Source organism: Paenarthrobacter sp. CCNWLY172, from assembly GCF_037402035.1.
Taxonomy (GTDB): Bacteria; Actinomycetota; Actinomycetes; order Actinomycetales; family Micrococcaceae; genus Arthrobacter.
Genome location: NZ_JBBEGB010000004.1, coordinates 170315 through 224968, shown reverse-complemented (window position 1 = coordinate 224968; position 54654 = coordinate 170315). Strand labels below are relative to the sequence as shown.

Annotated in this window: 60 protein-coding genes and 1 riboswitch (2 of these 61 only partly in view); of the genes, 22 read left to right on the top strand and 38 right to left on the bottom strand. The window is 63.7% G+C overall.

Annotation, left to right across the window (positions count from 1 at the left end; all coding sequences use genetic code 11):
* On the top strand, window positions 1-793 hold the 3' portion of the coding sequence (locus WBN73_RS07800; protein WP_337339897.1) for a DMP19 family protein. 56 nt of this gene lie to the left of the window's left edge; the window shows 793 of its 849 coding nt (coding positions 57-849); its start codon lies off the left edge, out of view; it ends in the stop codon at window positions 791-793.
* Between the two features lie 86 nt (window positions 794-879).
* Here the strand turns inward: WBN73_RS07800 and WBN73_RS07795 are convergent, their stop codons facing one another.
* Entirely contained in the window at window positions 880-1083 is a 204-nt protein-coding gene (locus tag WBN73_RS07795; RefSeq protein WP_337339898.1) for a hypothetical protein, read from the bottom strand.
* 271 nt (window positions 1084-1354) lie between these two features.
* Between WBN73_RS07795 and WBN73_RS07790 the strand changes: the two genes are divergently transcribed.
* The 3 genes from WBN73_RS07790 (at window position 1355) to WBN73_RS07780 (ending at window position 3594) form a co-directional block, all read left to right on the top strand.
* Window positions 1355-2239, top strand: a complete 885-nt coding sequence (locus WBN73_RS07790) for a hypothetical protein (RefSeq protein ID WP_337339899.1) — start codon at window positions 1355-1357, stop codon at window positions 2237-2239.
* Between the two features lie 192 nt (window positions 2240-2431).
* Window positions 2432-2929 (top strand): sigma-70 family RNA polymerase sigma factor, encoded by a 498-nt coding sequence (locus WBN73_RS07785; protein WP_207595054.1) that lies wholly within the window; start codon window positions 2432-2434, stop codon window positions 2927-2929.
* Complete coding sequence (locus WBN73_RS07780) at window positions 2926-3594, top strand: anti-sigma factor family protein (protein ID WP_337339900.1); 669 nt, start codon at window positions 2926-2928, stop codon at window positions 3592-3594. Before WBN73_RS07785 ends, WBN73_RS07780 begins: the two co-directional genes overlap by 4 nt.
* A 3-nt stretch (window positions 3595-3597) precedes the next feature.
* Here WBN73_RS07780 and WBN73_RS07775 read toward each other — a convergent pair whose 3' ends face one another.
* Genes WBN73_RS07775 through trmB form a run of 3 tightly spaced genes read right to left on the bottom strand, consistent with a single transcriptional unit; the run spans window position 3598 to window position 5412 of the window.
* Window positions 3598-4092 carry a type II toxin-antitoxin system RatA family toxin gene (locus tag WBN73_RS07775; protein WP_337339901.1) on the bottom strand — a complete coding sequence of 165 codons (495 nt, stop codon included), beginning with the start codon at window positions 4090-4092 and terminating at the stop codon, window positions 3598-3600.
* Window positions 4092-4484 (bottom strand): hypothetical protein, encoded by a 393-nt coding sequence (locus WBN73_RS07770; RefSeq protein ID WP_280623868.1) that lies wholly within the window; start codon window positions 4482-4484, stop codon window positions 4092-4094. The genes WBN73_RS07775 and WBN73_RS07770 overlap by 1 nt, the downstream gene beginning before the upstream one ends.
* 22 nt (window positions 4485-4506) lie before the next feature.
* Window positions 4507-5412, bottom strand: a complete 906-nt coding sequence (gene trmB / locus WBN73_RS07765; protein ID WP_207595046.1) for a tRNA (guanosine(46)-N7)-methyltransferase TrmB — start codon at window positions 5410-5412, stop codon at window positions 4507-4509.
* A 154-nt stretch (window positions 5413-5566) separates the two neighbouring features.
* On the opposite strand from trmB, the gene WBN73_RS07760 reads away from it, so the two are divergent.
* Entirely contained in the window at window positions 5567-6133 is a 567-nt protein-coding gene (locus WBN73_RS07760; protein ID WP_337339902.1) for a pyridoxamine 5'-phosphate oxidase family protein, read from the top strand.
* Window positions 6134-6215: 82 nt separating this feature from the next.
* Complete coding sequence (locus WBN73_RS07755; RefSeq protein ID WP_337339903.1) at window positions 6216-7493, top strand: CynX/NimT family MFS transporter; 1278 nt, start codon at window positions 6216-6218, stop codon at window positions 7491-7493.
* Between the two features lie 71 nt (window positions 7494-7564).
* On the opposite strand, the gene WBN73_RS07750 is transcribed toward WBN73_RS07755, so the two are convergent.
* On the bottom strand, window positions 7565-8857 hold the full coding sequence (locus WBN73_RS07750; RefSeq protein ID WP_337339904.1) for an MFS transporter: 1293 nt from the start codon (window positions 8855-8857) through the stop codon (window positions 7565-7567).
* 37 nt (window positions 8858-8894) lie between these two features.
* A complete protein-coding gene (locus WBN73_RS07745; RefSeq protein WP_337339905.1) occupies window positions 8895-10112 on the bottom strand; it encodes a M20 metallopeptidase family protein in 1218 nt (405 codons plus the stop codon).
* 140 nt (window positions 10113-10252) lie between these two features.
* On the opposite strand from WBN73_RS07745, the gene WBN73_RS07740 reads away from it, so the two are divergent.
* Complete coding sequence (locus tag WBN73_RS07740; RefSeq protein ID WP_337339906.1) at window positions 10253-11290, top strand: Lrp/AsnC family transcriptional regulator; 1038 nt, start codon at window positions 10253-10255, stop codon at window positions 11288-11290.
* On the opposite strand, the gene WBN73_RS07735 is transcribed toward WBN73_RS07740, so the two are convergent.
* Both WBN73_RS07735 and soxR read right to left on the bottom strand, forming a co-directional pair.
* A complete protein-coding gene (locus WBN73_RS07735) occupies window positions 11287-12030 on the bottom strand; it encodes an SAM-dependent methyltransferase (RefSeq protein WP_443193253.1) in 744 nt (247 codons plus the stop codon). The two genes, WBN73_RS07740 and WBN73_RS07735, sit on opposite strands and share 4 nt — an antisense overlap.
* Window positions 12031-12075: 45 nt before the next feature.
* On the bottom strand, window positions 12076-12531 hold the full coding sequence (gene soxR, locus WBN73_RS07730) for a redox-sensitive transcriptional activator SoxR (protein WP_337339907.1): 456 nt from the start codon (window positions 12529-12531) through the stop codon (window positions 12076-12078).
* 66 nt (window positions 12532-12597) lie between these two features.
* Between soxR and WBN73_RS07725 the strand changes: the two genes are divergently transcribed.
* Both WBN73_RS07725 and WBN73_RS07720 read left to right on the top strand, forming a co-directional pair.
* Window positions 12598-14004: an MFS transporter gene (locus WBN73_RS07725; protein ID WP_337339908.1), complete on the top strand. Its 1407-nt coding sequence runs from the start codon at window positions 12598-12600 to the stop codon at window positions 14002-14004.
* A 350-nt stretch (window positions 14005-14354) separates the two neighbouring features.
* On the top strand, window positions 14355-16076 hold the full coding sequence (locus tag WBN73_RS07720; protein WP_207595029.1) for a DEAD/DEAH box helicase: 1722 nt from the start codon (window positions 14355-14357) through the stop codon (window positions 16074-16076).
* A gap of 141 nt (window positions 16077-16217) precedes the next feature.
* Here the strand turns inward: WBN73_RS07720 and WBN73_RS07715 are convergent, their stop codons facing one another.
* The 5 genes from WBN73_RS07715 to WBN73_RS07695 all read right to left on the bottom strand — a co-directional run bounded on the left by WBN73_RS07715 (window position 16218) and on the right by WBN73_RS07695 (window position 19564).
* Window positions 16218-16868, bottom strand: a complete 651-nt coding sequence (locus WBN73_RS07715) for an MBL fold metallo-hydrolase (protein WP_337339909.1) — start codon at window positions 16866-16868, stop codon at window positions 16218-16220.
* Between the two features lie 9 nt (window positions 16869-16877).
* Entirely contained in the window at window positions 16878-17885 is a 1008-nt protein-coding gene (locus WBN73_RS07710; protein ID WP_207595025.1) for an aldo/keto reductase, read from the bottom strand.
* Between the two features lie 213 nt (window positions 17886-18098).
* Window positions 18099-18473, bottom strand: a complete 375-nt coding sequence (locus WBN73_RS07705) for a DMT family transporter (protein WP_278251940.1) — start codon at window positions 18471-18473, stop codon at window positions 18099-18101.
* Window positions 18474-18475: 2 nt separating this feature from the next.
* A complete protein-coding gene (locus WBN73_RS07700; RefSeq protein WP_280623846.1) occupies window positions 18476-18790 on the bottom strand; it encodes a DMT family transporter in 315 nt (104 codons plus the stop codon).
* 9 nt (window positions 18791-18799) lie between these two features.
* A riboswitch (guanidine-III (ykkC-III) riboswitch) is annotated at window positions 18800-18865 on the bottom strand.
* Window positions 18866-18922: 57 nt separating this feature from the next.
* The gene (locus tag WBN73_RS07695; protein ID WP_207595021.1) at window positions 18923-19564 is read right to left on the bottom strand and encodes a HutD/Ves family protein; all 642 of its coding nucleotides are present in this window, start codon (window positions 19562-19564) and stop codon (window positions 18923-18925) included.
* A 97-nt stretch (window positions 19565-19661) separates the two neighbouring features.
* On the opposite strand from WBN73_RS07695, the gene WBN73_RS07690 reads away from it, so the two are divergent.
* From WBN73_RS07690 to WBN73_RS07680, 3 genes are all read left to right on the top strand, one after another.
* A complete protein-coding gene (locus tag WBN73_RS07690) occupies window positions 19662-20258 on the top strand; it encodes a phosphoribosylanthranilate isomerase (RefSeq protein ID WP_337339910.1) in 597 nt (198 codons plus the stop codon).
* A 152-nt stretch (window positions 20259-20410) separates the two neighbouring features.
* The gene (locus WBN73_RS07685; RefSeq protein ID WP_207595017.1) at window positions 20411-20860 is read left to right on the top strand and encodes an SRPBCC family protein; all 450 of its coding nucleotides are present in this window, start codon (window positions 20411-20413) and stop codon (window positions 20858-20860) included.
* An 87-nt stretch (window positions 20861-20947) separates the two neighbouring features.
* On the top strand, window positions 20948-21349 hold the full coding sequence (locus WBN73_RS07680) for a YccF domain-containing protein (protein ID WP_011776159.1): 402 nt from the start codon (window positions 20948-20950) through the stop codon (window positions 21347-21349).
* A gap of 12 nt (window positions 21350-21361) precedes the next feature.
* On the opposite strand, the gene WBN73_RS07675 is transcribed toward WBN73_RS07680, so the two are convergent.
* The 7 genes from WBN73_RS07675 to WBN73_RS07645 all read right to left on the bottom strand — a co-directional run bounded on the left by WBN73_RS07675 (window position 21362) and on the right by WBN73_RS07645 (window position 29047).
* A complete protein-coding gene (locus WBN73_RS07675; RefSeq protein WP_337339911.1) occupies window positions 21362-23032 on the bottom strand; it encodes a sialidase family protein in 1671 nt (556 codons plus the stop codon).
* Between the two features lie 59 nt (window positions 23033-23091).
* Complete coding sequence (locus WBN73_RS07670; protein ID WP_337339912.1) at window positions 23092-23856, bottom strand: 2-phosphosulfolactate phosphatase; 765 nt, start codon at window positions 23854-23856, stop codon at window positions 23092-23094.
* A complete protein-coding gene (locus WBN73_RS07665; protein WP_337339914.1) occupies window positions 23853-24722 on the bottom strand; it encodes a DUF4031 domain-containing protein in 870 nt (289 codons plus the stop codon). Before WBN73_RS07665 ends, WBN73_RS07670 begins: the two co-directional genes overlap by 4 nt.
* Window positions 24723-24856: 134 nt before the next feature.
* Window positions 24857-26191: an FAD-binding oxidoreductase gene (locus WBN73_RS07660; protein ID WP_337339915.1), complete on the bottom strand. Its 1335-nt coding sequence runs from the start codon at window positions 26189-26191 to the stop codon at window positions 24857-24859.
* 64 nt (window positions 26192-26255) lie between these two features.
* Window positions 26256-27134, bottom strand: coding sequence for a hypothetical protein (locus WBN73_RS07655; protein ID WP_207595008.1), 879 nt, complete (start codon window positions 27132-27134; stop codon window positions 26256-26258).
* Between the two features lie 90 nt (window positions 27135-27224).
* Window positions 27225-27875: a response regulator transcription factor gene (locus WBN73_RS07650; RefSeq protein WP_337339916.1), complete on the bottom strand. Its 651-nt coding sequence runs from the start codon at window positions 27873-27875 to the stop codon at window positions 27225-27227.
* Complete coding sequence (locus tag WBN73_RS07645) at window positions 27872-29047, bottom strand: sensor histidine kinase (protein ID WP_337339917.1); 1176 nt, start codon at window positions 29045-29047, stop codon at window positions 27872-27874. The genes WBN73_RS07650 and WBN73_RS07645 overlap by 4 nt, the downstream gene beginning before the upstream one ends.
* Before the next feature lie 207 nt (window positions 29048-29254).
* On the opposite strand from WBN73_RS07645, the gene WBN73_RS07640 reads away from it, so the two are divergent.
* Genes WBN73_RS07640 through WBN73_RS07625 form a run of 4 tightly spaced genes read left to right on the top strand, consistent with a single transcriptional unit; the run spans window position 29255 to window position 32379 of the window.
* Entirely contained in the window at window positions 29255-29665 is a 411-nt protein-coding gene (locus tag WBN73_RS07640; RefSeq protein ID WP_280623829.1) for a TOBE domain-containing protein, read from the top strand.
* Entirely contained in the window at window positions 29662-30462 is an 801-nt protein-coding gene (modA, locus tag WBN73_RS07635) for a molybdate ABC transporter substrate-binding protein (protein WP_337339918.1), read from the top strand. Before WBN73_RS07640 ends, modA begins: the two co-directional genes overlap by 4 nt.
* A 16-nt stretch (window positions 30463-30478) precedes the next feature.
* Window positions 30479-31294: an ABC transporter permease gene (locus tag WBN73_RS07630; protein WP_369745213.1), complete on the top strand. Its 816-nt coding sequence runs from the start codon at window positions 30479-30481 to the stop codon at window positions 31292-31294.
* Entirely contained in the window at window positions 31291-32379 is a 1089-nt protein-coding gene (locus tag WBN73_RS07625; protein WP_337339919.1) for a sulfate/molybdate ABC transporter ATP-binding protein, read from the top strand. Before WBN73_RS07630 ends, WBN73_RS07625 begins: the two co-directional genes overlap by 4 nt.
* A gap of 3 nt (window positions 32380-32382) precedes the next feature.
* Here WBN73_RS07625 and WBN73_RS07620 read toward each other — a convergent pair whose 3' ends face one another.
* Window positions 32383-33000 carry a pyridoxamine 5'-phosphate oxidase family protein gene (locus WBN73_RS07620; protein ID WP_337339920.1) on the bottom strand — a complete coding sequence of 206 codons (618 nt, stop codon included), beginning with the start codon at window positions 32998-33000 and terminating at the stop codon, window positions 32383-32385.
* Between the two features lie 170 nt (window positions 33001-33170).
* Here WBN73_RS07620 and clpB point away from each other — a divergent pair, with 170 nt between their 5' ends.
* Complete coding sequence (gene clpB, locus WBN73_RS07615; protein WP_207594994.1) at window positions 33171-35828, top strand: ATP-dependent chaperone ClpB; 2658 nt, start codon at window positions 33171-33173, stop codon at window positions 35826-35828.
* A 44-nt stretch (window positions 35829-35872) separates the two neighbouring features.
* Here clpB and WBN73_RS07610 read toward each other — a convergent pair whose 3' ends face one another.
* The gene (locus WBN73_RS07610; RefSeq protein WP_337339921.1) at window positions 35873-36343 is read right to left on the bottom strand and encodes a septum formation family protein; all 471 of its coding nucleotides are present in this window, start codon (window positions 36341-36343) and stop codon (window positions 35873-35875) included.
* A 653-nt stretch (window positions 36344-36996) separates the two neighbouring features.
* On the opposite strand from WBN73_RS07610, the gene WBN73_RS07605 reads away from it, so the two are divergent.
* The 3 genes from WBN73_RS07605 to WBN73_RS07595 all read left to right on the top strand — a co-directional run bounded on the left by WBN73_RS07605 (window position 36997) and on the right by WBN73_RS07595 (window position 38955).
* Entirely contained in the window at window positions 36997-37221 is a 225-nt protein-coding gene (locus tag WBN73_RS07605; RefSeq protein WP_011776148.1) for a DUF3073 domain-containing protein, read from the top strand.
* A gap of 184 nt (window positions 37222-37405) precedes the next feature.
* Entirely contained in the window at window positions 37406-38188 is a 783-nt protein-coding gene (locus WBN73_RS07600) for a VOC family protein (protein WP_280623814.1), read from the top strand.
* A complete protein-coding gene (locus WBN73_RS07595) occupies window positions 38185-38955 on the top strand; it encodes a VOC family protein (protein ID WP_337339922.1) in 771 nt (256 codons plus the stop codon). Before WBN73_RS07600 ends, WBN73_RS07595 begins: the two co-directional genes overlap by 4 nt.
* A gap of 67 nt (window positions 38956-39022) precedes the next feature.
* Here WBN73_RS07595 and purM read toward each other — a convergent pair whose 3' ends face one another.
* The 7 genes from purM to WBN73_RS07560 form a co-directional block, all read right to left on the bottom strand.
* Window positions 39023-40180: a phosphoribosylformylglycinamidine cyclo-ligase gene (gene purM / locus WBN73_RS07590; protein ID WP_089596294.1), complete on the bottom strand. Its 1158-nt coding sequence runs from the start codon at window positions 40178-40180 to the stop codon at window positions 39023-39025.
* Entirely contained in the window at window positions 40177-41808 is a 1632-nt protein-coding gene (gene purF, locus WBN73_RS07585; RefSeq protein WP_337339923.1) for an amidophosphoribosyltransferase, read from the bottom strand. Before purF ends, purM begins: the two co-directional genes overlap by 4 nt.
* Before the next feature lie 147 nt (window positions 41809-41955).
* Entirely contained in the window at window positions 41956-42288 is a 333-nt protein-coding gene (locus WBN73_RS07580) for a hypothetical protein (RefSeq protein ID WP_207594984.1), read from the bottom strand.
* A gap of 91 nt (window positions 42289-42379) precedes the next feature.
* Window positions 42380-42721 (bottom strand): hydroxyisourate hydrolase, encoded by a 342-nt coding sequence (gene uraH / locus WBN73_RS07575; protein ID WP_337339924.1) that lies wholly within the window; start codon window positions 42719-42721, stop codon window positions 42380-42382.
* Complete coding sequence (uraD, locus tag WBN73_RS07570) at window positions 42718-43227, bottom strand: 2-oxo-4-hydroxy-4-carboxy-5-ureidoimidazoline decarboxylase (RefSeq protein ID WP_337339925.1); 510 nt, start codon at window positions 43225-43227, stop codon at window positions 42718-42720. The genes uraH and uraD overlap by 4 nt, the downstream gene beginning before the upstream one ends.
* Before the next feature lie 154 nt (window positions 43228-43381).
* On the bottom strand, window positions 43382-44212 hold the full coding sequence (locus tag WBN73_RS07565; RefSeq protein WP_337339926.1) for a phosphatase PAP2 family protein: 831 nt from the start codon (window positions 44210-44212) through the stop codon (window positions 43382-43384).
* Window positions 44213-44318: 106 nt separating this feature from the next.
* A complete protein-coding gene (locus tag WBN73_RS07560) occupies window positions 44319-44792 on the bottom strand; it encodes a winged helix-turn-helix transcriptional regulator (RefSeq protein WP_337339927.1) in 474 nt (157 codons plus the stop codon).
* A 58-nt stretch (window positions 44793-44850) separates the two neighbouring features.
* Between WBN73_RS07560 and WBN73_RS07555 the strand changes: the two genes are divergently transcribed.
* Window positions 44851-46095 (top strand): MFS transporter, encoded by a 1245-nt coding sequence (locus tag WBN73_RS07555; RefSeq protein WP_337339928.1) that lies wholly within the window; start codon window positions 44851-44853, stop codon window positions 46093-46095.
* Window positions 46096-46121: 26 nt separating this feature from the next.
* Window positions 46122-47216 (top strand): pyridoxal-phosphate-dependent aminotransferase family protein, encoded by a 1095-nt coding sequence (locus WBN73_RS07550; protein ID WP_280623802.1) that lies wholly within the window; start codon window positions 46122-46124, stop codon window positions 47214-47216.
* A gap of 162 nt (window positions 47217-47378) precedes the next feature.
* Here WBN73_RS07550 and WBN73_RS07545 read toward each other — a convergent pair whose 3' ends face one another.
* From WBN73_RS07545 to WBN73_RS07505, 9 genes are all read right to left on the bottom strand, one after another.
* The gene (locus WBN73_RS07545) at window positions 47379-47651 is read right to left on the bottom strand and encodes a hypothetical protein (RefSeq protein WP_207594970.1); all 273 of its coding nucleotides are present in this window, start codon (window positions 47649-47651) and stop codon (window positions 47379-47381) included.
* 8 nt (window positions 47652-47659) lie between these two features.
* Window positions 47660-48754 (bottom strand): C2 family cysteine protease, encoded by a 1095-nt coding sequence (locus tag WBN73_RS07540; protein ID WP_337339929.1) that lies wholly within the window; start codon window positions 48752-48754, stop codon window positions 47660-47662.
* Window positions 48754-49311 (bottom strand): hypothetical protein, encoded by a 558-nt coding sequence (locus WBN73_RS07535; RefSeq protein ID WP_337339930.1) that lies wholly within the window; start codon window positions 49309-49311, stop codon window positions 48754-48756. Before WBN73_RS07535 ends, WBN73_RS07540 begins: the two co-directional genes overlap by 1 nt.
* Window positions 49312-49512: 201 nt before the next feature.
* Complete coding sequence (locus WBN73_RS07530; protein WP_337339931.1) at window positions 49513-49932, bottom strand: ATP-binding protein; 420 nt, start codon at window positions 49930-49932, stop codon at window positions 49513-49515.
* Window positions 49925-50257 carry an STAS domain-containing protein gene (locus tag WBN73_RS07525; RefSeq protein ID WP_089596282.1) on the bottom strand — a complete coding sequence of 111 codons (333 nt, stop codon included), beginning with the start codon at window positions 50255-50257 and terminating at the stop codon, window positions 49925-49927. The genes WBN73_RS07530 and WBN73_RS07525 overlap by 8 nt, the downstream gene beginning before the upstream one ends.
* Complete coding sequence (locus WBN73_RS07520; RefSeq protein ID WP_337339932.1) at window positions 50241-52223, bottom strand: glycosyltransferase family 2 protein; 1983 nt, start codon at window positions 52221-52223, stop codon at window positions 50241-50243. Before WBN73_RS07520 ends, WBN73_RS07525 begins: the two co-directional genes overlap by 17 nt.
* Window positions 52224-52246: 23 nt before the next feature.
* On the bottom strand, window positions 52247-53365 hold the full coding sequence (locus WBN73_RS07515) for a PP2C family protein-serine/threonine phosphatase (protein ID WP_337339933.1): 1119 nt from the start codon (window positions 53363-53365) through the stop codon (window positions 52247-52249).
* Window positions 53366-53543: 178 nt separating this feature from the next.
* Window positions 53544-54011, bottom strand: a complete 468-nt coding sequence (bcp, locus tag WBN73_RS07510; protein WP_089596279.1) for a thioredoxin-dependent thiol peroxidase — start codon at window positions 54009-54011, stop codon at window positions 53544-53546.
* Between the two features lie 94 nt (window positions 54012-54105).
* On the bottom strand, window positions 54106-54654 hold the 3' portion of the coding sequence (locus WBN73_RS07505) for a winged helix-turn-helix domain-containing protein (protein ID WP_337339934.1). Its footprint extends 189 nt past the window's final position; the window shows 549 of its 738 coding nt (coding positions 190-738); its start codon lies beyond the right edge, outside the window — the gene reads right to left on this strand; it ends in the stop codon at window positions 54106-54108.

Genomic DNA, 54654 nt, shown 5'->3' with positions numbered 1-54654 from the left:
TGCGGATGTAGTGGATTCCAACGTCAACGTCGTGAACCAGATGTACCAGGAGCTCCTCAACAGCGACGAAATCGCACCCGCTGCGCTCAACAGCTTCTTTGTGGACTTTTACCTGACCCAGGCGCTCTCCGGCGGCTTCGCCCAGTACGTCTTCACCGCACCGGAACGTGAGGAAGTGGATGCTTACGTCCGCGCGGGCCTCGAAGGCATGGGCGCCACCCGCCACCTGGACCTCTTCAACCGCACGGCGGCCACGTTCGATGCACTCACCGAGGACGAAGCAGAGGCCTACCTTGACGGCGAACTGGACGAGTCCGAAACGCCGCCGGCTTCCGTTGTGACCTTGGACGAGCTCGACGGCGAGTTCGAAGCCCTGCTTGAGGAAGAGGACATCATCGATCTCAACGCGGCTTACCTCCGCGACCAGTCCGAACTGTTGGTCCTGACCGACGAAGAAATCGAAGCTCACATCGCCGAGCGTGTCGCACTGATTCCGGACCTCGCCGAGCGCCAGGCCGAAGCCGAAGAGGAAGCCCTCGCCAACGCCCCGGAGTTCGAGGTCATCATCCGCGAACTCTGCGATGTGGCCGGTTACGCCCTGGAAAAGATCACCATGGGCGATCCCAACTACGAGCACGACGGCGTCAAGACCCTCGCCTGGCACTTCTCCACCGACCACGGCGACTACCTCATGATCGAGGACGACGACGAGGCCTTCATGATCCACCCGGAGACCAAGGAAATCATCGCTGCCGTGGAGTTCGAAGAGTCCGAGGAATTCGCCGACGCGTAAGTCCTTTTCCGCCGAGGTCGCTGGAACGCTGTGGGTTCGCCGGTTAGCTCCGGCGACCTCGCAGTGCTTCCGGCGAATTCGGTGCTCTAGCTTGCTCTCGCCTGCCGGAACTTGAGGAAGCCCCACACGATGGATGCCTGCCAGCAGGCCAACAGGCCCACCCAGATCCAGTCCAGGCCACGCTCAGTGGCATTGACGATCATGGCTACGAGCCCCAAAGTCCACGCGAGTTCCTGCACCCCCAGGAACGTCAAGGTCGGCGTCTTTTTGCTGCTGATGTCCTGTGTCATTTTCTCTCCCCAGTGAGTAGCCTGCAGTCTAGCGGACCCATGCATCGGCCTGGCTTGGGGTTTGGGCCCCCGAATTCGCCCCAAAGCTGCGGCGGCGTGTGCAAAACTCCGGCGAATTCTCAGCATTCCCCGGTTCCCGGCACTGCACTGTCCACATAGCCGGATATGCCCGTTCCGGCCCGAGGTCCATGGCGGCCAAGCTGAACCGGTGAACACACCATCAACGCACAAAGACAGCACAGCGGTACCAGCACTCCCTTTGCATGGGTACATGTGGAGGACCGATGAGTTGCTCCGGTTGGGTTTCAACAGTCGGCGGGTCAAAGCTCTGGTGGACTCCGGTGAACTGCTCCGCATAAGGTACGGGTGCTACATCAGGGCCAGTAAGTGGCAGTCACTTAGCCTCGGCGGGCAGGCCAGGGAACGGATCATGGCCCATGCCCACGGAACACTGACCACGTCGACGGGCGGTTTCATTTACAGCCATTTGTCTGCGGCACGGCTCCACGGCCTGTTCGTATGGGGCGTGGACGACAAGGTTCATGTCCTGCACTGTGCCAGGCCATCCTCGGACCGCTGGGGCAAGGATGTTCGGGGACACTCGGAAAGCTTCACTGAGGATGATGTTGTGTCGGTTCAGGGTTTGCGTGCGACTACGCTGGACCGCACCATATTCGACTGCGCCAGAATGCTGAGCTATCCGAAAGCGCTGGTGATCATGGACCACGGATTACGCGTAGGCGCCGACATCAACGCACTTGAAGACCTGGCAGCAGCCTCTTCCGGAAAACGGGGTGTCCGCACGCTCCGCAAGGCCTTGGCCAACGCGGATCCGCGGTCCGAGTCTGCTGGCGAGACACTGACCCGTGAGCTGATGCAGAGGTTGCGCATCAAGCCGCCGCAGCCACAATTCGAGGTGCAGTCCCGTATGGGTCGTCATCGCATGGACTTCGCTTGGGAAGAGGAAAAACTGGCGCTGGAGTTCGATGGTCGAACCAAATATTTCGACTTCAATCCGACGGACGAGGTCATCTTTCAAGAACGACGGCGGGAAAAGGCACTCGTCGAGGAGGGCTGGCGGTTTATCCGGATCGAATGGAAGGACCTTTTTCAGGAGCGTGCCTTCAAGGAGCGCGTCCTTCGTGCGCTCGGGTGATGCGACCGGCTCGCGAGTTCGCGGGAACCCTGCCTGTTCGCACGCAACCTTTCGGCGAGATCGCAGGCTTCCCGCGATCTCGGTGCAACACCCCAGTAGCTGGAGGAAGAATGGTTCACGAGGCTGAACCATTTACCTGTGCGCGTCGTCGTATAGGCGAAGGGGCGGAGGACAACAGTGAGGGAGGTGGCTATGCCGTTGGACGAAGACGTGGTGGCGGCGATCTACCGCGATCACGGCACGGCTCTGAAGCGTTTCGTGCTGAGCTGCACCTCCGACGCCCACCAAGCAGACGACGTCGTGCAGGAAACCATCCTCAAGGTGTGGCAACATGCCCCCCAGATCACAGGAAGCCTGCGCAGCTACCTCTTCCGGACGGCCCGCAACGTCATTATCGACAACTACCGGAAGGCACAGCGTCGCCCTGCTGAAGCCGGTGAACAGGACCTCCCGGACCACGCGGCCACCGAACGCGTGGACGAGCTCCTGAACAGGGTGCTCATGGAGGAAGCGTTGCTCCGGCTCAGCCACGAACACCGGCAGGTATTGGTGGCCCTCCACTACCAAAGGTTCACCGTCAGCGAGGCAGCATTGCAGCTGAACATTCCGGCGGGAACCGTGAAGTCCAGGGCTTTCTACGCTGTGAAAGCCCTCCGAACAATCCTTGATGAAATGGGGGTGGAACGATGAACGGCAACTCCGTCCACCAGTTATTGGGCGCCTACCTTTTGGGTGGGCTGGAGCCCGACGAAGCCCGTACGTTTGAGGACCACCTCGCCACCTGCGCTGAGTGTCGTCATGAGCTGGAGGAACTTGTAAGCCTGCCGGCATTGCTCGACGCCGTTCCCCGGGCTGATGCTGTCGCGCTCACGGTCGCTGGCGGTACGGACACACTGTCACCGTTGGAACCCGAGGCGCTTCCTGAAAGAGTCCTGGAGGACTTGTCGGTCCGCAGGCGGACATCACGACGGCGGTGGGCGGCTTTGGTGGGTGCGGTTGCCGCTGCTTGCCTGGCTGTTGGCTTCCTCGCCGGGCCCCTGCTGAACCAGCCTCCGAAACCGGACGCAAGCTACTCGGTGCAGTCGGACAACGGTTTGCAATTGACAGTGGGCATGGTGAAGAAGAACTGGGGCACTGAGCTCGCTGTGGAAGGGCGCTCGATGCCGCTGGAAGGCACCCTGTATCTGTGGGTAAAGGGCCGGGACGGCGCCGAAGAACGCACCTGCGGATGGACGGCCACTCAGAGCGGCCGGATCAAGATCACCGGGGCCACTCCGGTGCAGTTGGCTGGCATCGCTGGAGTTGAGCTTCGCGACGAAGCCGAGAAAACGGTGGCCTCGATTTCGGTGCCGTAAACCTTAGGTGTCCCCAACCCCTGTGCCCTTGGCGCGTAGTTCGGCCACCAGCGCAGGGTTCTCGCAGGCCTTGGCAAATGCCTCGATCCGACGTTCGATCTCCCGGCCAAGGAGCCAGCCGCCAATCCTCTCGGCCAACGGCTTCACCAGAGCCGGCCGGCACGAAAAGGTGTATTTCCAGACTGCCCGGGTGCCGCCGTCGTCCGGGGTGAACCGCCAACCACCGCCGAAGTTTTCAAAGAACCACGGCCCGGACACCATGGTCATGCCCACGTTTCGCGGCGGGGTGTAAGAGACGTATTCGCTGACCATCTTCAGGCCCATGCGGGAAACGGTCCGTGTCCTGACACCCTTGCCTGCGGCCGTGGCTCCGTCCAGGAAAGCCTGGGCGGAAATGAACGGGTCCCATGTGAGCCGGAATGCACCAGTGGTCTGGGAGAGGGCGAAAGCGGTCTCCGGATCCAACCGGATGAATCGTTCGGCGCGCACCTGCGGCATTAGAACCCCTGCCCTGAACCGAGCACCAGAAACACCATGAAAACAATGCCAAAGATGTTGATCGCCATGATGGCCAAACCGATGATGCCCGTGATGCGTCCGGCGTTCATCCGGCCGGCCCGGAAGACGGCGATCAGCCCGCTCACCACTGCAACGATCGCCAGCACCACCGCAGTCCCCGCCAGGACAAGCGCACCAAACCACCAAGCATCGTTGCCCTCGTTGTAACGGCTCATGGCGGATGCGACGGCTGCGATGCCCAAGGGGATGCTGACCACGGCTGCGACGGGCGAGAGCACGGCCGCGATGATGCTGGTGATTCCGGCACCCAAGCCACGGTTACCTGTCCGTTGGGGTTGTTGGTAGTAGTCCACCGGTGGCTGATAGCTCATGGTTCCCCCAAAGGTCCTTCGGCTAGATCTTGCGGTAAGTGAGGTCGAAGATCATGCGTCCGGCCTCGTGGGCTTTGTTCTCAAAGCTGGTCCTGATGCGGCCGTCGAACCGGGGAGCCCAACCCCCTTCTTCATCCACGCCCTCGTTCGGACCAGTGTGCTCGGTGCTGACCGGCGCGCGGCCTTCCCTCACCGGTGCGCCGCCCACAACGGATTCGACGCCGGACTGCCACACTTGCGTCAGTGGGCTCTCCTCGCCGCTGCGCTCGCCTTCGTGCATGTTCTCGAATTCCGTGGAATCTGCCAGCACTTCGCGGACGTGCACTGCGTAGTTGGACCAGTCCGTAGCGATGCGCCAGTAGCCACCCTTTTCGAGGGCTTTTGCGGCGACCGAAGCGAACGCGGGCTGGATGAGCCGGCGTTTGTGGTGCCGGGCTTTATGCCACGGGTCCGGGAAGAACACCCAAAGCTCGCTGACCGAACCCTCCGGAAGCATCGACTCGAGGACCTCGGGGGCGTTGGCTTCCACCACGCGCACATTGGTCAGGCCGCGGCTGTTGATCTTGATGATGGTGTTCGCCAAACCGGGCGTGTAGACCTCGACGGCCAGGAAGTCCTTGTCCGGGTTCTGCTCAGCGGCATGTACGACGGCGTCACCCAGGCCTGAACCGATCTCCACAATCAGCGGTGCCTTACGCCCGAAAACGGCCTCGGCATCGAACGTGTAATCAGGGTGCACGGAGGTGTTGGCGACGTGGCGTGGGACCTGGATAGCCCAGCGCTCGGCGTGCTCTTCCCAGGCGGCCTGCCTGCGACCCTGCAGGCGGGTTCCGCGGCGCACGAAGCTGACCGGACGGCCACCGTAGGTTCCGAAGGAGGCTTGGCTGCCGGGCGTGACGGGTCGCGGGGAATCTGGGGTTTCACTCATCGCTTCCAGAATACTTTGGTTGGGGCTGTGGGTTCTCCCGCCGAGAGCCAGGGGTCAGGGTGGCCCGCTTGCCTGAACGCGACGTGCCTTTGCTCCTTCTCAGGAGGGGAGACGTTTCGTTGATGCAATTGGCCGGCAACGGGAGAATAGGGGAATGGTTGCAAGCGAGGACACACTTGAAGAGGTCTTTACGTCCTTGGCAGATGCCACCGCAGGGGGCACCCCGTTCACTCTGGGTTTCCTTGGGAGCCTTGGGCTGGACGGAGGACCGAGGATCCGTGCCGTCATTCTCCGTGCCTTCGACCGCGCGACGGGACAGATCATGGTTGCCACCAACGCTTTCTCCGAGAAGGTCGCTGAGATTGAACGGGTACCCTCTGTTGCCCTGACGATGTACGACGACAACCGTGGGGTGCAATTGCGCATCAGGGGCACTGCGTCCTTTATTGATGACGCTGACGAGCGAAGCCGTGCCTGGGACCGGGTAAGCCCGGGCGGCCGTCATCTCTATGCCTCGGGCCGTGTTCCGGGCACGCCCCTCCCGGGTTCCCCGGAGTCCGATGGGGAGCCGGTTGTGGGTGAAAAGGCATTTGACCGTTTTGCCTGGATGGCAATTGAGATGGCAGACGTGGATTGGCTCGACCTTTCAGGGACTACGCACAGGCGCTGGAAGTTCACCCCCAAAGCCGGCGTGTGGAGCGGTCAGGAGATCGTTCCCTGACGGCAAGGGAAACCTCGGTCAAAGCCGGTCACATCCCGCCCCACCAAGCACCTGGTTCAACCCGGCTGACAGAATAGGACGTGTGACCTCCTCGACGACGCCCGGCTACCCAGAGAAATCAGTCCTGTCCGACCTCGCAGTGGACGCCGAGATCGGCGAGGAACCACCAGCGGATCCCACGCAACTGCGTGGCAAGCGGGGCCTCGTGTACCTGGCCATCTGCCTGGTGCTGATTGGCCTCAACCTACGCACGGTCTTCTCCAGCTTCTCCGCGGTCCTGCCGGAAATAACGTCCGACGCCGGTTTGCCCGGCTGGTCGCTCGTGGTCCTCACCACGGTGCCGGTCACTTTGCTGGGCGTGTTCGCGCCGCTTGCCCCCATCCTGGCCCGCAGGTTCGGAGCAGAACGGGTGCTCCTGGGCGCCATGGCCGTCCTCACCGCAGGTCTGCTGCTGCGGCCCCTGGAGATCCCCGGAGCAGGACACCTTCCCACGCTTCTCGCTGGCACCGCGGCCTGCGGAGCGGCCATTGCCCTGTGCAACGTCCTCCTTCCCGGCGTCGTCAAAAGGGACTTCCCGCACCGCATGGGCCTGATGGGCGGCCTCTACACCACAGCAATATGCGCATCGGCGGCCCTTGGCGCGGGCTTCACGTATCCGGTCTTTGCGGCAACCGGCCACTGGACCTCGGCGCTGTGGTTCTGGGCGGTGCCTGCCGCCGTCGTACTTCTGCTATTCCTGCCGGTGGCAATCCGCCAGCCGGCGGTAAAGCATCAGGCAGTCCACGGTGGCGTGAACGTGTGGCGCTCAGCCGTAGCCTGGCAGGTCACGATGTTTATGGTGCTGCAGGCGATGATGTCGTTCAGTGTGTTCGCATGGATGGCGCCCATCCTGCGCGATCGGGGGATAGACGGCAGCACGGCGGGTCTGATCGTCTCGGTGTCGATCGTGCTGCAGATGCTGGGCTCACTGTTTGCCCCGGCGTTGGCCACACGTTTCAAGGACCAGCGGATCATCAACATGGTGGTGGCTTTGATGACGGGCGGTGGGTTCGCGCTCACGATCTTCGGCCCCACCGAACTCATCTGGGTCTGGACGGGGTTGAACGGGCTGGGCCAAGGATCGCTCACCGCGGTGGCCCTCACCATGATCATGGTCCGCACCCGTGACGCCCATACGGCCGCGCACCTGTCCGGGATGATGCAGGGAGTTGGCTATGGCGTGGGCTCGGTCGGCACCCTCTTGGTCGGACAGCTGCACCAAGCTACGGGTGGGTTCGCAGCAGCCGGAATCCTGTTCCTGGTGGTCGGGTCCTTGGCCGCGTTCTTCGGTTACCGGGCAGGCAGGGACCGCTTCGTTTAACCCAAGTAGGTGACAGCACACGTCGCAATGAGGGCTCATTGGAACACGTGCTGTCACCCAGTTGGGAAGACTTAGACGGTCAGGTCCTTGCCCTTCGTCTCCGGGATGGAGAAGGCGAACGCGATGCCGACCAGCAGCAGGATCACCGCGTACACATTGAACAGGTTGCCCTGCCCGATGCTGCCGAGCCAGGTCTGCAGGTACGGGGCCGTGCCACCGAAGGCCGCGACACAGATGGAATACGGAACGCCGACTCCGATGGTGCGGATGTGCGTCGGGAACAGTTCGGCGTAGACGGCCGGGACGATTGCAGCGCTGCCGGCGATGAAGAACAGCATCACGGACATGGACACGGCCAGCTGCCACGGCGAATCCTTGAGTAGCCACGTCATGGGGAAGTGCAGGAGGGCGGCGCCGGCGGCTGAAACGATGATGACAGGCTTGCGGCCGATGCGGTCCGAGAGTTTGCCCCAGAACGGCAGGGCGGCGATGAACACCACATTGGCAATAACACCTGCCCACAAGGCTTCACCGCGGTCCATCTTCAAGGAGGTGGCTGCATAGCTCGGCGCCACGACTCCCCAGATGTAGTAGACAACCGTCAGGCCCACGGTCAGGCCAATGACCTGGAACGCCTGCTTGCGGTACTTAATGATCTGCGGCAGGATCGGCAGGCGCTTCTCGGTGGGAGCCTCTGCCTCGAACGCTTCGGTTTCCTTCATCTTGGCCCGCATGAACAAGGCGTAGATGCCCAGGACTCCACCGATCAGGAAGGGGATCCGCCAACCCCAAGCGCTCATGTCTTCCTTGCTCAGGACGTTGGTCAGGATGGCCCCCAGCAGCGTTCCGGCCAGGATTCCGGCGGTACCCGAGGTGTAGATGAGGGTTGCCCAAAAGCCGCGATGTTCCTTGGGTGCCATCTCGGACAAGTACGTTTGCGACGACGGCAACTCACCACCGTGCGCAAGGCCCTGGATGAGCCGGGCCACCAGCAGCATCACCGAAGCGAAGGCACCGACGGCGGCGAACGTCGGCGCTATGCCGATGAGGAGGCTGCCCACAGCGCCCAGCGCGACGGCAACGGTCATGGACGTCTTCCGGCCGATCCGGTCGCCAATCCAGCCGAACACGAAGCCGCCAAACGGCCGCGCGACAAACCCGACGGCGAAGATCGCCAGAGTGGACAGCACGGCTGACGTGGGGTCGGCCTGGCTGAACAAGGCGCTGGCGATGAATGGTGAGAACGTCGCGTAGATTGCCCAGTCGTACCATTCAACGGCGTTGCCGATGCCGGTTCCAATGAGCGTCCGCGCGTGGGATTTGTGGACCGTGACGTCGGGGGACGTTCCTGCGGTGGTGGTCATGAGATTCTCCAAGGTGGGGCGGGCTGGGAGGTGGGGCTTAGTTGCCGGCGAGGGCGGCGATGCGGGATACCGCGAGTTCGGCATACAGCGCTGCACCATCGGTGAGGACGCCGTCGTCGAACATTGCGTAAGGCGAGTGGTTGAACGGCGACGTCGTGTGGTCGGCGCCGGGGGCAACAGCACTGAGTCCCACGAAGGTGCCGGGGACTTCGGCGAGGACGCGGGAGAAGTCCTCGGAACCGCTCAGCGGCGTGGCCATGCGGGTATGCCGGGACTCACCGAACATTCCGGCGATGACCTTCTCCGCCGTGGTGGTCTCATCCTCATCGTTGATGGTGAGGGGGTACTCCTCCTGGTAGTGCACGTCCGCCTCCAAACCGTGGGCTGCAGCGATGCCATGCAGAAGCCTGGGTACTGCTTCCATCATCTTCCGCCGGGACTCCGCTGAGAAGGTCCGGATGGTGGCTTCGATGCGGGCGGTCTCGGGGATCACGTTGCGCTTGGTTCCTGCGTGGAGCACACCGACGGTCAGGACTACGGGATCGAACATGTTGAACTGCCGGGTCACCATGACCTGCAGGGCGGTGACCATTTCGGCGGCGGCCGTGACGGGATCCTTTGCCGAATAGGGTGCAGAGCCGTGGCCACCGGCGCCCAGCACAGTGACAACAAGGCCGTCGGAGGAACTGAGCATGACGCCGGGCTTGGTGACGAATTGGCCGTGGGGTTCCAGCGAGGAGAACACGTGCATCCCATAGGCGGTGTCGGCTCGGCGGCCAGCGGCATCCAGGACGCCTTCCTTGATCATGTAGCTGGCACCGTCGAAGCCTTCCTCGCCCGGCTGGAACATGAGGATGACGTCACCGGCCAGCTGGTCGCGGCGTTCGGCAAGCAGGGTGGCAGCGCCGGCCAGCATGGAGGTGTGGAGGTCGTGGCCGCAGGCGTGCATCGCGCCATCGATACGGGAGGTGCAGTCCACGCCGGTGGTCTCCTGGACAGGGAGTCCATCCATGTCGGCCCGCAGCAGCACCACGGGCTTCCCGGCCGAAGCGTGAGCCGCACCGCCGCGCAGAACCGCTGTGACCGACGTCGTTTCCTTGCCAAGGGTGATCTCGTACGGGAGCCCGTCCAGCGCCTTGAGAACCTTTTCCTGGGTCCGGGGGAGCTGCAGTCCGATTTCGGGTTCACGGTGGAGGTCGTGCCGGAGGCGGACGATGTCGTCCTTCAACTCGCGGGCGTCGGCAGCGATGGTCATGGGTTCTCCTGGTCTTTCCGGGAATGGGTTCCTCATGCCATTCTGGGGTGATGTGATTCACATGGTGGGAAACATCTGGAAATATGCACATAAGCCATGGGTTTGGCAGGAAAAATGCAGGCATCTGGGAGAATTGGCTCATGGAGCTCAGTGAAGAAGATCTGCGACTGATCAACGCCCTGCAGATTTCGCCCCGGATCAGCTGGTCAGATGCCGGTGAAGTCCTGGGCGTCCACGCCACCACGCTGGCGTCACGATGGGAGCGGTTGAAGTCCGCAGGGGCAGCCTGGACCACGGCGCACCTGATGGGCGATCCCAAGGACATGTGCCTGGCCATGGTGGATATCGACTGCGAAATGCATCTGAGGCCGGATGTTACGTCGGCCGTGGCTCAGCTCCCCGAAGTCATCACCGTTGAAGAGGCCGCCAGCAACCGCGACCTCACCCTGACTGTCATCACCCAGGACCTGGAGCAGTTCAGCACCCAGTTGTTACCCCGGCTGAAAGAGGTCCGCGGACTCACCAAATACCACACGGCCCTGTGCACACGGATCCACACCAGTGGCTACGCCTGGCGGCTCAACGTCCTTACCAAGGCAGAGCAGCAGGCACTCCGGGCGCTCGCCGGACCCGAATCGGCCAACCCGTCAGCGCCGGACACCATCGTGGTCCCGCTCCCTGAGAGCCATTTGGCGCTCATTCCGTTCCTCGCGCGCGACGGTCGGGCAACGGCAGCAGACATCGCCCGCGCTCTGGGCCGCAATCCCGCCACGGTCCAACGCCAACTGGGGCGGGTCCTGAACAGCCGTATGCTGTCCTTCCGTTGCGAAATAGCCCAGCAGTTCTCCGGCTTCCCCATCACTGTCCAATGGTTCGCGAACGTTCCGGCAGGCGAACACGAAGCCGCCGCGACAGAACTCCGGGCCATTCGGAACATCCGCTTCTCCGCATCCACCACTGGCCGCACCAACTTCACCATGATCATGTGGCTGCGCTCGCTCGCCGAGGTCATGGAAATGGAACTCACCATCCAGCAGCGGATTCCCGGCATTGAACTGGTGGAGAGCGTGGTCATGCTGAACACGGCGAAGCGGGTCGGGTGGATGCTGAACCCGGACTCGACTGCCACGGGCAAGGTGGTTACGCCCTATGGGGAGCTGCTGCCTGACGGTATCTAAGCGTGCTTGGTAGCCCTCAAGACGGTGTCCAAGGTGCTGCCGGACTCGCCGTTGGGGCCGGAGACCTTGCGCTCGCGGTCCGTCAGGACATTCACGAACCACGGCTCGCGGTCCAGCCTCAGGGCGCCCGCCAGCTGTTCAGGAGTGAAGAACATGCCGGAGTCGTGGTGGTGGCTCCACGACGGGAGGCCGTGCGGGTGATGGCCCACGATTAACAACGTGCCACCCGGCGCGACTGCCGCTGCCGCCAATGCCACGGAATCCCGCCACGGCAGGAGGGGTGAGTGCAGGAATTGCGCCGAGACCATATCGAAGACCGGCTCCGGCTCCCATTCGGTTAGGTCCTGTTGCTGCCAGGTGATGCGTTCACCCTGGCCGGCTTCCGCTGCATGCGCAGCTGCCCGTTCAAGCGCGACGGCGGATACGTCCAACGCGGTGACGGTCCAGCCTTGCTGGGCCAACCAAATAGCGTCACCGCCTTCCCCGGAGCCCAGGTCCAGTGCCCTTCCCGGCTCCAGCCCAGTGACCTCAGCGACCAGCTGCGGGTTGGGATTCCCGCTCCAGACCTTGGTCCGCTCCCGGTACATGCCATCCCACATGTCCACGGCGTTGTCCGCGTCCTCATGGAGGTTGAGGCCGCGCTGCTGCGCTCCTTCATGCTGGTGCCCGTGCTGGTGAGCGCCTGCACTGGTGGGCTGTTCGCTCAGGGAAGTACCGCCGTCGTGCGTCATTTCAGTCATATGCCAAGCGTGCCGCTACGGGCGGACAGAAGGCAATGCCTGTTGCTATTTCGGCAAAGTCCAGCGTTGGGCACCGGCGCCGGAGGCACCGAGCTCGTCCGACGGGTTCTGCAGCGTGCACGATTTCAGGCTCAAGCAGCCACAGCCGATGCACCCGTCAAGGTCGTTACGTAGATGCTCCAGTGCGGCGATCCGCTGGTCCAACTCCTCGCGCCACCGCAGCGACAGTTTGGCCCAATCGCGCTTGGTGGGGGTCCGGCCGTCCGGCAGGGAATCCAACGCCTCGCGGATGTCCTTCAACGGCAGGCCCACCCGTTGCGAGGTCTTGATGAACGCGACCCGCCGCAGCATGTCGCGCCGGTACCGCCGCTGGTTGCCGGCAGTGCGTTCGGCTTCGATGAGCCCGTTGCGTTCGTAGAAATGAAGGGCCGACGGCGACACTCCACTGCGCTCGGACAGCTCGCCAATGGTGAGTGGCCGGTGGGTTGGGGCTTGCGACATGGGATTGCTTCCGGTGGAGGGCGGTGGATTGACCTCAACATTAGTTGAGGTTCTAGGGTAACCACCATGACCTCTGACACCTCAACGGCCGGGATTCTGAGCCGCCCCTACTTGCTGGCCACCGTGGGTGCCTGCGCGCTGGTATTCCTCAGCGCGTTCGAGTCCCTCGCAGTCACCACCATCATGCCGCTGGTGAGCCGCGACCTCGACGGAGCCAGCCTGTACGCACTGGCCTTTGCCGGGCCGCTGGCAACAGGCGTGATGGGCATGGTGGCCGCGGGTAACTGGTCCGATCGCCGTGGTCCGGCGGCGCCCCTGTATTCCTCGGTGGCGTTGTTCGTGGCGGGTCTGCTGATCGCCGGCATGGCAGGCACCATGGAAATCCTGGTCCTGGGACGGCTGGTGCAGGGGCTCGGTGGAGGGGCAATGACTGTTGCCCTCTACGTGTTGGTGGCCCGCGTCTACCCGCCCGCACTGCACCCCAAGATCTTTGCTGCCTTCGCGGCATCTTGGGTGGTTCCGTCCTTGGTGGGCCCCTTCGCCGCAGGTGTCGTGGCCCAATTGAGCAGCTGGCACTGGGTGTTCCTCGGGGTGGTTGGCCTGGTGGTGCCGGCGCTGCTGATGGTGGTTCCGGCTGTCCGGGGGATGAACTCCGAACCCGCTGCCGAACCCGTCCCGTGGGCGTTCGGCCGGATGGGCTGGGCGGCGCTCGCCGCCGTCGCTGTCCTGGGGTTGAACCTGTCCGCGGAGGTTCCGGGCGTGGGCGGGGCGATTGCCGTCGTCGCGCTTGTCCTTGCACTGATGGCGGTCCGCCCACTGGTGCCCCGCGGAACGTTGACCGCACGCAGAGGGTTGCCCAGCGTGATTTTGGTGCGCGGGCTCGCATCTGCGGCGTTCTTTGGGGCCGAGGTGTACCTGCCGTACCTGTTGACTGAGCGTTACGCGTTCACGCCGACATTTGCCGGGCTCACGCTGACGGGCGCCGCTCTGGCCTGGGCTGGGGCTTCTGCCGTTCAGGGGCGTCTTGGTGCTCGGCTGGCCGATGATCTGGCCGTGAAAATCGGGGCCGCGCTGGTGCTGGTTGCCGTGATCTCCACGCTGGTAACGGCCGCGTTTGCCCTGCCCGCAGCCGTGGCGATCGGCGGCTGGATCCTCGCGGGCGGTGGGATGGGCCTGATGTACCCGCGGTTGTCCGTCATGACGTTGGCACTGTCCACCCCGGAAAACCAAGGTTTCAACAGCGCGGCCATGTCCATCTCCGATTCCCTCGGCGGCGCGCTCTCCCTGGCTCTCACGGGACTCGTCTTTACCGCCTTTACGACGACGAACCCGTTTGCGGGGGTCTTCGCGCTGACGGCGGTGATCGCCGTCGTCGGGGTCCTGATCGCGCCGCGCGTCGCAGTCCGTGCGGCTTCTGCGGCTAGCGGAATGGGTGCCACGGGCACGAAACCCGAGCTCTCGCGCCACGCCTGACTCGTTGTGAGGCCTGCTCTGCACGTTATTCGAGCCGGGATGCGTGCAAAGCGGGCCTCGCAACGGGAGCCTGACCTGCCCCGATGCAAGGCTTCGCGCCGATCACTGCTAAGCTGGGAACACTTGATGTGCGGTGACGCCCTAAAGCAGGTGGCCTGAAAGGCTGCGCGGCGGGGCATTTTTCATGTGAGAGGCACATCCTGCGTCGATGAACGCGTTCTATTTGGTCCCGGCCACCGCTGTTGAAGCGAATCGGTAGACCACCTGACTTTTCCTCGGCGAACCCCTGGCCCAACCGGCGTCGGGGGCCGATGTCCGCAACTGGACACCGCCCGAAAGACATGAAGTTTATGACTACTTTTGCTGCCCTTGGCACGCCCAAGCCCATTGCTGAGTCTCTTGCCGCAGATGGCATCGAAGAGGCATTCCCCATCCAGGTGAAGACCCTCCCGGATACGCTCGCAGGCCGCGACGTTCTGGGCCGGGGCCGCACCGGTTCCGGCAAGACCATCGCTTTCGCCATCCCGCTCGTGGCCCGCTTGGCCGAGCGCGAAGCAAAGCACTTCCGCAAGCCGGGCCGCCCCATGGGCCTCGTCCTTGCACCGACGCGTGAACTGGCAACCCAGATCAACGCCACCATTGAGCCGTTGGCCAAGGCCATGGGCCTGAACACCACGGTGATCTACGGCGGCATCTCCCAGGCACGCCAGGAAAAGGCACTGCGCGCCGGCGTCGACATCGTCATCGCCTGCCCGGGCCGCCTCGAAGACCTGATTCGCCAGCGCATCCTGACCCTCGAAGCCGTTGAGGTCACCGTGCTGGACGAGGCTGACCACATGGCCGACCTCGGCTTCCTCCCGGTCGTCAAGAAGCTCATGGACATGACCCCCACCCAGGGTCAGCGCCTGCTCTTCTCCGCAACGTTGGATAACGGTGTTGACAAACTGGTCAACCGTTACCTTTCCAACCCGCTGACGCACTCCGTGGACGATCCCCAGGCCGCTGTCACCACCATGGAGCACCACGTCCTGGTGGTCAACGACCAGACCGTCAAGAAGCAGCTCATCGTTGAACTGGCCTCCGGTGCCGGTCGCCGCGTCCTCTTCATGCGGACCAAGCACCACGCCCGTAAGCTTGCCAAGACCCTCACCGACGCCGGCATCCCCGCCGTCGACCTGCACGGCAACCTGTCGCAGAACGCCCGCGACCGCAACCTTGCCGAGTTCTCCAACGGTGACGTCCGCGTCCTGGTGGCCACCGACGTCGCAGCCCGCGGCGTGCACGTTGACGACGTCGAACTCGTCATCCACGTGGACCCGCCCACAGAGCACAAGGCTTACCTGCACCGCTCCGGCCGTACGGCACGCGCAGGTTCCGATGGCACTGTGGTTACGCTGACCCTCCCCGAGCAGCAGAGCGACGTCAAGAAGCTCATGAAGGCTGCCGGCGTTGACGTCAATTTCGAGCGCGTCACGGCCAACTCCCCGTTGGTTGCCGAGCTCGTGGGCGACATCGCTGACAAGGTTGATCCCCGCACCCGTGCAGCCCTCCTCGCGGCGAAAGCCCCGCAGGGTGGCGGCACGTCCACCGGCGCCAACGCCCAGCGCAAGCGCGCACGCCGTTCCACGCAGGCTGCTCCCACCGCTGGTGGCCGTGGCGGCCGCAACGGACGCGGCAAGGTCGCGGCTGAGCCGGTTCGTACGGACGTCAACCGCGCTGAGCGTCGGGCAGCAATGAACGACGACGTCGCCCGCAGCTCACGCGGTCGCGGCAAGGCAGCTTCCACTCACCGCAACGACGTTCCCGGCTCGCAGGGCCAGAGCGGCAGGAGCGGTCGTCCGGCTACGGGTCAGCGCTCAGCTTCGGCTCCGCGCACGGCGTCCACCACCTCCACGCGTACCGGTGGGAACAAGGCCGTATGGTCCTCTGCTACGGGCGCTGCGTCCGGTGGATCCTACGGTTCGGGTGCCTCCGGCAACTCCGGCCGCGGTGGCTCCGGCGCAGGTCGTCCGGCACGCAGCGGCCCGCGTCGTGCTTCGGCTCCCGCGTCCAACGAGCGTCGCGGCCGCTAACCTCCCGTTGTGAGGCCCGCTCTACACGCTTTCCGAAAGGAATGGAGCGCAGAGCAGGCCTCGCAACTCCAGGGCTCCACGTTGTGAGGCCCACTCTGCGCGCTTTCCGAAAGGAATGGAGCGCAGAGCAGGCCCCGCAAGTTACCAGCCTCGGGCGCGCCACTCCGCAAGGTGTGGCCGCTCGGCTCCGAGGGTCGTGGGTAATCCATGGCCCGGGTGCACCAGGGTATCGTCCGGATAGGCGTCGAACAGTCGTTCCGACACGTCGTTCAACAGTGAAGTGAAGCGTGCAGGATCTTTCTGTGTGTTGCCGACGCCTCCCGGAAACAACGAGTCCCCACTGAAAATGTGGGCCGGCCCGTCCGGATCCTGGTACACGAAGGCGATCGAGCCAGGGGTGTGTCCACGCAGGTGGATTGCCGTGATCTCGATGTCGTCAAACCGCTCAACGTCGCCGTGACCAAGCCGGACATCCACCGGAACAGGCAACGCATCGGCGTCGTCCGCTCCTGCGGAAGTGCTGGCACCGGTAAAGGCGACCAACTCCGGCAGCGCCCGGACGTGGTCCCAGTGCTGGTGGGTGGTGGCAATCCGGAGCAGTTTCGGCTTCGTGGCCGTGTCCGCGGCACTGTCCTCGAGCACTTGCTGAATGGCCGGAAGGTCGTCGGCGGCGTCGATCAACAACTGCGCACCCGTGGACTTCGAGGTCAACAGGTACACGTTGTTGTTCATCTCGCTGACGGAGATGCTGCGAATGGTGACGTCACGCAATGAGTGAATAAGCGAATCCATCGTGTCAGTCTATGCAGTTGCCGGGTTGGCTTCGCGGCCCTGTGACACCCAGTTGGGGTCGGCCGATCGTGAACCCACGACGGCGGCCGCGGCCTGGTCGAGCACCTCAAGTTGTGCTGTCCCCAGTTGCAGGGACAGTGCCCCCAGGTTCTCGTCGATCCGGTGCGTTTTGCGCGTGCCGGGGATGGGAACCACGGAAATCCCAAGGCGCTGACCTTGGGCGAACAGCCAAGCCAGGGCTACCTGGGCCGGAGTTGCATCCAGCCCGCTGGCTACCTCGCGAACCGCGGCCACCACGGCCTGGTTCGCATCAAGTGCCTCGCCACCAAAACGGGGGATCTTGTGGCGGAAATCGTTCTCGCCCAGATCGCCCGCGCTGACGGTTCCTGTAAGGAAACCACGGCCCAGCGGCGAATACGGCACGAACCCCACGCCAAGTTCCTTGGCTGCAGGAACAACGTTGAGTTCAACATCCCTGCTCCAGATTGACCACTCACTCTGGACCGCGGCAATGGGATGGACGGCGTTGGCTTGCCTGAGTTCCTCGGCTGTCACTTCCGACAGCCCGAGGTGCCGGACCTTGCCCTCACGGACCAGCTCCGCCATAGCCTCCACGGTTTCCACTATCGGAACGCGGAGGTCTCGGCGGTGCAGGTAATAGAGGTCAATCACGTCAGTGTCCAGGCGGCGGAGGCTCGCTTCCGCCGCTTGCCTGATGTAGGGCGCATCCCCGCGGACTCCCGTGTACCCGTCCGCGGGGTTGCCCTCAATTCCAAACTTCGTGGCCACCTGGATTTCGTCGCGCCGCTCCTTCAGGAGCCTGCCCACGAGTTCCTCGTTGCTGCCGGCACCGTAAACATCTGCGGTGTCGATAAACGTAATACCTGCGTCCACCGCATGCCTCAGTGTTTGCAGGCCGTCTTCAGGATCGATTCCGCCGTAGACCGGGGTCAGGGCCATCCCGCCAAAGCCGAGAGGGCTGACCTTGAGGCCGTCGCCGAGTTGAACTGCAGTCATGAATTTCTCCTATGCGCGTAGGTGTTCCAGAGGGCCCTTTGTTGGCGTGAACTCCGTGGACGCGGTGGGTATTCCTGCTGGGTTCCCTGACATGGACCTTGGCTGTGTCCGCGGTGAAGCCCGATTCGGGGGCTTGCTGTGCATTCGATGGTAGGAGACGTCTAATGCGCAGCAAGCCATCGAAATGGACCAGCGCCCACCGCGGAGTGTTGGCTACTCGGCTTTGGCTGCAGGCTTATCGGCAGGCAAGGCCTTCAGGCCGGCAGCACAGCCCACGATTCCCGCGATGAAGAGCAGCTTCAGCGGGCTCGCGGACTCCACGCCCGTGATCATGGCCCAGCCGACAGTGAGTGCTGCACCGATGCCCACCCACACCGCGTAGGCAGTGCCCAGGGGGATTCGCTTCACCGCGATGCCCAGTCCCAGCATGCTCAACACCGCAGTAATGATGAAGACCACGGTTGGCGTGAGCTGCGTGAAGCCGTTGGACAGGCCCAAAGCGGTGGCCCAGACGGCTTCGAGCAGCGCTGAAGCCAGGAGGATGATCCAGAAGATTCCGTTGCCGGTGTTCTTGGTGTTCGCAGTCATGGCTATGCCACCACCTTCAGGCCGACCACACATGCGCCGATGCCGGCAAGCAGGAGCAGCCGGGCCGTCGTCGCACGTTCAACCTTGGTGGCCATTGCGTACGTTGCGGTCAATACGACGCCGACGCCAACCCACACCGCATAAGCCGTGCCTGTGGGGATGGACTGCATCGCGATGGCGAGTCCGGCCATGCTGGCGATGACGGACACCAGGAAGACGACGGTCGGAACAGGCTTACGGAAGCCCTTGGAGCGGTGGAGCGCTGCGGCCCAGACGGCTTCGAGTGCTCCGGAAAGAATGAGAATTATCCACGACATGACATTTCCTTTGGCCAGTCTTGTCGCATTCCGGGTACTGAACCGTCGTCCGGAGGTTCCAGAGCGGAACCTTCATTTCAGGCTAGCAACTCCCGTGCGGGGTGGCCACTTCTGGTGGTTAACGTCACCACCTCAGGCGTGGGCCTCCACATGGTCGATCGAGATGACGGCGATGAAGCCGCGGCCCGAGATTTCCGGGCTGCGGGTGTCGGAGCCGACCACGGCGTCGTACCGTGACAGCTCAACAGGTTCGACCGCACTGGTTGCCGGGGAGTCGCCGTCGGACTCTTCCTCCACAGCGGGTTCCTCCACAGCCGCGCCGGGCGCAACGGTCGCTTTACCCTCCAACAGGACGGCAAGCTGGCCCTCGAAGACCGGGTGCGCACGCTTCTTGGAGATCTCCACGATGGACGTGTAGCCCTTGAAGGCTCCCACCCGGGCAATGACATTCAGATCCCGGATGTTCCCGGTCGGAAGGGTGGCCCCCGACGCAGCCTCGCCCGAGAAACGGAACGGACGGTACTTCTCGAGCGGGTGTTCGGATCCGTCCACCGTGAGCAGCAGCAGTTCGCCTTCGATGATGGTGATCACACGCTCCATGCCCGGGAAGACGGAGAAATCGCCGGCTTTGGAGACGTCGGCGATGCTGACGCGCCAATCCCATGCGCCGTCCTGGGCTGAGGCCGCTTTCGGATGGCTGGCGAGTTCACGCGTCACCCCGCCCCCGTTGCGCCACGGTTCAGGATGGATGTCGGCAAAGCGGATGATCTCCATCCAACCAGCCTAGTGGTGGACACCGCTTCTGCGTTGGCAATGCGGCTTGCTAACGTCATATGTGGAAAACGTTGCGAGTTTGGCTGGAGGCACGGGAATGTTCGTCAAAGTGTGCGGATTGAGCACGCCTGAATCCGTCCGTGAAGCAGTCGACGCCGGTGCTGACGCCGTGGGGTTCGTGCTCACGGCCAGCCCGCGCGAAGTCAGCCTGGACCAAGTGCGCATCTTGCTCCCGCTGGTTCCGGAGGGTGTTCGTGCAGTGGGCGTGTTCCGGCACGAGTCTGCGGCTGATGCCGTTGCCACGGCCCGTGCGGCTGGGCTCGAGTGGGTTCAGCTCCACGGTCACCGGACTGCGGACGACGTAAAAACCGTGCACGACGCCGGGATGCGGCTCATCCGCGCCGTCACCATGGGTGCCGCCCAGGACGAGTTCGCAAACCTGGGCGAGGATGTGTTCCTGGTTGACGCCGCGGTTCCGGGGTCGGGGGAGGCTTGGGACTACGCATCGGTCCGTGCCAAGGGGCTCGACGGCCGCAAGTGGCTGCTCGCCGGTGGCCTCGAACCGGGCAACGTAGCCTTCGCAGCAACTGCCGCCGGCGCGTGGGGTGTGGACGTGTCCTCCGGTGTCGAGTCATCCCGCGGTGTGAAGGACCTGGCCAAGATCCGCGCGTTCGTCGAAGCCGCGAAAGCCTGACCCTCTCTCACTTCCCGCGTGCTTGAACGGATCGCTCTCTCACATCCCGCGTGCTTGAACGGATCGCTCTCTCACATCCCGCGACGTTTCCGGTGGCACCCTCTAGACTCGCTCCCAAGAGAACGAATCACACGGATACCAGGAGTCAAGCAATGAGCACGGAACACTTCACCCTGACCATGAGCCGCGAGTTTGATTCCCCTCGTGAGAAGGTTTTCGACGCCTGGATGGAGCCGGACAAGCTTGCGCAGTGGTTCGGTCCCGCGGAAGTGGAAGCTCCCCGGGAGAAAATCATCGTTGAGCCGCGGGTGGGAGGTATCTGGCAGGTGGTCATGGTGTGGTCGGACGAGGACGGCGAGCAGGAAGCCCCCATCGAAGCCGTGATTACGGAGTTGGAAACCCCGGCTCTTCTGGTCGCGAAAGCCAAAGCTGCTCCGGATGCCGATCACGAATTCGAGGAGATGCGCCTGGAATTCGAGGACCTCAACGGCCGTACCCGCATGAACGTCACCCAGGGACCCTTCGAATCCCAGGAGTGGGTGGACATGACCCGCGATGGCTGGAGCACCTCGTTCGACAAGTTGGACGAACTGCTGGCCTGAGCCGCACAGAAACACATCCACAGGTCAGGGAAGAATCAGGGCAGACCCCTAGGCTTTTTGTCAGGCCCACAGGGGAGAATGGGAACTATGAAAACGCTCCTTAACATCATCTGGCTCGTCTTTGGTGGGTTCTGGCTGGCCTTGGGTTACTTCGCGGCGGGCATCATTTGCTGCGTACTCATCGTGACCATCCCGTGGGGCATCGCTTCGTTCCGGATCGGTGCCTACTGCCTGTGGCCCTTTGGCCAAATGGTGGTGGAGAAGCCGGGAGGAGCCGGGGTGTTCGCGCTCCTCGGCAACGTGATCTGGCTGCTCGTCGCGGGCATCTGGATCGCGATCGGCCACGTGGTCACCGCGTTTGCCATGGCCATCACCATCATTGGCATCCCGCTGGCCATCGCCAACCTGAAGCTCATCCCGGTGTCCCTGATGCCGCTGGGCAAGCAGATTGTGCCCACCAACCAGCCGTTCGTCAGCACCTACCGCTAAGGTGCGCCGCCGCTAGGAAGCCACCACGGCGCCGGTGCGCGGGTCGAAACGGAACGCCCGCTCCAAACGCACCGTTCCGCCGTCGGCTTCTGCTGTGAACACGAGTTCCAAGGTGCTGCGCTCCAGGTCCGCCTCGGTGACGGTGTACGTGGGCGTGAAATAGAGGGCGTGTTCGCCGGGCAGCAGCTCCGCAGGCGGGAACCCACCGGCGTTGTGGTGCGGTCCGAGAAGTACGACGCCGGCAGCCGGCTTAGTGCCTGAGTTACGGACGCGTCCGGTGAAGGCGAGGATGTCCCCGGCTTTGTAGCCTGGGATGATGGGGCCGTAGTTGAGGTCCTGCGCCTCCCGCGTGCCAAGAACCTGGTCCCCGGCGTAGCCTTGGCCGATTTCCTTCCAGGTCTGCACATCCCATTCGCCGTCGCTGTTGGCGGGGATCAGGTGGAAGTCGCCGGCGTTCTGCCACACGGCGGGCCTGCCTGGGGTGATGGACCGGAGCTCCATGTCGAACGCCAAGCCAGTGGATTCCGAGGCATCCGAAACTGGATGCGGAGTAGCGGACAGCTGCTCCGTCAGCTGCTCGGCAGGGATCGACGCGAACACGATCTCCCGGTACCCCTGCCGTTCATAGAGAACCCCGATGTTCCCGTCAGGGAGCCGCGTCACCGTCGAATACGCCGAACTGCCGCCGCAAAGCAACAGCTTGGCGGGCCAGGTGGCGCCGTTGTCGGGGGAGAGGCTCAGGACAGTGTTGCGACGCAGATGGGGGTCGTGGTTGTTGCTCGCGAGCAGCCAGGATGAAGTCTCCGGCGTGGCAAAAGCAGCCACACAGGGCAGACCGTCGAAGCGCGCCAAGGAACCGTTGTCGCTGGGGTCCGGCAACTCTGGAACAGCCTGCAACGGACTCCACGAAAGCCCGCCGTCCTCGGATACAGCGGACAATCGGCACGGCGTTGCCCGTGAATGCAGGAGCAGCCGGCCATCGTCCAAGCACACAACTTTGTTTTCATTGGGCCCGATCCCGGAGGGGCCCGGACCAATCAGCCCACCCAAGGCCCACGTTTCGCCGTGGTCGTCGCTGAACGCAGATGCGGCCATGATGGAACCGTCCACCAACACTACGTACTGCTGCACCAACCTGCCCGCAAAAGCCCCGGCGTGCATCTGGATTCCTTGTCCTGCCGCAGCGAAAAGGCCTGTCACTCCGCGCCCCTTGAGCTGCCCGGTAAGCCGCCGGTGCTGCCAGGTGTCGCCGTCGTCGTCTGAGAAGCTGACGTCCGCATGCTGCACGTCGTCATCCGGCTCCAAACCCGCCACGGCCTCGAAGAAGCCCGCGTGCGTCCCGGCGGCGTGGAACATGAAGATGCGGCCGGTTTCGGCGTCCACCAGCAGGCTCGGATCACCAAAACCGTGCAACCCGGAACCCGTGCGGACAAGCTGCTGCGGCTCCCACGTGACCCCGTTGTCATAGCTGCGACGCAGGAGTAGATCGATGGGATTGGGCAGGTCGTCCAGATTAGGGCGGCCGTCGTAGGCGGCTAACACCGTGCCCCGCGCGCTGATGGCAAGCGCCGGGATGCGGTACTGACGGTAGCCACCCATGCCGCGGACGGCCAGGACGTGTTCAACGTCGGGACGGGCCAGAGGCGTTTCGGCACGGGCGGAACTCAGGAGGTAGGAGGTCACACCTCTATGCTAGCTCGGGCCATGTGCGCGTCGATACCCTGGCGAGTGACCATCAACGCCTACCCAGCCTGAAAAGCCCCGTCCCGAAGCAGGGCCACCACGGAACTGCCGTCCAACTCCGCCGCGATGCTGACATCGTCCGCAAAACCGGCGTCGATCAGTTCGCGTCCACTGGAACAGCCCCGAAGAATGGCGGCCAGCCGGGGCTCGGCGGCGTCGAAGGCCGCCGCAGCAGCAGCCGCCTCCGGGGAGAGACTTCGTCGCCCGGTCGCTGCCAACCCGGCGATGAACGCACCGGCTCCGAGCTGATCCTCCAACGCCGGCCGCAACGCCCCGTCCGTCCACTTTTCGCCCGCTGCTATCACGGCGATCACGGCCTCTGGGGGCAAGGTGGCGTGGACCCAGTCGGCCGTCGCTGCGGCATTCCTGAGCGAGACCGCCACCACTTGGCGAGCCGATGAAGCAAGTTCGTGGCTGATGGTCGACCCGTTGGGAGAGGGAAGAACCACGCGATCCAGCACGCGGGCCCGGCGGAGGCTGGACGGCGACAAGCTCAGGCCTTCAGAACCCCGGGGTCCCGCGAGCAGGGCATCATGACGGACCGCGAACTCGCTCGCCGCCGCATCCCGCAACGGGTAGGGAAGCACTATGGCCCCGCGGTCCACCGCGACACTCACGCACGTGGTGAACGACAGGACGTCAACCACCACCGCAAGGTCGGCTCCGGGCACTACCGCGCGGGCGCCGTCGAGCCCCCACTCAAACCGGACCGCGTACGGAAGCTGCCGCTGCGGCGCGCCAGGTTCGCTGATGGACCCACTCACTCGAGTTCGCCGGCGAGGTTGCGGCGCGCGGCGTCGAGCCAGAGCGCCTTGGCGCGTTCGCCATGGAACAACGGATCATGTCCCAGAAGATGACGCACGACGGCGGCGCGGCCCTTCGCGAAGTCGGCGTCGCTGACGTGCGCATAGTCTTCGCGGACGGCGGCCAGATACCGTGCGTAGGCTTGCTCGTCGCCACCCAGGACGGAGAGATCGGCGTCGCAGAGCAGGGCGCCGGCATGGTCACCGGGCTCGGGGGAGTGCGAGGACGTGAGCCGGACCAGCCGCGCCACTTCGGCCACGTCGGCGGCGGAGAGCCCGGCGGCGGTCAGCCGGTCCTCGGCCAACAGGGCTGATTCTTCCTCATCCTGGCCGGCCACGCCTTCATAAACGGCGTCGTGAAACCACGCCGCCAAGGAAACGGTCCGTGCAGGCAAGGCTGGTTCGGTGAGTACGTCCAAGGCCTCAAGAACAGCCAGGAGGTGGGTGCGGCTGTGATACTTCCGGCCGTCCTCGCCCCACCGTTCCAGGAGTTCCAGGCCCAACTCCTCGTAGCCGGGAAAGATGCTGTTCCATCGCTCCATCAGAGGGACCGTCAAGGCTTTGCTCCGTTCCCGCGCAGGAATCCGCAGCCCGCTGGCGATGAGTTTACGGACCAGGATCCGAGCCTCAACGGGGATGGCGCCAGCAAGGACCAGGTCGTCGTACCGCCGTTCGGGAACGTCGTAGTGGTCTCCGTCGAAGGCCCTCTCCGGAACCCCGGCAGCGGTTGCGAAAGCATGAAGCTCATCCAGCGATGAATCCGATACCAGATGCGAAAAAACGGTCCCGTGCGCTGGCCACAAGGGCGGATCGATGTAGACGGCCATTGCCAAAGTGTAGTCCCAAGCGATCCTTCCCAGTTGCCGGCCGTCGGGACGTCTACCGCCGTGCTGCCGCCCCGGAAATTCGGGCTTCACTGCCCGTACTGTTCACGGCAACTGGGAAGGAGCCTAGGGAAATGTCAGCGCTCGGCGGGCAGGATGTTCTGGTTGCCGCGGAACACGTTGTCCGGATCAAACTGAGCTTTCACCTTGGACAGCCGACGGTAGTTCTGTTCGCCGTAAGCAGCCATGATGCGGTCCTGGCCTTCGTCGCCGATGAAGTTCAGCCACACTCCTCCCGTGGTGTGGGGAGCGATGTCTTGCCTGAATTGCTTCACCCACGCTTTGGCCTCTTGACCGCCCTCCCTTGTTTCGGACAGGCCGAACGGGTGGCTGACCCATGCTGCGCCGCGGTGTTGCAGCGGTGTGTTCGCCGCAGCGGGCCCAGCCACTGCTCCGCCCCAACGTGCCACCAACTGCTGGGAATTCGGTCCTGGAAGGCGTTGGGCAGAGTCCACCAGCACGTCCAGGGCATCGTCAGAGAGTTCGTTGTGATAGTCCGCGCTCCAGTAGTTGTAGTGGTCCGGGGGGTCATCGATCATGCACTGGAAGTCGGCGTAACCCATGGGTGACACCAGATCAACACTCGGACGGAGTTCCTTGAACGGTTTGGCGTGTTCCTCGCCCGCCTCAACATCACCGGCATGGATGTAGGCCATGCCGACGGCGAGCTTGCCCACCATGTCCTCCGGGACGAACTCTTCCGGTGGAGCAGTGAGGTACACGAGTGCAGTCCCTACGGCGTCGGGCGCGTCAAGGGCGAGTTGGCGGTAGGCGCGGGACAAATCCGTGGCATCCTCACCAGGAAACAGCATCAGGCCGGCCATCACGGTGGGGCCGACGTCGTGCAGTTTGAAGGTCAGGGACGTTGCCACTCCGAAGTTCCCGCCTCCGCCGTGGAGTGCCCAAAACAACTCGGGATTTTCGCCCGGGCTGGCAGTCACCCGATCTCCGGACGCTGTGACCAGGTCCACCGAAAGCAGGTTGTCGCACGCAAAGCCGTAGGACCGCTCCAGCCACCCCGAACCCCCACCCAAGGTGAAGCCGGAGACACCCGTGGTGGACGCTCGCCCGCCGGTCACTGCCAAGCCGTACTGCTGGGTCGCGCGGTCGAACTCGCCCCACGTGAGCCCGGCACCCGCTGTAGCGGTCTTCGCCTCTGTGTTGACGCTGATGGTCTTCATCGGGCGAACATCGACCACCAGCCCGCCATCATTGGTGGACATGCCCGCCACCGAATGGCCGCCTGAACGAACCGCGACATCCAGATTGTGGTTGTGCGCGTATCTGAGTGCCTCAGCGACCTCGCCGGGATCAGAACATTTGGCGATCACCGCCGGGCTGCGGTCGATCATCGCGTTGAAGAGTTTCCGGGCCTCGTCATAGGTGGGGCTGTCCGGACGAATCCATTCCATGGGACGCTCCTTCGCGCCTAAGACTCTCTCCCTAGAACAGGGTACGGCTGCGGGTCCTTTGGTGCTAGAGCAAAGCCTTTGCCCGGGCCGAGGCATCGCTTCGGATTTGTTTGACCGCGGCCACTTCGGTCTCCAACTCCTTCATCCGCGTGGTCAGGTATTTATCCAGAACGGTGGTGAGCTTGGCATCGAAGTTGGTGTCCGCGCGGCAGGTGGCATCGGTGACGGCGATCTTGAGTTCCTTCTGGCCTCCGGCATCCAAGCCGGCCGAAGCGGCCTCACCCGGGAGGCTGTAAGGGAAGGCCGTCATGGACATGCAGTTTTTCCAAGCGTCCACGGCACTCTGGATGTCGGCATCCGCAGCCGCAGCGTTTGTGGCAACCAATAAAGAGTTGAACGCCAAGCCGGTGGCCCGCATGTAGTCATTGGCATTGCCGTAGATGGCTGTGATGCCCTCGGCCGTGCATCCTCCCCACTGCATGCCCAACCCCTCAGAAGACTCGACCACATTTTGCTCCGAGGGTCCGCCGCCATTCAATGCCGCCTGGAAGGCAGGATCGGCAAGGAGCTTTCCCACTTCGGAGTTCGTGGCAGGCTCCCCCGGCCCCTGGGGTTTGAAGGTGGCGTAGCCGGAAGCGCGGGCAGTTTCAACGGTGAGTGTGGTGAAGCCGATGTGGTGTTTGAGATCTACTGACTGCTGTCCTGATGCTGCGGGGGTGTAGTCATAGCCCGCTTTGGACATGCACCTCCGAACAGCCTCCGCCACGCCCCTCTGTGCAATCGCATCCTCGGACGCGAACTGCTCAGCGGCCAAGGTGATGCCGGAGACCGGACGCTCGGCAGGCTTGGTCAGCATGGAGGAAACTCCAGGTGTGGCAGCTGCGGCCAAGGTAGCGGCTGCACCGGCGGCAAGAATCAGTGCCCCAATAGTCTTCTTCTTCACTGTTTCTCCTTCGTGACGAATTATCGTCCGTTTTTGGCAATGCGGTGGCCTGCCCCGGTAGTCCCGGGGCATTCGGTAAGGCAGTTGGAGCTAGCCGAGCAGCCTGTTCTGGTAGGCAAATGCCACCAGTTGGATGCGGTTCTTGAGCGTGAGCTTGGAGAGAATGCTGCCGATATGGGTCTTGACGGTGGCATCACTGAGCACCAGCGACGCCGCGATCTCCCCGTTGGCGAGGCCCTTGGCAGCCAGCATGAATACATCGCGCTCGCGCGCGGACAGCGGTTCCAGGACTGACGAATTGGCGGCCGAAGGGGTGGTGTAGTCGCGGAGCAGTTCATTGGTGGCCGACGGTGCCATGACTGCGTGGCCCGAGTGGACGGTCCGGATGGCTGCCAGCAGGAATTCCGGGGTTGCGTCCTTGGTCAGGAACCCGCCGGCACCGGCCTGAATGGCCCGGACCACTGCCTCATCGTGCTGGATGGTGGTGAGCACAATGACCTTTGTCCTACCCGGGCCGTCCGTGATTCGCCGGGTGGCCGTGATCCCGTCCATCACCGGCATCCGGATATCCATCAGCATCACGTCCGGTCCGACGTCCGCCGCGAGGGCAACGGCCTGCTCGCCGTCCGTCGCCTCTCCCACCAGATCCAGGTCCGGTTGGCTGCGAAGGATCATCTTCAGGCCTGCGCTGAACAGGGGCTGGTCGTCCACCAGCGCTACACGGATCTTTGCCTCACTCACGGCAGGGTCGCCTCCACTTCGAAGAGTTGGCCGTCGGTGACCGTTGTCAGGTAGCCGCCTGCCGCCGTCGCGCGTTCACGCATGCCGGGGATGCCGCGGCCGGTTCCCGACGGCGGTACGTCCGTACCGCCGTCGGCCAGTTTTGAGCGGATCGTCAGCCGCAGGCCGGTGGCGTCACGATCCGCCATCACGGTGGCGCCCGCGCTGCGATCTCCGTGTTTGAAGGCATTTGTCAGGCTCTCCTGCACAATCCTGTACACGGTGAGGTCCTCCACGGGCGAAAGCCCTTCCAGGTCGCCGGTGTGAAGTTCCACGGGCATGCCGCTGCTGTGAAGCCGTTGCGCGAGGGCCGGCAGGTCTGCTGCTCCAGGGGCAGGGCCGTCAAGCTCGGAGCCGAAGCTCTGCACCAGCCGCCGCGTCTCCTGCAATGCACTCCTGGCTGACGACGCGATGATGCCGGCCGCTTCCTCCACTGACTCCGGCTCGGTCCTGTGGACGTAGCGGATACCCTCGGCCTGCGCCGTGATCACGGCGAGCGAGTGTGCAAGGACGTCGTGCAGTTCCCGGGCAATCCTGTTGCGCTCCTGCTCAACGATCAAAGCGACGGACGTCGATTCGAGGCGCGATTCTGCCTGTTCCTTGGCCTGCCGGTTGGCGGCAGCCTGCCGCACAGTAGTTGCCGCCGCCCACCCCGCAAGGTTGAGGGCTGTAAAGGATGCAAAAACCAGGAAGGCATACAGGGCGATCCGGAAAGTACCCGCTTCGGCGAGTTGCTTGCCGAACACGAAATTGATCCAGCTGGTGTCGGCGAACCAGTTCACAGCCACCATCCCGGCGGCGGCAACAGCGGCGACGGGAAGCGGCCACCGTTGCGGTTCTCTCCAGCCCAGGGTTGCGAAGAAGACAAGAACGGGAAGCATGACGAACTGGGTTGCGCCGGTCACCATCACGCTCGGGAAGACGCCGAATGCCTGGAGCCCCAATGCTGCGAACGCGAAGATGAAGGCCGGAACCGGAATCAGCTCCGCTGCGGCCACCGCTGCCGTCAGCGCAAACAGGACAGCGCTCGCAGCATCGAAGCCGTGCTCGTCGAGGATCATCAGCGCCACGAGCATGGCAGCGGCAACGATCGGCGCGGCTGCGGGGCGAAGGGCTTGGATGCTCGTGGACATGTCCTCAACACTAGGGTGCGCGGACCCGGCGTCGGCGCCGTTTCGGTCGGTTTCACCCGGAAGGTGGAGCAAGTTCGTCCGAGGTGCTGAGGTTCCCTGCACGACGGCGGCGCGCACCGAATCGCGCTTGGCAAGAACCATTGATCACATTTCGTTTGCGGTGAAATGCTGATGCAGAATCCGCAAATACGGAACTAGACTCATTCCATGCCGCAAATACGAATCTCGGAGGCCGCTCGCTTCCTGGGTGTCAGCGACGACACCGTAAGGCGCTGGACGGAAAACGGAACGCTGACCGCCCAGAAAGACCCGGCCGGACGCCTCGCAGTGGACGGACTTGAACTCGCAACGCTTGCCCGCGGGCAATCACACCTTCCCAACGATCCCTCGCGGACAGGAAGCTCGGCCCGGAACCGGTTCGTTGGCCTGGTCACGGGCATCACCGCGGACAAGGTCATGGCGCAAGTGGAGCTTCAATGCGGGCCTTTCCGCGTGGTGTCACTCATGAGCAGTGAAGCCGTCACTGAGCTCGGCCTGGAACTTGGTTCGGTGGCCACCGCCGTGGTCAAGGCCACCACGGTCATCATCGAAACTCCCCAGGGAAAGAGCATCGTATGAGTCTCACCCATAAGCCGCTCAGCGCGCTGCTGCTTGCAGGAGTCCTTTCTGCCAGTCTGTCGGGCTGCGCTTCAGGGACCGCGGGTCCGGCCTCCAGCGGTGCTGCAACCTCGAGGCAGCCCTCCGGGGAGATCACCGTCTTCGCCGCAGCATCACTGAAAATGACCTTCACCCAATTGGCCGATGACTTCGAAGCCAAGAACCCGGGCACCAAGGTGAATCTGAGTTTCGCCGGCTCCTCCGACCTGGTCACGCAGATCACCCAAGGCGCCCCCGCCGACGTGTTCGCTTCAGCCGATACCAAGAACATGACCAAGCTTGCCGAGGCCAAACTCGTGGATGGTACGGCGACCGACTTCGCCACCAACGTCCTGGAGATTGCCGTCCCACCCAGCAATCCGGCGTCGATCTCTTCCTTTGCCGACTTGGCCAAACCCGGAGTCAAGGTGGTCACCTGCGCGAGCCAGGTGCCATGCGGGGCAGCCACGGACGCCGTTGAGAAAGCGAGCGGAACCACCTTGAGTCCGGTCAGCGAGGAATCGTCCGTCACGGATGTCCTCGGCAAGGTCACCTCGGGCGAAGCCGATGCAGGCCTGGTCTACGTAACGGACGTCAAGGGGGCCGGGGACAAGGTCAAGGGCATCCCCTTCCCGGAATCAGACCAAGCCGTCAACACTTACCCCATAGCCACAGTGGGCACCAGCAAGAACAAGGCGTTGGCAGCGGCATTCATTGCCATGGTCACCGGCGACGCCGGCAAGAAGATCCTGGGCGACGCCGGCTTCGGCACGCCGTAGTGGTCCGGGAACGCTGATGAAACGAGACGCCTCCGGGTACAACGGCATCCCGCGGTGGATCTATGCCGTGGCCGCTCTCGGAGGATTACTGGTGGTCCTGCCATTGGTGGCAATGCTGGCCAAGGTCAACTGGCCGCAGTTCATCCCACTCATCACGTCCGAGTCCTCGCTCGCAGCACTGAGCCTTAGCCTGCGAACCTCGGCCGCAAGCACGGTGCTCTGCATCGGGCTGGGTGTTCCTTTGGCGTTGGTGCTGGCGCGTGGCGACTTTCCAGGTCAGCGCCTGCTGAGGGCGTTTGTCCTCTTACCGCTGGTGCTGCCGCCCGTCGTCGGGGGCATCGCGCTGCTGTACACGTTTGGGCGCCAGGGCCTGCTGGGGAAGTCCTTGGAGGTGGCGGGAATCCAGATTGCATTTTCCACTACCGCGGTGGTCCTGGCCCAGACTTTTGTGGCCCTGCCCTTCCTGGTGGTCAGCCTGGAGGGGGCTCTGCGATCAGCCGGAAACAAGTACGAAGCCGTCGCTGCGACACTCGGCGCCCGGCCAACCACGGTTCTCCGCCGGGTCACGCTCCCGTTGGTCCTGCCGGGGCTCGCGTCCGGTGCGGTGTTGTCCTTCGCACGCAGCTTGGGCGAATTCGGAGCCACCCTGACCTTCGCGGGAAGCCTGGAAGGGGTCACCCGCACGTTGCCGTTGGAGATCTATCTGCAGCGGGAGACCGACGCCGATGCCGCCGTCGCACTGTCCTTGGTGCTGGTGGCGGTGGCGGTTGCCGTGGTGGGGCTCAGCTACGGCCGCAGGCAGGGCAGTAAGCGCGTGGAGGTCCAATCGTGAGTTTTCAAATGCAGGCCATCCTCGGCGCCAGGAATTTCGACATGTCCCTCAGGCTCAACGACGGCGAGACCGTTGCCATTCTTGGTCCCAACGGGGCCGGGAAATCGACGCTGTTGGGTGTGATCGCCGGACTGCTGCGGCCGGATTCCGGCGCGGCCACGATGGGCACAACGAAAAACGGCGAACGGGCGTTGTTCAACCTCGACGGCGACACTCGCTTGTGGAGCCCACCGCACCTCAGGGGGACCGCCCTACTGGCCCAGGAAGCCCTCCTGTTTCCCCACCTGAACGCGTTGGACAACGTGGCGTTCGGGCCGCGCAGTGCGGGGGCTTCGAAGGCGGACGCGCGGGAAACTGCCCGGCACTGGCTGGCGGAGGTTGATGCCTCGCCGCTGGCCGACAGGAAGCCCTCCCAATTGTCCGGAGGGCAGGCCCAACGGGTTGCGGTGGCCCGCGCTTTGGCAGCCGACCCGGAACTCCTCCTCCTTGACGAGCCCATGGCCGCGCTGGATATCCATGCTGCCCCCTTGCTGCGCCGCGTGCTCAAGCGGGTTCTTGAGGGCCGCAAATCCATCATTGTTACGCACGACGTCCTGGATGCCTACATGCTTGCCGATCGCGTCATCGTGGTGGAAAACGGAAGGATCGCCGAGCAAGGCCCTACACGCCAGGTCCTTGAAAGACCCAGAAGCCATTTCGCAGCCGGCTTGGCAGGGCTTAACCTCGTCGCCGGCACCCTCAGCGAGGACAGGATTACGACGCCGGATGGCCGGGTTTTCGCCGGCCAGCACGATCCCGGCTGGTCACCCCAGTCCGGCCAGGCAGGCGTGGCAGCGTTCCCGCCGTCGAGCGTTTCCGTTTTTCCCGGTGAGGTGCACGGCAGCCCGCGCAATTCCTTTCCCGTGGTCATCACAGACCTTGAACCACACGGCGACCAGATCAGGGTGCGCGCAAGTCCGGGGCAATCTGCGCAGGTCCTTTCCGCCGACATCACCCCGGCTGCTTCTGCCGATCTGGGCCTGGTGCCTGGCATGGAGGTGAGGTTCGTGGTCAAGTCCGCGCTGGTCTCGCTGTACCCGGCGTGAAATTCAGTCGCGGTACATCCGCTCGGCGTAGGAGGGTCCGTAGTAGGACTCCAGCTCTTCCAGAGGTGTCTCCGGTTGGGTGTAGGCCTTGGACAGGACCGCGATGCTGGGCAGCCCTTCCGGTTCCCAGGTTTCAGGCTGCCACAAGCCGCTGCGCATGAAGGCCTTGCCGCAATGCGTGAAGACTTCGTCAACGGTGACCACAATGGCAGCTCGGGGTCGATGTCCCTTGACCACCATGTGATCGAAGAAATCGGCATCCCGGACAATCTGCGCCTTACCGTTGATCCGCAAGGTGTCCGTCCGGCCGGGGACTACGGACAGAATGCCGACGTTGGGGTTCTCCAGGATGTTGTGGAAACCGAAGGCCAGCTTGTTGCCGGGCCGCTCGGGGATGGCAATGGTCTGGTGATCCAGGACGTGGATGAATCCTGCGGGATCCCCCTTGGGAGAAGCGTCAACGCGACCCTGGGCGTCCGTGGTGGACACCACGCAAAAGGGGCTCGCGGCCAACCATTGGCGGTCAAAATCGCTGAGCGACGTACGCACTTTTTTCCGCGTGCGTTCAAGGGGCAGGCCTATGAGTTCTTCGAGTTCATCCGCGCTTGAAATGGTGTCCATGGCCCCAGCCTACGGGTGCGGAAGCTGCCTGTTATTCACATAGTCACGGGTTTGTCTGGACACGGGTTTCGCCGTGGGCAAACATGGAACCCAGTGGTCTGAAAATTAAAGTTGAGCGTAGTAGACTCAACTTTGAAAGCATCGGATCCACTCCAGAAAGGGAGCACTCTTTGGACGTCAAATTCACCACCAAAAGCCAGGAGGCCCTTTCTGCGGCCGCCATGAATGCCTCGACTGCCGGCAACCCGCAGCTTGAGCCCGCGCATCTGTTGAAGGCGCTGATGGACCAGCGTGAAGGCGTTGCAGTGGCCCTGCTGCGAGCCACCGGTGCCGACCCTGATGCCGTGAGCGTGCAGGCCAGCTCGGCTATCAAAGCGCTGCCGTCGTCCTCAGGCAGTTCTGTCCAGCAGGCACAATTGTCGCGCCAATCCATGCAGGCCATCCAGGCTGCCCAGAACGAGGCCGACAAGCTCGGCGACTCCTTCGTCTCCACCGAGCACCTGCTGTTGGGCCTCTCGGCCGGAAGTGACGCCGTCGGAAAGCTGATGCGCGACGCCGGTGCCTCCCATGAGGCGCTGCTCGCCGCCCTGCCGGGTGTCCGAGGGGACAGGAACGTCAACTCGCCGGACCCGGAAAACACCTTCCAAGCGCTGGAGAAATTCGGTACCGACCTTACTGCCGTGGCGCGCTCCGGCAAGCTGGACCCCGTGATCGGGCGCGACAGCGAGATCCGTCGTGTCGTTCAGGTCCTTAGCCGCCGTACCAAGAACAACCCCGTCCTGATTGGCGAGCCCGGCGTCGGCAAGACCGCCGTGGTTGAAGGACTCGCCCAGCGCATGGTGGCCGGTGACGTCCCGGAGAGCCTGCGCGGCAAGACGCTCATCGCGCTGGACCTGGCCTCCATGGTTGCCGGCGCAAAGTACCGCGGCGAGTTCGAAGAACGACTGAAGGCCGTGCTTGAGGAGATCAAGAACTCCAACGGCCAGATCGTCACGTTCATCGACGAAATCCACACAGTGGTAGGTGCAGGTGCAACGGGTGAAAGCGCCATGGATGCGGGCAACATGCTCAAGCCCATGCTGGCCCGGGGCGAGCTCCGCCTCATCGGCGCCACCACCTTGGATGAGTACCGCGAGAACATTGAAAAGGACCCGGCCCTGGAACGTCGTTTCCAGCAGGTCTACGTTGGCGAGCCCAGCGTCGAGGACACCATCGGTATTCTCCGCGGCCTGAAGGAACGTTACGAGGCTCACCACAAGGTAGCCATCGCCGACTCTGCTTTGGTGGCCGCGGCAACGCTGTCCAACCGCTACATCTCGGGCCGGCAGCTCCCTGATAAGGCCATCGACCTCGTGGATGAGGCCGCGTCCCGGCTCCGCATGGAGATCGATTCCGCGCCGGAAGAGATCGACCAGCTCCGCCGCGCCGTTGACCGCTTGACTATGGAAGAGCTGGCCTTGCAAGGCGAGACCGATCCTGCATCGGTGGAACGCCTGGCCGCGCTCCGCGCGGACAAAGCCGACAAGAACGAGGAACTCAGTGCCCTGAATGCGCGCTGGGAAGCCGAGAAGGCCGGACTCAACCGGGTGGGCGAGCTCAAGGCAAGGATCGACGAACTGCGTTCCGCCGCGGACAAGTCCCAGCGCGAGGGCGACCTCGAATCGGCGTCGCGGATCCTTTACGGCGAGCTGCCCGCACTGGAACGCGAGTTGAGTGCCGCTGCTGAGGAGGAGTCGGCCCGGAGCGAGTCCAAGCCCGAGTTGATGGTCGCCGAAGACGTGACTGCTGACGACATCGCCGAGGTCATTTCGGCCTGGACGGGGATCCCTGCCGGCCGCATGCTGCAAGGTGAGTCGCAGAAGCTGCTCCACATGGAAGAGGAGCTTGGCAAGCGCCTGATCGGGCAGAGCAAGGCTGTACAGGCTGTGTCCGATGCTGTGCGCCGTGCCCGCGCAGGCATCAGCGATCCCAATCGCCCCACGGGTTCGTTCCTGTTCCTTGGCCCCACCGGCGTAGGTAAGACGGAGCTGGCCAAGGCTTTGGCAGACTTCCTCTTTGACGACGAACGCGCCATGATCCGGATCGACATGTCCGAGTACAGCGAGAAGCATTCGGTGGCCCGCCTGGTGGGTGCCCCTCCCGGATACGTGGGCTATGAGGAGGGCGGCCAGCTGACCGAGGCTGTGCGGCGCAGGCCGTATTCCGTGGTGCTGCTGGACGAGGTGGAGAAGGCCCACCCGGAAGTCTTCGACATCCTCCTGCAGGTCCTCGACGACGGCCGGCTCACCGACGGTCAGGGCCGCACCGTAGACTTCCGCAACACCATCCTGGTGCTGACGTCCAACTCCGGAAGCCAGTTCCTGGTAGACCCCACCATGGACGCCAAGGCCAAGCGCGAGGCTGTCATGGCTGTGGTGCAGGCATCCTTCAAGCCGGAGTTCCTGAACCGCCTGGACGAGATCGTGCTCTTCGATCCGCTGTCCGTGGAGGAACTGGCCCGGATCGTGGAACTCCACGTGGCCGAGCTCAGCAACCGACTCCGGGATCGCCGCTTGAGCCTGGAAGTTTCGGACGGGGCGCGTGCATGGTTGGCCATGTCCGGGTTCGATCCCGCTTACGGTGCCCGACCCCTTCGCCGGCTCGTCCAGCGGGAGATCGGCGACCGTCTCGCCAAGGAGATCCTTGCCGGCGAAATCAGCGACGGAGACACCGTGCTGGTGGACACCGCAGCCGACTTGGACGAGCTTACCGTTGAGGGCCTCGAGGCACTGACCGGCCCCGACGGCGGCGCTCCCGTAGGAACGGGCCTTACGGTCCGCAGGAAGTAAAGTCCGCTTGAAGCAGCCCGCCGGATGCAAGCGCACCCGGCGGGCTACTTCTGCAGGAGGTCTTCCTTGATGGTGTTGCCCGAGTCCACCACGATGAAGCAATCGACGCGGCGGTCGCCCCGATCCCAACTGGTGGTGCTCGGGTAGACGTTTTGCTGAAGCAAGACGTAGTTATCGGCGGCCTCGGTGAGCTTGGCCACCGCGGTCTTGCACACCTCCCGACCCTTGTCCCGGAGGGCGTTGGTTCCAGGGAATGAATCGTCGCCCGGGTACACGTGCACCCCAATGAGCTGGGCCGAGTGTTCGGTATCGCAGGCCACGGCGCGTGCCTCGCTGGCGTTGGGATCAAAGTCGGCGAAGCAGTCGCCCACCTGGAAGTCCTTGGAGTTGGCGTCACGGGGGAGTGGACCCGGGGTAGCCGTGGCGCTCGGGGTGGTGACAGCGGCTTCGGGCCGGGTTCCCAACAGATTCAGCAGTACCCAGATCACCACACCAATGAGTACGAGTACGCCCACTACGATCCCGCCGATGACCAATCTTTGCCTCTTGACTGGATCACCGTGGGGTTCTGGAGGCGACTCTTGACCTGGATAGGGTTGTTGGCCCGGATCGGGCTGCTGCCCCGGATACGGCATTTCGTAAGAAGGTGCTTGCCCGTCGCTGGGGGGCAGGGCGGGATCCGGCTGTGAACCTGGGTCGGGCACAAAATCAGGGTCGAGCTCGGGTGCAGGATCCGGCTGAAGTCCCGACGGCGGCGTCAACGGGGTTGCGGGTGGCTGCTCACCTGCCGCGGGTGGCTGGTCGCCAGGGACCCGGGGTGGCTGCTCACCAGCTGCATGCGGTGGGTTTTTGGGCGCGGGCGGCACCCCATCCTTGTCCCCTTCGCGTGGTGAACCATCGCGCGGTGGAGTGTTGTCCTGGCTCATTTCCGGAGTGTGCCTTCCTGCTGTGACGCCGCATTGAGGCAGACTCTACCCAATTTTTGGCCTCCGGGGAGGTGTTTGGCCGTGGTTTTGGCCTGAGTCGGCAGGCGCGCGGGCCTGTGGTGGCGCGCAGGCACTCCTGAAAGCATGTAATCTAGACATACGACAAATTGACCAAACATTCCGGGGCCTCACCGATAGCCAAGGTGACCACCTCCGGTCCAAGTACAAAAGGGGGTCACGCCATGGGGCGCGGCCGTCAAAAGGCAAAAGCTACCAAGCAGGCTCGGGATATTAAGTACTACTCCCCGAACACTGACTATTCGGCACTTGAGCGGGAGCTCACGGGTCCGTCCAGTCGTGTCAAGAGCCACTTCCCCGACGATCCCCCGGAGCCGGACTATTCGGCTTATGAGGATAAGTACGCGGAAGACGACGACGACGAGGTTGACACCCGCCGGATCGGATAGCTGTCGCAACCAACAGGTGCCGTAGGCACTGAGTAGCGCACCGCCGTCGTACTTCAAGGTCAACGCGCATTTTCGGATGCCGTATATCTTTTGAAAAGGGCCCTCAGGGCACGCCAATCATTGGCGTACCCTGAGGGCCCTTTTTTGCGTAGGCTGGAGGTTCGAGTGCATCGAAAGGAACGCCATGCCGGAGGCTGACAGCTACAAGCAGGGGACACCATGTTGGGTGGACCTTTCCTCCAACGATATTGACGTTTCCAGGAAGTTCTACAGCGACCTCTTCGGATGGGAGCTGGATGCCATGGACGCCGGGAATGGTATGACCTATTACATGGCAAAGCTCAAAGGCCGCTACGTCGCGGGCATGATGCAGCAGATGCCCGATGCTCCGGAAGGGATGCCGTCCTACTGGGCAAATTACCTGGCGGTGGACTCGGCAGATGAAGCGGCGCAGCGCGTTGAAGCGGCTGGAGGAACCCTGCTTTCCCCTCCCGACTCTGTCCCGAACGGCTCAGGGCGTATGTTCTTCGCCACAGATCCCACCGGAGCCCAGATCGGGTTCTGGGAAGCAGGCAATCACCCGGGATCCGGCCTGGTCAATGAACCGGGCACCATGATTTGGAATGAGCTGCAAACACATGACGTCCCCAAAGCTGTAGCGTTCTACGAGGCTGTGACAGGGTGCGCCAGCGAAACTGAACCTGCCGGTGACCTGCAGGAGTACACCAGCCTGCTGGTGGAGGGACGACGGGTCGCAGGTGCCCTGAAGCTGCCTATTGAGGGGTTGTCACCGTTCTGGATGACCTACTTCAACGTGGTGGACATTGATGCCACCGTGGAGCAGGCCGTTGAGTTGGGCAGCCACGTCATAGCCCCGGCCTTCGACGTGCCGGGAGTAGGTCGCATGGCCGTCCTCATGGATCCTGCCGGGGCAGCATTCAGCATCATGACGGGGCTTGAAGCATGACGGCACGGAAACGTTACGCCAGCGGTGAGCCCTGCTGGGCTGACCTTCAGACCAGGGACGTGGCCGCGGCCAAGGATTTCTATCACCAGGTCTTCGGGTGGAGCTTCAAGGACCTTCCCACTCCTGATGGCCGAAGCTACGCGCAAGCCTTCGTCAAGGATCAACTGGTGGCCGTGATCGCGCCGCAGAACCCCATGCAGGAGGCGGCCGGAACGCATGGCCAGTGGAACATCTATTTCGCTGCCACGGACACTGAAGAAATTGCCGACGACGCCGTTCACGCAGGCGGCAAGCTCCAGTTTGGTCCCGAGGCTGTCGCGGACACGGGGGTCCTGGCGTTCATCGAACCTCCCGGCGGCGGAACCACTGGCGTTTGGCAGGCTGGAACGCACGTGGGAAGTCATCTGTTCAATGAGCCCGGCGCATTGGCGTGGGCTGAACTGTTGACGCCCGAGCCGCAGTCCGCCGTCGCGTTTTTCCAGCAGCTTTTCGGTCATGAGGTCACCGAATACCCGCAGGACGACGGCGGCAGCTACAGCACGCTGATGGTCAAGGGCGACGAAGTAGCCGGTATCGTTCCTGCCGATGAAGGCGACGAGGCTGGTTGGCAGATCTACTTCGGTGTAGCGGACCTGCGCAAAGCCGTGGAAGCGGCAGTCGCAGCCGGGGGAGAGCTCCTCGTTGAGCCGGAGGACAAGCCGGAGGCGGGATCGCTGGCCACCATCCAGGATCCGCAGGGCGGAGTCCTGAGCCTGATACAGGTCTAGGAAGAGCAAAAGAGCGGCCGGTAGTCCAAGACTGCCCGGCCGCTCTTTCTAAGAGGCGATATATCTCTTAGGCGTACGCGTTCACCAAACGGACGGCGCCGCCGTCGACGCCCTTGGCGCCCTGGACGTAGTCCGGGCCGGTCTTGTCGATCGAGTCGCTGTCAGCCGAAACGGTGCCCATGACCCAGGACGGAAGGCCGCGGTCATTGAGGCGGGCCACTGCAGCGTCTGCTGCTTCGGCGGAAACAATGGCAACCATGCCCACGCCGAGGTTCAGCGTGCGCTCCAAGTCGGCCAACGGCACGTTGCCGAGCTCGGAGACCAGCTTGAAGATGGCCGGGAGTTCCCAGGTGTTGCGGTCAACCGTGGCCACGAGGCCCTGCGGGAGGACGCGGGCCAGGTTGGCGGCCAGGCCACCACCGGTGACGTGGCTGAAGCCGTGGACTGCCGCGCCGCCCGTAACGGGGAAGGTGCGGGCAAGGTCGAGGCAGTCAGCTGCGTAAACGCGGGTCGGCTCCAGGAGTTCTTCGCCCAGGGTGCGCCCGAGCTCGGAAACCTGGCGGTCCAGGGCCCAGCCGGCGTGGTTGATGACGCGGCGGACCAGTGAGTAGCCGTTGGAGTGCAGGCCCGAGGAGGCCATACCGATCACGACGTCACCGGCGCGGACACGGTCCGGGCCGAGGAGGGCGTCGGCCTCGACGATGCCGGTTGCGGCACCTGCGACGTCGTACTCGTGCTCACCCAGGAGGCCCGGGTGCTCAGCGGTTTCGCCACCCACCAGGGCGGTGCCGGCAACGGAGCAAGCAGCAGCGATACCGCGGACGATGTCTGCGATCCGCTCCGGAACAACCTTGCCGCACGCGATGTAGTCGGTCATGTAGAGCGGCTCAGCACCTACAACGACGATGTCGTCAACCACCATGCCCACCAGGTCGAAACCGATGGTGTCATGGATGTCCATGGCCTGCGCGATGGCTACCTTGGTGCCAACACCGTCAGTGGACGTGGCCAGCAGCGGCTTCTTGTAGGTGAGCAGTTTGGAGACGTCGTACAGGCCGGCGAAACCGCCGACGCCGCCAATCACCGAAGAGTTGTGTGTCGCCTTGATGGCGCCCTTCATGAGTTCGACTGCGCGGTCGCCCGCTTCAACGTCGACACCAGCAGAAGCGTAGGTGATGCCTGTTGTGTTCGGGGTGCTTCCAGCGGCGGGGGTTGCGGAGCTCATACAGACTCTTTCTTGTCGGCGTCGGTCAAACGATCAGCGTCGGTCAGCAGGTTCTCGAATTCGGCGTCGGGTCCGGGATCGCAACCCGTGGCGCCCGGCTTGTCAGCCGGATCCTCGGAATCGTCCACAGACTCGGACTGGGCAGCTGGTTCCAGGCCGCCCAGGTCCGTGCGTTCCAGCAGGTTCTTGCCCAGCTTGTCCGCGTGCGGCAGCTCGATGGGGTACTTGCCGGTGAAGCAGGCCGTGCAGAGGCGTTCGCGCGGCTGCTGGGTAGCGCCGATCATGCCGTCCTCGGAGATGTAGGCCAGCGAGTCAGCGCCGATGGCCTGGGAGATCTCCTCGATGGTGGCGCCGTTGGCGATCAGTTCCGCGCGGGACGCGAAGTCGATGCCGTAGAAGCAGGGCCACTGGACAGGAGGGGAAGAAATCTTGACGTGCACCGCGGCGGCACCGGCTTCCCGGAGCATCCGGACGATGGCGCGCTGGGTGTTGCCGCGAACGATGGAATCGTCCACCACCACAATGCGCTTTCCGCGGATCACGGATTCCAGGGCATTGAGCTTGAGCCGGATACCCAGCTGGCGCAGGGTCTGCGACGGCTGGATGAACGTGCGGCCCACGTAGGCGTTCTTGACGAAGCCATGGGCAAAGGGGATTCCGGATTGTTCGGCGTACCCAACAGCTGCGGGGGTACCGGACTCGGGAACGGGAATGACGAGGTCGGCCTCATGCGTGTTTTCGCGGGCCAACTGGCGGCCCATCTCAACGCGTGCCTCGTACACGGAGCGGCCGGCGATGGCAGCGTCCGGGCGGGCGAGGTAGACGTATTCGAAGACACAGCCGGCGGGAGTTGCCTCGGCGAAGCGCTGCGAACGGACGCCGTCCTCGTCGATGGCAATGAACTCGCCCGGCTCGATCTCGCGGATGAAGCTCGCACCAACAGTGGCCAGGCCTGCCTGCTCGGAAGCGACAACCCAGCCGCGGTCCAGGCGGCCAAGACACAGCGGACGGATGCCGTAGGTATCGCGGGCTGCGTAGAGCGTTCCTTCGTCCATGAAGACGAAGCAGAAGCCACCTTTGATCTTGGACAGCAGCTCCAGTGCAGTCTGCTCCAGGGTCTTGCCCTCTTCGCCCTCAAGGAGCGCGGTCACCAGCGCGGTGTCCGAGGTGTTGCCCTGCTTCATTTCACCGGTCAGCTGGCCGTCGTTGCGCTCAAGGATCATTTCCCGGAGCTCAGCGGTGTTGGTCAGGTTGCCATTGTGGGCCAAGGCAACCGTGCCGGTTGCTGTCGCACCCAGGGTTGGCTGCGCGTTGGCCCAGTGGCTTGCACCGGTGGTGGAGTACCGGCAGTGGCCAACAGCCAAGTGCCCGGTAAGGGTGTTCAGGGTTGTCTCATCGAAGACCTGTGACACAAGGCCCATGTCCTTATAGACATTAATGCGCTTGCCGTCACTGGTAGCTATACCAGCCGATTCTTGTCCGCGGTGCTGCAGCGCATACAGCCCGTAATAGGTGAGTTTTGCTACTTCTTCACCGGGAGCCCAAACCCCAAAGACGCCACAAGCGTCCTGAGGGCCTTTTTCGCCGGGGAGAAGATCATGAGAAAGTTTTCCGTCGCCACGTGCCACTGGTCGATTGTCTCATGTTGTGGCCGTGGTACGTTCCCCCGCAGCCTATGTGACCCTTTGATTGGGCGCAGAACAGGGGTGTTCCTTCGAAAATGCGGTGTGTCTCACATTTGGCTCCCCTCCGAAGAGGCGGGCCGGGCGCCCGACTTAGCGGACGTCGTCGTTCTCTGGTCCTTCGTCCGGAACCGAATCCGGAACGGGCTCAACCACGGCTCGCTGTGAGCGCTTGACGCTGATGCGGTCCAGGATCAGGGCAAGGATGGAGAAGAGGATGACGCCGCCGCCCGCGCAAACGATGAGGAAGAAGCCGAACACTGTGCCGGCGTCGAAAGCGGGGTCGGCTTGGCGGCCGTACGCGATGATGGCGGCCACGATTGCACCAACCACTGCTCCCAAAATCATGAAGGGTACAAACTTGGGTGCCCGGCGGACCGTGATCTCGCGGCGGGCGGAGTTGGGGGTAGTGTCCTCTGAAGCCATGCCTTCAAGCGTACCGTTCCCCGCCGATTCGACAGTTAATGCCAATGTCCTTGAAGAACATTGGCATTAACTGGAACTCTGCGGGAATGGGTCAGCTGCCGCGGTACGTCGAGTATGCGAACGGGCTCAGCAGGAGCGGCACGTGATAGTGCTCGCCGGCGTCGGAAACTGTGAAGTTCAGGTCCACTTCAGGGAAGAACGTCTCAGTGCCGAGGCCCTCGTAGTAGGCGCCGGTGGCGAAATTCAGCCGGTAAGCGCCGCCCGGAATCCGCTCCGGTCCGAGGGTCTTGATGCGCCCGTCGGCGTCGGTTTCACCCTTCGCCACCAGGGTCCAGTTGTCACCTTCACGGACATAAAGTACGACGGCGACACCCGCCGCCGGGCGGCCGGAACCTGTGTCCAGGATGTGGGTGGTTACTTGTGAAACGCTCATGCGTTGACTCCTTCGCTGACCAAGCCGGAGAGGCGCAACAATGCGATCTCCCGCAGCTGTCCAGCCACAATTGTGTCTTCTTCTTCGGGGGGGTGGGTGATGCGTTCCTGAAGGGTGCTGAGGATCTCCTGGGCGCTGCGGCCGGCGGCACGGATCAGGAAGACCCTGCCGAACTTTTCCTCGTAGGCGCGGTTGCCCTCAGCCAGGGCGGTGGTGGTGTGGCTGTCTCCAGGATCCACTCCGGCCTGCTCCGAACGCGACATTGCGGCCTCGGTGGTCTGGGCCTTGGGGCGTTCGCCGATGCGGGGGTGGTGTGCCATGGCTGACTCCACCTCGGCGGTGGTGAACGGTTCGGCGGCGCGCTGGGCGTGGCCCAGCAGTTCGTCGACGGTGGCGAAGGGCCGCGCGTCAGCGATGGCCTCCACCCAGCGGCTGATATCCAGGCAGGGGGTCAGGATCCTGATGGCCTCGTCCCGGTCAACACTGTTGAATTCTGCAAGCTCCATGCTTGTGACATCCTCGTGCAAATGCTGGCATCCATGGTGTGGGCTATGCGGAACTCCTGCTGGTGCAAGAGGAAGCCTTTACTTCAAGCTTCCGCATCATGGAACTGTTATTTCAGCATACGTAATTCAGTTAAGCCGAGTGATCGGCCCGGTGTCAAGAGACTACCGTCCTGTGGCGCCGTGTCCGCACTGTCAGGTACAGGCGATGGGCGGTGATTACCAAGGCCAACCATGCCACGCCGATAGCCCAGGCTGCCAGCACATCCGTCAGCCAGTGGTGGCCAAGGTAGACGCGGCTAAGGCCCATGGTGAAGGCAAAGACCCCGGCCACAAGTATGGTGACGACCCGTGCCCGCAAGGTCTTGAGCCGCAGGATGATCAGGTAGGCCACGATGCCGGCAATCACGATGGAGTTCAGTGAATGGCCGCTGGGGAAGGATGCGGAATGCTCGTAGGGAGGAATGGCGTCCGCGATGTCGGGGCGGGCGCGGCCGAAGATCGGCTTGCCCAAGATGGTGATGACCAGTGAGCCCAGCCCGGCAGCAAGCATTAGGATGACCGGTGTCCATGATCGCCGCTTGGTGGCCAGGAAGATCATGATGCCAACGGCAAGAATGGGCATGCCCACGGTGCCGCCAATATTCGTATAGGCGGTGGCGGCTGAGTCCAAGGCGGGAGAGCGGATGCTCTTTGCTGCGGCCAGGACGGGATCGTCCAAACCTGCAACGCCGTCGGCTTCCGTCACGGACTCGTAGACTTCGCCGAAAACCAGGGCCAGCGAGAGGGCTGCAGCGAGCCCTACTATCAAGGTGATGATGAGCGCGGCGTAGGGCCCCAGCAGTGAGGTGGCCTTTTCGGCGCCTCGGGCAAGTGTCCGGCCCGCGGGGGATTTCCAGTTGGTCAGGTCCTGCCCGGCGATGAACCTGTCCTGGCTTACTTCGCCGCGGACGCCTTGCTCCGGCGCCTCTTTTCCTTCAGTCGTCACTCATGTCCCCTATCCGTGGCGGCCTCAGTATTGGTGAGCAACCTTAGCAGTTGCTGCCCGGAGGTTCCTGGGAGTGCCATGCGGACAGGGTTACGCTACGTCGCGTTTACGTCGCGTTGTGAGGAAGCGGTTGGCCCACTTTGACCAGCAGCGTCTGCTCCGGGCCAAGCATTTTGCCGCCCTCACTGGTTGGCCGCAGCTCCGGGACGGGCTGACCCGAGACGGGATCGATGAGGACGGAATGTTCCTCTCCCTGGGTGAAGGCGTTGCGCTCGCCCCATTGCCGGAGGCTGAGGACCAGGGTGAACAGATCGCGCCCCGCATCCGTCAGCTCGTATTCGCTTCGGGTGCCTCGTTCGTTGGGAATCCTGGTCAGGATGCCTCTCTCCACCAAGAGGCGGAGCCGGTCCGAAAGGATGTTCTTAGCCACGCCCAGTGATCTCTCGAATTCGGTGAAGCGCCGTTTTCCGTCCAGCGAGTCACGAATGATGAGCAGGGTCCATTTGTCGCCCACCAGGTCCACGGCTCTGGCGATGGGGCATTCAGGATCCGTCCATTCACCTTCACTTGGTTGCAACATGAAACCATTCTGCCATAAGGTCACATGGTTGCATTATGAAACCAACTGCGGAGGCGCTGTGAGCACACACCTGAAGGATTCCAGCCGAGGACTTGGCCGTCGCTTGTTGTTCCTGCTCGCTGTGGCGGCCGGATTCATGGTGTCCAACATCTATTATGGGCAGCCCCTGCTCGAGCGCATCGGGACGGACCTGGGGATTCCAACGTCCGCGGTGGGCTGGATTGTGGCCGCATCCCAGGCTGGATACCTTCTGGGGCTGGTTCTCTTGGTGCCTTTGGGAGATGTCATGAACCGCCGGGTGCTCATTACCCTTCACATTGCGGCGACGGCCCTTGGCGGATCCGTGGTGGCCCTGGCAGATTCACAGACGGCCCTCCTGGGCGGCTTCCTGCTCCTTGGAATGGCCTCGTCGGTGGTTCAGACCATCGTGGCGTACACCGCCGCCTCCAGCACCCCCGACCAAAGGGGCGGAAACATCGGCACCGTCACGGCCGGCGTCGTGAGTGGCATCATCCTTGCCCGGACGCTGGCGGGAGGCCTGACGGACCTGTGGGGATGGCGGTCGGTCTACGTTCTCGCTGCGGTGGCAGGTGCGGTCCTCGCCGTCGCGGTTTTTCGCGCTCTGCCCCAAGACCGGGCCGAGAGGGGAGAAGTGGGGTACTGGCAGGCTGTCTCATCGGTGGTGGTCCTGACGCGGCGTAATCGCATATTTCGTACGCGGGCGCTGATCACCATGCTGCTGTTCGCGTCCTTCGGGGTGCTGTGGAGCGGTATGTCCCTGCTGCTCAGCAGTCCGGCGTGGCATCTGCCGCCGAGCGTGATCGGACTGTTTGGGTTCGCCGGCCTGATCGGCGTGGTGGCCGCATCCCGGGCAGGCGCCGCGGCTGACCGTGGGTGGGCGCAGCGGGTCACGGCGTGGAGCCTCGTTGCGCTCCTGGGTTCCTGGGTGGCTTTGTCCCTCGGCGGTTGGTCGCTGTTGTGGTTCGTTGCCGGCATCATCGTTCTCGACGCTGCAGTACAGGCCGTTCATGTCAGCAGCCAGACCTTGATCGTGGCAGGAGCTGAGGAGTCGGCCAGCAGCATTATCGGCAGCTACATGGTGTTCTATTCCGTGGGAAGCGCAGCGGGCGCGGCAGCTGTTGCGCCGGTCTACGATGCCTGGGGTTGGGCCGGGGCCAGCGTCCTGGGCGCGGTTTTTGCTGCGCTCGCGTTGGCGCTCTGGGGCACCGACCGGCTCATTCCGTACAAATCGAGCGGTCAGGCGCGGTTGGCTCGCTCCGCACAGCACGCTGGGGCAGAATGACCTCAACCAGCTGAAGGAGTTCGCACATGCCCGACATTCTGACGTCCAGGTTCCTGTTCGGTCCCGGCCCGGGCAATTGCTACCCCGAAGCCATGGCCGCCCTGGCCTATCCCGTGCTAGGGCACCTTGATCCGGTGTTCATCGAACGGCTTGACCACACTTGCGAGGGCCTCCGTACTGTTTGGGGAACCTCCAATGCGCGGACACTCCCGTTGAGTGCCACAGGTTCCGGCGGGATGGAAGCGGCTTTCGTGAACACCGTGTCCGACGGCGACGTGGCAGTTATCGCTGTGAACGGACTGTTTGGGGCGCGGATGTGCGAGGTCGCACGGCGCTGCGGGGCCACGGTGGTCCGGGTCGACCACGAATGGGGCCAGCCCGTAGATGCCGACCGTGTCCTCTCAGCGCATCCTCATCCGAAAGTCATCGCCGCCGTCCATGCTGAGACATCCGTCGGTGTACTTTCCGACATCGCCGCGCTGGGCGCAGGAAAGGGCGATGCCCTGCTGATCACCGACGCCGTCACCTCCATCGGCGGATTGGAACTGCTGGCGGACGACTGGGGGATCGACGTCGGATACGCCGGAACCCAGAAATGCCTGGGCGTTCCGCCGGGGCTGTCGCCGTTCACTCTGTCCGACCGCGCTTTCGAGCGCCGGGTCAAGGATCCGCGCTCCTGGTACCTCGACATCGGGTTGCTTGGTGGTTACGTCGGAGCGGCCAGTGGAGCCCGGACGTATCACCACACAGCGCCCGTCACCATGATCGCCGGGCTCGAAGCTGCCCTGGACCGGATCCTCGCCGAGGGGTTGGACGTGGTGCAGGCCCGGCACCGTGCTGCCGGCGCCGCTCTTCAGAACGGGCTGCAGGAGATGGGACTCGAACTGTTCGCCGCCGAGGGCTCCCGGTTGCCGAGCCTCACCACGGTCAAAGTGCCCGACGGCGTCAACTCGGCTGCCGTCCGCGCTTACCTTCTGGAGAACTTCAGTATGGAAATCGGCTCGGGTGTGGGGGAATTCGCGGACACTGTGTGGCGCATCGGCATGATGGGCCCGAACGCGAACAGCGCCTCGGTCACCCTGGTGCTGGGGGCGCTGAAGGAAGCGATCGCGAAAGCCTAGCGCGACGCTCTCTCACGTCCCGCGTGGTTGGGTGGGACGCTCGCTCACGTCCCGCGTGGTTGGGTGGGACGCTCTCTCACGTCCCGCGTGGTTGGGTGGGACGCTCTCTCACGTCCCGCGTGGTTGGGTGGGACGCTCTCTCACCTTCCGGCGCCCGACCCGTCAATCGGTGACGTGACCGGCGTCGTACGTTAACGTCGCGGAGGCGGCGGTGCTGCCGTCGGCGGGCTGAATCGAGGTGATGGTCAACAAGCCCGCGCCCGGCAGCGTGACCGATTGCCCTTCGCGGAAGGCCTGCTTGCGCTGTTGTTCGGCGGTGCGGATCCAGAACTGGATAGCGGGGGCGCCGTCAGCGATTCCGATTTTGACCACGCCCACTTTGACGCCGTCGAAGGTTGGCTGCATGCCTTGTTTGACTGTTACGAGCTGTTCCACGGCCATCCTTACTTCACGTCCACGGAGTACACGGAGTCGAAGTTTTCCTTGTACTCATCTTCGGTCAGTTCCAGCGTGCCGGACTTGTGGTCGTCGTCGTCCTCCAAGTAGCCGCCGGACGGACCCCACGGGTTCGCCAGGACGATGACTTTCTCGCCGTCGTCGTTGGTTTTCACATCAACCACAACGTAGGCATGGTTGGGCACGACGTCGGTGCGGTTGACTTCGTCAGACTCCCAGACCCAGTCGAAGTCGTCGTCCTTGACGTCTTCGGTACCCACGGAAATGGCTTGGCCGTCGGCGAGCTTGTCCTCGATGTCATCAAAGTTCAGTTCGCCGTCCTTGTCGGCGGACTGCCCGGTCATCAGTTCCATGGCTTCGTTGCTGAATCCGCCGTCGATGTCGTCGTATGATCCGCCGCGGTGCTCAGCTGCTGCGCGCTCGTAGATGGACAGCCAGTTGGGTTCGCCGTCAGCGCCGCGGACACCGCCTTCGGTTGACTTGGCCTCCACAGTGACTTCCACGGGCTCGCCGTCTTCGTAGAGGGTGACCACCCAGTGCGTCGGGGGATCGCCGACGGGGCGCATATGCTCCTCAAGGAACTCGTCCAGCTTGCCTTCGCGCTCCAGCACCTGGGCCACGGAGCCAATGCCTGCCAACAGCCAGCAGTCGCCGATCTGTCCCTGGTTGATGTCGCTGGGGTCGCCGGCGTCGGGGTCGTTGCGGACGTCGCCGGGCACATCGACGTCGGGCATGTCCGGGTCCAGCGGACCGGGGTCGCCGGGCGGGTTAGAATCTCCCCGCCCGGAATGATCGGTGCCGGAGGACCCCGACGCTCCCGAGCTGGACTTGTCCTGCTCGTCCGCGTTGCGGATCAGTTCCTTGGCCTGGGTCTGCAGCTCAGAAGAGATTTTCTTCAGCATGGGGCGGTGTTCGGAGTCCCACGAAGCCCGGAACATCGCAGCGTCCCGGCCATCCCACCTTGCGTTGCTGATGAGGTGACCCAGCTCCGTGGACAGGGAGGTCATCCGTTCCGAGTGGCGCGACATCGTCTTTGCCAGTGCCCGCAATTGTTCAATGTCAGCACCGTAAAATCCCGGCATTACTTGCCCCCCTCAGGAATTTCGTTGGTATCGCAGTTCTTGGATTTCACCGGAACAGTGACGTCAAGGTAGGCCGGGAACTTCGATCGGATGGTCACCGTGGCGCCCGCAGCGTCAGTGCTGCGCGTGACCACCCAGCCGCCCGGCACGGGGTCAATGCCGTCGAAGGAAGGGAAGCCGTGCTCTCTCAGGACCGGATCCGCCACCGCAAAGACGTCCTCGAAACTCCTTGAAGGTTCCACGATGTCCGCGCTGCTCTTCATGCTCCGTGGGGCGAGCATGCACCTGCCGTCGTCGATGCGGCTCAGGCGTGCAGGATCATCCACGGACCACGTGATGTCCGGCATCCTTGCCTCCAAGGCCGCAACAAGATCGGCGGTCAGGGCATTGTACTTAGCGACGCTTTCTGCCACGGGAGCCGGTTCGGCGGTAATTGGCGGCGCGCTGCTGGGTTCGCGGGTGGGTCCGTCGGGGGTGCCGCTGCATCCCGAAGCAAGAGTCACCACCGTAAGGGCAGCAGCCAGCGCCCAAGGCTTGCGGTGCACGCGGCGGTTCATTTCGTCCCCAGTTCCAGTTAGCGTTCGACGGCGGATCTCACCGAATGTTTTCACGTTGCGTTGCTCTGGGCGATGGGCAGAACAACCCGTACAGGTGAGAGAGGGTTCGGCTCAAGCACGTGGGAGGTGAGAGAGGGTCCGGCTCAAGCACGCGGGAGGTGAGAGAGGGTCAGGCTCAAGCACGCGGGACGTGAGAGAGGGTCAGGTGTTGCGGGTCAGGATCCAGGTGTTGGTGCCGTCCTGGCGTTCGAACGTCACCGTGGTTACCAGGGCTTCGATGAGTGCCAACCCGCGGCCGGATTCGGCTTCGGAGTCTGGCATGGACGCCTGCATGTCGCTCGCGAAGGGCTCACGGGCGTTGTACGCGCTGACCCTCGCGACCAGCCGGGCGGGCCGGACGCTGATGTCCACGTCGATCTCCACGGGCTTCTCTGCGACAGGAACCGCGTGCTGCACGATGTTCGCCGCTGCCTCGATGACTGCGGTGGCAAAGGTCATCCGATCCATATCGGGTACAAAGGAGGCATCGTCCCAGAGAGCGTCCAGCTCATTGTGGATCGCCTCGATCGCGTCCTCATTGGATGGCCCATGGAACCCTCGGCGGGCGATCACCTCAGTCATCGCCGAACGCCTCCTCGGCTGAGGGGTACGCCGTGAGCACCCGGTCCATGTTGGTCAGTTCCAGGACCATCTTCACCTGCGGCTGCACACCGGCAATGCGGAGGTCGCCACCTGCCTGGCGTGCGGCTTTGAGGCAACCGATGAGCGCTCCGAGGCCTGATGAGTCCATGAAGTCCGTCTCTGCCAGGTTGACCACAACCCGGCTTGAACCGCTGGCAACAACCTCGTTCACTACTTCGCGGAGCTTGGGTGCCGCCACCATGTTCAAGCGGCCCACGCTCTTCACTTCCGCGTAGGAGTCCTTGACCTCATAGCTGAACTGCATCTGCATTCCTTTCCTCGGGGCTCTCCGGCCCAACATCTCCAGGGACAAAACCCTTGTACAAAACTGCCTTGACCAGCACGCTCAGGACCACCAGGTCGAATGCCACCCAGGCGACATTCACCAGCGTGCCGAGGGGCTCCGAAAGACCAGTCAAAAGGCGGGCGATCCCGACCACCAGCGCAATAGCCAACAACACCGCCACGATGATCTGCGGACGGATCAGGCTCCAGCTCGGGCCGCCGCTCTGGCGCGCCTTGGGGGTGACGGCAAACCCGAGGGGGCGTCCGAACCAAACGTTCCGGGCCGCCGTCGTACATGCCTTGATCCAGGTGGGGAACAACGCAAGGCTGTACTGCTGTCCGCGCCAGGTGGGGATGCCGTGCCCGGCCACCACAAACAGCAGCTGGTTGACCACCATGAACGGGATGAACCGGATGAAGAAGTCGAAGCTGAGGCTGCTCACCGGGAGGATGCCGAGCGTCAGGTAGATGATGGGCGCCGCGAAGTACACCACGGCCGCGAAGCCGCTGAGGTAGCTCCACATGGTGGAGAAGTACATAAGCCGCTGGCCCCACGAGAGCCTGGGCTGGACCAACGGGTTCTCGCGAAGGAGGACCTGCATGGTGCCCTGTGCCCAGCGAAGCCGTTGGGTGAGCATGGTCTTGAGATCCTCGGGCGCCAATCCGTTGGCCAGGATTTCGTGGTGGTAGACGCTCTTCCAGCCCAGCGAGTGGATGCGCATTGCCGTGGCCATGTCCTCGGTGACTGAGATGGTGGCCAGTGGCATGATCGGCTGCGCTTCGTCGGTGCGTTCCACGGAGATGGCGTCCAGGACAGCGTGGACCGACTCGAGCGCACCCAACGGTGACCAGTCGCGGCCGGACATACGGTCGACGGCGTCACTCGCCACAGTGGTCACACCGGACTCGCCGACGTGGGCGAGTTCCATCGCGGCGATCTCTTCGAGGTCGGCCTGCAGCGCGGAGAAGTCGGCAGCCACGAGGGTGCGCACGGCCTCGTCCACTTTGCGCCGCACCCGGTACGTGATCTCGCTGAGGGACACGCGTGCTTCGAGTTCCTGCTGGGCTGTATTGGTTGCTGCCTCCACCTCGTTGAGCATCTGCTCCACCAAGGGGTTGCGGGCCTCTTCGGAGCGCCGTGCCTTTTTGATGGCCGAACGGGAGGCAGCAAGGGCGCGACGGACACTCTTCTCCGTGGCTTTGACGTAGCCCACCAGGCCGAGCTGCATGAGGGCTTCACGGCGGAGGATCGCGTTTGAGCCGCAGAAGAACGCCGCGTTCCAGCCGTCCTTGCCCTGCTGGATGGGACCGTAGAACAGCGGCGCCTGGCTGCCCAGGGGATCGTCGGCGGGGACGTTGATGAAGTATTGGGGGGTCTGGACCAACGCCACGCGGTCATCGTTGAAGTAGCCCAGCGTCTTGTCCAGGATGTCAGGCTCGGGGATCTGGTCGGCGTCGAGAATCAGCAGGTATTCGCCCGAGGTGACCATCAGCGCGTTGTTCAGGTTGCCGGCTTTGGCGTGCCGCGGCATGTCCGGTGTCCAGTCCGCGCCTCGCGTCACATAGCCAATCCCGTTCGATTCGGCGAGTTGGCGCATTTCGGGGCGATCGCCGTCGTCGAGTATCCAGGTGCTGTGCGGCCAGCGGATGTCCTTGGCGGCCAGTGCCGTGGTCATTACCAGGTCCAGCGGCTCGTTGTAGGTGGTGATGAAAACGTCCACGGTGGCGTCGGCCGGGGCAGGGGGTGGGGGCTTGCGGATCTTCAGGTTCCACACCGTCAGTCCGAAGAGCATCACGTCGATGAGGCTGTACGTCTCAGCGATCACCAACGGAACGGCGATCCACCATGCGTCCCAGTTCAGCGACGCCATCCAACGCCAGGCCACATAGTTGACGCCCAAGATGACTGTCAGAACAACCAACAGCCGGGTCCAGAAACGTGTCACAATCCCCCCCTTTTTTGTGGTCTTTAGTGCTGGACGTCAGGTTTTCTACGAACGACGACGGCGGTCACGTCGTCTTCCGCTGTTTCGACCGGGGCCAACCCCAGCAGGGCCGCGCACACATCGTCCGACGTTTCCTCGCTCCGCGCTGCCTTCTCGACGTTCCGGATGAAGTCTTCGAGGGATGCGTGGGCGTCCAGTACGCCGTCGCTGACGATTACCAGCGTGTCGCCTGGTTCCAGCAGGAGCTCAGCGGCGGGCCAGTGCTGACCGTCGAGGATGCCCACCGGGGGCCCGGCGGACACAAGCCTCTGCGCTGCCCCCTCCGCCGGGATGTGCAGGGCAAGTCCGTGGCCAGCGTCGATGTAGCTGAACCTTCCGGAGGGAGCGTCCAGCCGCGCGTGGAACATCGTGGCGAAGGAGCCGGACTGGTCCAGGTCCGAGGTGATGGTGGCGCTGGCTGAGGCGAAGGCGGCGTCGATGGCCGGAGTGTCGGCCACTGAACGCATCACCGCACGGACGGTGGCTGCGATCAAGGCCGCGCCCATGCCCTTGCCCATGGCGTCCGCGAACGTCAGGTGCATGCCGTCGCGGGTCTGGTACCAGTCGTAGAAGTCCCCACCTACGCTGCGGGTGGGGCGGAAGGCGCCAGCGACGTCGTATCCTTCGAGGCGGACTGTTTCGCGCGGGAGGAGGCTCTTCTGCACCACTGCTGCGCGCTCGAGTTCGTCCGTTTGGCCGCTGTCCTCGGCCGGCGCGGCGGGCGTGCGGGCCCGGCGGAACAGCGCGCGGATACGGGCTTGAAGTTCCTTGGGACTGAAGGGCTTGTTGATGTAGTCGTCGGCGCCGATGTCCAGGCCGTTGAGCCTGTCAATCTCGTCTGCGCGTGCCGTGAGCATGAGGATGTAGGCGTCCGAGAATTCGCGGAGCCGGCGGCAGACTTCCATGCCGTCAATGTCCGGGAGATTCACATCGAGGGTCACGAGTTCCGCGTTGGTATTGCGGACAGCCTCGACGCCGGACAGACCGTCAGGTGCTTCGGTCACCACAAAGTCGAGCTGCTCGAGGACCAGGACGAGGAGTCCGCGGATGTCGGCATCATCTTCGACGACTACAGCGTGGCGCACGGGTGGGGAAGAGACCATGGCTCCATTAACTAATGCTGCTGGGTATTTGTCACGTTTAGTCACGACACATGAAACGCCCGCTCACAAAAGTGGGCGGGCGTTACATCTTTTGTTCAGTTATATGAGAGAGGGTTGCCCTCAAACACGCGGAAGGTGAGAGAGGGTTGCCCTCAAACACGCGGGAGGTGAGAGAGGGTTAGACGCCCAGCTCTTCCTTGAGCGCCTGGACGTGGCCCTGCGCAGAAACCTGGTACTGGGTGAGCTTCACGGTGCCTTCGCCGTCGAGGACAACGGTGGAGCGGACCAGGCCTTCGACGATTTCGCCGTCAACCAGCTTCTCGCCCCAAGCGCCGTAAGCGAGGGCCACTTTGTGGTCTTCGTCGGAGAGCAGCGGGAAGGTCAGGGCGAATTCACCGGTGAACTTCGCGAGGTCCTCTGGGCCGTCCGGGGAGATCCCGATGACGTCGTAGCCCTTGCCCTGGAGGCTGGCGAGGTTGTCGCGGAAGTCGCAAGCCTCGGTGGTGCAGCCGGGGGTGGCTGCCTTCGGGTAGAAGTACACAATGACGTTGCGTCCGCGGTAGTCGGACAGCGAGACCTTGGTGCCGTCGGCGTCGAGAAGCGCGAAATCAGGTGCTTGCGTTCCGACGAGGAGTTTCTGGGTCATGGCGATCCTTTACATTCAACCGGTGTGCACCGGCGGTCATTTCAAACAACAGCGATCATTCAAAGAACGAAGTCAATGAAGTAGAACAGCGAAATCAGATGCTGTATTCCGCGGGTCCGCGCACTGTGGCATAAGGGCCTGGCACGAACTGGTAGCCGCCACCACGGACGGTGGCGACGGTGTGTCGGGCGGAGCCTAGCTTCCGCCGCACCCTTCCAACATAAACGTCGATCGACCGAAATGCCGCGCCGGGGAGGTCAAATGACTCCAGGAAGCGTTGCAATTCTTCACGACTGATGGCCCGTGAGCAGTTCACCACGAGGTAGCGGAGCAGCTTGTATTCCATGCCAGTAAAGGCCACGGGCTCGCCGTCCAGCAGCACTACTTCAGCGGCGAGGTCCACCGCAAGTTGGCTGCGGCGGCTCGCCAACGTTACGGGCTCGACGGCGGTGCTGCCGCCCGCTTCGGTGCGGTCGCCGCCGTCGGAAGCGGCTTCCGAACGGGTCACCGAACGCGCCTCCGCGAGGGCATCGGCGAGCGAGAGAGAACCGTTGGTACCGGCGTCGGCGGCTTCCTGCGGAGTGCCGCCCCAGGAAGTGTCGCCGACGCCGGAGTGCTGTGCCCCGGTGGCGGGCCAGATGCG

Bases quoted from the DNA above. Each gene is read 5' to 3' on its own strand.
- WBN73_RS07795 (WP_337339898.1), bottom strand. From the start codon at position 1,083: ATGACACAGGACATCAGCAGCAAAAAGACGCCGACCTTGACGTTCCTG.
- WBN73_RS07790 (WP_337339899.1), top strand. From the start codon at position 1,355: ATGTGGAGGACCGATGAGTTGCTCCGGTTGGGTTTCAACAGTCGGCGG.
- WBN73_RS07785 (WP_207595054.1), top strand. From the start codon at position 2,432: ATGCCGTTGGACGAAGACGTGGTGGCGGCGATCTACCGCGATCACGGC.
- WBN73_RS07780 (WP_337339900.1), top strand. From the start codon at position 2,926: ATGAACGGCAACTCCGTCCACCAGTTATTGGGCGCCTACCTTTTGGGT.
- WBN73_RS07775 (WP_337339901.1), bottom strand. From the start codon at position 4,092: ATGCCGCAGGTGCGCGCCGAACGATTCATCCGGTTGGATCCGGAGACC.
- WBN73_RS07770 (WP_280623868.1), bottom strand. From the start codon at position 4,484: ATGAGCTATCAGCCACCGGTGGACTACTACCAACAACCCCAACGGACA.
- trmB (WP_207595046.1), bottom strand. From the start codon at position 5,412: ATGAGTGAAACCCCAGATTCCCCGCGACCCGTCACGCCCGGCAGCCAA.
- WBN73_RS07760 (WP_337339902.1), top strand. From the start codon at position 5,567: ATGGTTGCAAGCGAGGACACACTTGAAGAGGTCTTTACGTCCTTGGCA.
- WBN73_RS07750 (WP_337339904.1), bottom strand. From the start codon at position 8,857: ATGACCACCACCGCAGGAACGTCCCCCGACGTCACGGTCCACAAATCC.
- WBN73_RS07745 (WP_337339905.1), bottom strand. From the start codon at position 10,112: ATGACCATCGCTGCCGACGCCCGCGAGTTGAAGGACGACATCGTCCGC.
- WBN73_RS07740 (WP_337339906.1), top strand. From the start codon at position 10,253: ATGGAGCTCAGTGAAGAAGATCTGCGACTGATCAACGCCCTGCAGATT.
- WBN73_RS07735 (WP_443193253.1), bottom strand. From the start codon at position 12,030: ATGACTGAAATGACGCACGACGGCGGTACTTCCCTGAGCGAACAGCCC.
- soxR (WP_337339907.1), bottom strand. From the start codon at position 12,531: ATGTCGCAAGCCCCAACCCACCGGCCACTCACCATTGGCGAGCTGTCC.
- WBN73_RS07725 (WP_337339908.1), top strand. From the start codon at position 12,598: ATGACCTCTGACACCTCAACGGCCGGGATTCTGAGCCGCCCCTACTTG.
- WBN73_RS07720 (WP_207595029.1), top strand. From the start codon at position 14,355: ATGACTACTTTTGCTGCCCTTGGCACGCCCAAGCCCATTGCTGAGTCT.
- WBN73_RS07715 (WP_337339909.1), bottom strand. From the start codon at position 16,868: ATGGATTCGCTTATTCACTCATTGCGTGACGTCACCATTCGCAGCATC.
- WBN73_RS07710 (WP_207595025.1), bottom strand. From the start codon at position 17,885: ATGACTGCAGTTCAACTCGGCGACGGCCTCAAGGTCAGCCCTCTCGGC.
- WBN73_RS07705 (WP_278251940.1), bottom strand. From the start codon at position 18,473: ATGACTGCGAACACCAAGAACACCGGCAACGGAATCTTCTGGATCATC.
- WBN73_RS07700 (WP_280623846.1), bottom strand. From the start codon at position 18,790: ATGTCGTGGATAATTCTCATTCTTTCCGGAGCACTCGAAGCCGTCTGG.
- WBN73_RS07695 (WP_207595021.1), bottom strand. From the start codon at position 19,564: ATGGAGATCATCCGCTTTGCCGACATCCATCCTGAACCGTGGCGCAAC.
- WBN73_RS07690 (WP_337339910.1), top strand. From the start codon at position 19,662: ATGTTCGTCAAAGTGTGCGGATTGAGCACGCCTGAATCCGTCCGTGAA.
- WBN73_RS07685 (WP_207595017.1), top strand. From the start codon at position 20,411: ATGAGCACGGAACACTTCACCCTGACCATGAGCCGCGAGTTTGATTCC.
- WBN73_RS07680 (WP_011776159.1), top strand. From the start codon at position 20,948: ATGAAAACGCTCCTTAACATCATCTGGCTCGTCTTTGGTGGGTTCTGG.
- WBN73_RS07665 (WP_337339914.1), bottom strand. From the start codon at position 24,722: ATGGCCGTCTACATCGATCCGCCCTTGTGGCCAGCGCACGGGACCGTT.
- WBN73_RS07660 (WP_337339915.1), bottom strand. From the start codon at position 26,191: ATGGAATGGATTCGTCCGGACAGCCCCACCTATGACGAGGCCCGGAAA.
- WBN73_RS07645 (WP_337339917.1), bottom strand. From the start codon at position 29,047: ATGTCCACGAGCATCCAAGCCCTTCGCCCCGCAGCCGCGCCGATCGTT.
- WBN73_RS07640 (WP_280623829.1), top strand. From the start codon at position 29,255: ATGCCGCAAATACGAATCTCGGAGGCCGCTCGCTTCCTGGGTGTCAGC.
- modA (WP_337339918.1), top strand. From the start codon at position 29,662: ATGAGTCTCACCCATAAGCCGCTCAGCGCGCTGCTGCTTGCAGGAGTC.
- WBN73_RS07630 (WP_369745213.1), top strand. From the start codon at position 30,479: ATGAAACGAGACGCCTCCGGGTACAACGGCATCCCGCGGTGGATCTAT.
- WBN73_RS07620 (WP_337339920.1), bottom strand. From the start codon at position 33,000: ATGGACACCATTTCAAGCGCGGATGAACTCGAAGAACTCATAGGCCTG.
- WBN73_RS07605 (WP_011776148.1), top strand. From the start codon at position 36,997: ATGGGGCGCGGCCGTCAAAAGGCAAAAGCTACCAAGCAGGCTCGGGAT.
- WBN73_RS07600 (WP_280623814.1), top strand. From the start codon at position 37,406: ATGCCGGAGGCTGACAGCTACAAGCAGGGGACACCATGTTGGGTGGAC.
- WBN73_RS07595 (WP_337339922.1), top strand. From the start codon at position 38,185: ATGACGGCACGGAAACGTTACGCCAGCGGTGAGCCCTGCTGGGCTGAC.
- purM (WP_089596294.1), bottom strand. From the start codon at position 40,180: ATGAGCTCCGCAACCCCCGCCGCTGGAAGCACCCCGAACACAACAGGC.
- WBN73_RS07580 (WP_207594984.1), bottom strand. From the start codon at position 42,288: ATGGCTTCAGAGGACACTACCCCCAACTCCGCCCGCCGCGAGATCACG.
- uraH (WP_337339924.1), bottom strand. From the start codon at position 42,721: ATGAGCGTTTCACAAGTAACCACCCACATCCTGGACACAGGTTCCGGC.
- uraD (WP_337339925.1), bottom strand. From the start codon at position 43,227: ATGGAGCTTGCAGAATTCAACAGTGTTGACCGGGACGAGGCCATCAGG.
- WBN73_RS07560 (WP_337339927.1), bottom strand. From the start codon at position 44,792: ATGTTGCAACCAAGTGAAGGTGAATGGACGGATCCTGAATGCCCCATC.
- WBN73_RS07550 (WP_280623802.1), top strand. From the start codon at position 46,122: ATGCCCGACATTCTGACGTCCAGGTTCCTGTTCGGTCCCGGCCCGGGC.
- WBN73_RS07540 (WP_337339929.1), bottom strand. From the start codon at position 48,754: ATGCCGGGATTTTACGGTGCTGACATTGAACAATTGCGGGCACTGGCA.
- WBN73_RS07535 (WP_337339930.1), bottom strand. From the start codon at position 49,311: ATGAACCGCCGCGTGCACCGCAAGCCTTGGGCGCTGGCTGCTGCCCTT.
- WBN73_RS07530 (WP_337339931.1), bottom strand. From the start codon at position 49,932: ATGACTGAGGTGATCGCCCGCCGAGGGTTCCATGGGCCATCCAATGAG.
- WBN73_RS07525 (WP_089596282.1), bottom strand. From the start codon at position 50,257: ATGCAGTTCAGCTATGAGGTCAAGGACTCCTACGCGGAAGTGAAGAGC.
- WBN73_RS07515 (WP_337339933.1), bottom strand. From the start codon at position 53,365: ATGGTCTCTTCCCCACCCGTGCGCCACGCTGTAGTCGTCGAAGATGAT.
- bcp (WP_089596279.1), bottom strand. From the start codon at position 54,011: ATGACCCAGAAACTCCTCGTCGGAACGCAAGCACCTGATTTCGCGCTT.